This window comes from Actinoallomurus oryzae (assembly GCF_039541955.1).
Classification (GTDB): domain Bacteria; phylum Actinomycetota; class Actinomycetes; order Streptosporangiales; family Streptosporangiaceae; genus Actinoallomurus; species Actinoallomurus oryzae.
The window spans coordinates 114,245-170,351 of record NZ_BAABHF010000050.1; the positions used below are offsets into that span (position 1 = coordinate 114,245).

General features: G+C 70.9%; 49 protein-coding genes (2 of these 49 cut by a window edge). 27 read left to right on the forward strand and 22 right to left on the reverse strand.

Features of this window, described 5'->3' with window-relative positions; all coding sequences use genetic code 11:
- The 4 genes from treZ to ABEA10_RS42345 form a co-directional block, all read left to right on the forward strand.
- A protein-coding gene (treZ, locus tag ABEA10_RS42330) for a malto-oligosyltrehalose trehalohydrolase (RefSeq protein WP_345473922.1) crosses the window boundary here: on the forward strand, positions 1 to 1,286 show its 3' portion. It extends 418 nt beyond the left edge of the window; only the last 1,286 of its 1,704 coding nucleotides appear in the window; its start codon lies beyond the left edge, outside the window; its stop codon occupies positions 1,284 to 1,286.
- A 162-nt stretch (positions 1,287 to 1,448) separates the two neighbouring features.
- Positions 1,449 to 1,919 (forward strand): hypothetical protein, encoded by a 471-nt coding sequence (locus ABEA10_RS42335; protein WP_345473924.1) that lies wholly within the window; start codon positions 1,449 to 1,451, stop codon positions 1,917 to 1,919.
- Between the two features lie 442 nt (positions 1,920 to 2,361).
- Positions 2,362 to 3,411, forward strand: coding sequence for a hypothetical protein (locus tag ABEA10_RS42340; RefSeq protein WP_345473926.1), 1,050 nt, complete (start codon positions 2,362 to 2,364; stop codon positions 3,409 to 3,411).
- A gap of 169 nt (positions 3,412 to 3,580) precedes the next feature.
- A complete protein-coding gene (locus tag ABEA10_RS42345) occupies positions 3,581 to 3,769 on the forward strand; it encodes a hypothetical protein (RefSeq protein ID WP_345473928.1) in 189 nt (62 codons plus the stop codon).
- Positions 3,770 to 3,838: 69 nt separating this feature from the next.
- On the opposite strand, the gene ABEA10_RS42350 is transcribed toward ABEA10_RS42345, so the two are convergent.
- Positions 3,839 to 5,008: an acyl-CoA dehydrogenase gene (locus ABEA10_RS42350; RefSeq protein ID WP_345473930.1), complete on the reverse strand. Its 1,170-nt coding sequence runs from the start codon at positions 5,006 to 5,008 to the stop codon at positions 3,839 to 3,841.
- Positions 5,009 to 5,107: 99 nt separating this feature from the next.
- On the opposite strand from ABEA10_RS42350, the gene ABEA10_RS42355 reads away from it, so the two are divergent.
- Positions 5,108 to 6,442, forward strand: a complete 1,335-nt coding sequence (locus ABEA10_RS42355; protein WP_329251297.1) for a UDP-glucose dehydrogenase family protein — start codon at positions 5,108 to 5,110, stop codon at positions 6,440 to 6,442.
- Positions 6,443 to 6,580: 138 nt separating this feature from the next.
- On the opposite strand, the gene ABEA10_RS42360 is transcribed toward ABEA10_RS42355, so the two are convergent.
- Positions 6,581 to 6,937, reverse strand: a complete 357-nt coding sequence (locus ABEA10_RS42360; protein WP_345473932.1) for a hypothetical protein — start codon at positions 6,935 to 6,937, stop codon at positions 6,581 to 6,583.
- Between the two features lie 435 nt (positions 6,938 to 7,372).
- Between ABEA10_RS42360 and ABEA10_RS42365 the strand changes: the two genes are divergently transcribed.
- Together ABEA10_RS42365 and ABEA10_RS42370 are read left to right on the forward strand one after the other, a co-directional pair.
- Entirely contained in the window at positions 7,373 to 7,744 is a 372-nt protein-coding gene (locus ABEA10_RS42365) for a LytR/AlgR family response regulator transcription factor (RefSeq protein WP_329251301.1), read from the forward strand.
- 53 nt (positions 7,745 to 7,797) lie between these two features.
- The gene (locus ABEA10_RS42370) at positions 7,798 to 8,250 is read left to right on the forward strand and encodes a CoA-binding protein (RefSeq protein ID WP_345473936.1); all 453 of its coding nucleotides are present in this window, start codon (positions 7,798 to 7,800) and stop codon (positions 8,248 to 8,250) included.
- Between the two features lie 143 nt (positions 8,251 to 8,393).
- Here ABEA10_RS42370 and purE read toward each other — a convergent pair whose 3' ends face one another.
- Genes purE through ABEA10_RS42385 form a run of 3 tightly spaced genes read right to left on the reverse strand, consistent with a single transcriptional unit; the run spans position 8,394 to position 11,190 of the window.
- Complete coding sequence (purE, locus tag ABEA10_RS42375) at positions 8,394 to 8,882, reverse strand: 5-(carboxyamino)imidazole ribonucleotide mutase (protein ID WP_329251311.1); 489 nt, start codon at positions 8,880 to 8,882, stop codon at positions 8,394 to 8,396.
- On the reverse strand, positions 8,879 to 9,991 hold the full coding sequence (locus ABEA10_RS42380; protein WP_345474049.1) for a 5-(carboxyamino)imidazole ribonucleotide synthase: 1,113 nt from the start codon (positions 9,989 to 9,991) through the stop codon (positions 8,879 to 8,881). Before ABEA10_RS42380 ends, purE begins: the two co-directional genes overlap by 4 nt.
- Positions 9,992 to 10,044: 53 nt before the next feature.
- Positions 10,045 to 11,190, reverse strand: coding sequence for an acyl-CoA dehydrogenase family protein (locus ABEA10_RS42385; RefSeq protein WP_425551031.1), 1,146 nt, complete (start codon positions 11,188 to 11,190; stop codon positions 10,045 to 10,047).
- 199 nt (positions 11,191 to 11,389) lie between these two features.
- Here ABEA10_RS42385 and ABEA10_RS42390 point away from each other — a divergent pair, with 199 nt between their 5' ends.
- The 3 genes from ABEA10_RS42390 to ABEA10_RS42400 all read left to right on the forward strand — a co-directional run bounded on the left by ABEA10_RS42390 (position 11,390) and on the right by ABEA10_RS42400 (position 13,611).
- A complete protein-coding gene (locus ABEA10_RS42390; RefSeq protein ID WP_345473939.1) occupies positions 11,390 to 11,953 on the forward strand; it encodes a GtrA family protein in 564 nt (187 codons plus the stop codon).
- A gap of 198 nt (positions 11,954 to 12,151) precedes the next feature.
- Complete coding sequence (locus ABEA10_RS42395) at positions 12,152 to 12,643, forward strand: CHAP domain-containing protein (RefSeq protein ID WP_345473941.1); 492 nt, start codon at positions 12,152 to 12,154, stop codon at positions 12,641 to 12,643.
- Entirely contained in the window at positions 12,640 to 13,611 is a 972-nt protein-coding gene (locus ABEA10_RS42400) for a glycoside hydrolase family 25 protein (protein ID WP_345473942.1), read from the forward strand. Before ABEA10_RS42395 ends, ABEA10_RS42400 begins: the two co-directional genes overlap by 4 nt.
- A gap of 45 nt (positions 13,612 to 13,656) precedes the next feature.
- On the opposite strand, the gene ABEA10_RS42405 is transcribed toward ABEA10_RS42400, so the two are convergent.
- From ABEA10_RS42405 to ABEA10_RS42415, 3 genes are all read right to left on the reverse strand, one after another.
- Positions 13,657 to 14,937: an ATP-binding protein gene (locus ABEA10_RS42405; RefSeq protein WP_345473944.1), complete on the reverse strand. Its 1,281-nt coding sequence runs from the start codon at positions 14,935 to 14,937 to the stop codon at positions 13,657 to 13,659.
- A 60-nt stretch (positions 14,938 to 14,997) separates the two neighbouring features.
- A complete protein-coding gene (locus ABEA10_RS42410; protein WP_141956913.1) occupies positions 14,998 to 15,669 on the reverse strand; it encodes a response regulator transcription factor in 672 nt (223 codons plus the stop codon).
- Between the two features lie 128 nt (positions 15,670 to 15,797).
- A complete protein-coding gene (locus ABEA10_RS42415; protein ID WP_345473946.1) occupies positions 15,798 to 17,357 on the reverse strand; it encodes an acyl-CoA carboxylase subunit beta in 1,560 nt (519 codons plus the stop codon).
- 59 nt (positions 17,358 to 17,416) lie between these two features.
- Between ABEA10_RS42415 and ABEA10_RS42420 the strand changes: the two genes are divergently transcribed.
- Positions 17,417 to 18,349, forward strand: coding sequence for an ASCH domain-containing protein (locus tag ABEA10_RS42420; RefSeq protein WP_345473948.1), 933 nt, complete (start codon positions 17,417 to 17,419; stop codon positions 18,347 to 18,349).
- On the opposite strand, the gene ABEA10_RS42425 is transcribed toward ABEA10_RS42420, so the two are convergent.
- The 3 genes from ABEA10_RS42425 to ABEA10_RS42435 all read right to left on the reverse strand — a co-directional run bounded on the left by ABEA10_RS42425 (position 18,333) and on the right by ABEA10_RS42435 (position 21,900).
- Entirely contained in the window at positions 18,333 to 19,361 is a 1,029-nt protein-coding gene (locus tag ABEA10_RS42425) for a zinc-dependent alcohol dehydrogenase family protein (RefSeq protein ID WP_345473949.1), read from the reverse strand. The two genes, ABEA10_RS42420 and ABEA10_RS42425, sit on opposite strands and share 17 nt — an antisense overlap.
- Before the next feature lie 69 nt (positions 19,362 to 19,430).
- The gene (locus ABEA10_RS42430) at positions 19,431 to 20,153 is read right to left on the reverse strand and encodes a hypothetical protein (RefSeq protein WP_345473950.1); all 723 of its coding nucleotides are present in this window, start codon (positions 20,151 to 20,153) and stop codon (positions 19,431 to 19,433) included.
- Positions 20,154 to 20,295: 142 nt separating this feature from the next.
- Positions 20,296 to 21,900, reverse strand: coding sequence for an LCP family protein (locus ABEA10_RS42435; RefSeq protein ID WP_345473952.1), 1,605 nt, complete (start codon positions 21,898 to 21,900; stop codon positions 20,296 to 20,298).
- Positions 21,901 to 21,980: 80 nt separating this feature from the next.
- On the opposite strand from ABEA10_RS42435, the gene ABEA10_RS42440 reads away from it, so the two are divergent.
- Entirely contained in the window at positions 21,981 to 22,997 is a 1,017-nt protein-coding gene (locus tag ABEA10_RS42440; protein WP_345473953.1) for a glycosyltransferase family 2 protein, read from the forward strand.
- Here the strand turns inward: ABEA10_RS42440 and ispD are convergent.
- A complete protein-coding gene (gene ispD / locus ABEA10_RS42445; RefSeq protein WP_345473955.1) occupies positions 22,960 to 23,679 on the reverse strand; it encodes a 2-C-methyl-D-erythritol 4-phosphate cytidylyltransferase in 720 nt (239 codons plus the stop codon). The genes ABEA10_RS42440 and ispD overlap by 38 nt on opposite strands.
- Positions 23,680 to 23,946: 267 nt before the next feature.
- On the opposite strand from ispD, the gene ABEA10_RS42450 reads away from it, so the two are divergent.
- The 6 genes from ABEA10_RS42450 to ABEA10_RS42475 all read left to right on the forward strand — a co-directional run bounded on the left by ABEA10_RS42450 (position 23,947) and on the right by ABEA10_RS42475 (position 29,889).
- Positions 23,947 to 25,572 (forward strand): CDP-alcohol phosphatidyltransferase family protein, encoded by a 1,626-nt coding sequence (locus tag ABEA10_RS42450; protein ID WP_345473957.1) that lies wholly within the window; start codon positions 23,947 to 23,949, stop codon positions 25,570 to 25,572.
- A gap of 125 nt (positions 25,573 to 25,697) precedes the next feature.
- A complete protein-coding gene (locus ABEA10_RS42455) occupies positions 25,698 to 26,462 on the forward strand; it encodes a DUF5941 domain-containing protein (RefSeq protein ID WP_345473959.1) in 765 nt (254 codons plus the stop codon).
- On the forward strand, positions 26,459 to 27,190 hold the full coding sequence (locus ABEA10_RS42460; RefSeq protein WP_329251345.1) for a phosphocholine cytidylyltransferase family protein: 732 nt from the start codon (positions 26,459 to 26,461) through the stop codon (positions 27,188 to 27,190). Before ABEA10_RS42455 ends, ABEA10_RS42460 begins: the two co-directional genes overlap by 4 nt.
- A gap of 17 nt (positions 27,191 to 27,207) precedes the next feature.
- Entirely contained in the window at positions 27,208 to 28,263 is a 1,056-nt protein-coding gene (locus ABEA10_RS42465; RefSeq protein WP_345474054.1) for an iron-containing alcohol dehydrogenase family protein, read from the forward strand.
- Positions 28,241 to 29,032, forward strand: coding sequence for a CDP-alcohol phosphatidyltransferase family protein (locus ABEA10_RS42470; protein WP_345473962.1), 792 nt, complete (start codon positions 28,241 to 28,243; stop codon positions 29,030 to 29,032). The genes ABEA10_RS42465 and ABEA10_RS42470 overlap by 23 nt, the downstream gene beginning before the upstream one ends.
- A 23-nt stretch (positions 29,033 to 29,055) precedes the next feature.
- Positions 29,056 to 29,889, forward strand: coding sequence for a glycosyltransferase family 2 protein (locus tag ABEA10_RS42475; protein ID WP_329262150.1), 834 nt, complete (start codon positions 29,056 to 29,058; stop codon positions 29,887 to 29,889).
- Between the two features lie 260 nt (positions 29,890 to 30,149).
- Here the strand turns inward: ABEA10_RS42475 and ABEA10_RS42480 are convergent, their stop codons facing one another.
- Positions 30,150 to 30,458, reverse strand: coding sequence for a hypothetical protein (locus tag ABEA10_RS42480; RefSeq protein WP_345473964.1), 309 nt, complete (start codon positions 30,456 to 30,458; stop codon positions 30,150 to 30,152).
- A 212-nt stretch (positions 30,459 to 30,670) separates the two neighbouring features.
- On the opposite strand from ABEA10_RS42480, the gene ABEA10_RS42485 reads away from it, so the two are divergent.
- Positions 30,671 to 31,516 carry a hypothetical protein gene (locus ABEA10_RS42485; protein ID WP_345473966.1) on the forward strand — a complete coding sequence of 282 codons (846 nt, stop codon included), beginning with the start codon at positions 30,671 to 30,673 and terminating at the stop codon, positions 31,514 to 31,516.
- 43 nt (positions 31,517 to 31,559) lie between these two features.
- Here the strand turns inward: ABEA10_RS42485 and ABEA10_RS42490 are convergent, their stop codons facing one another.
- The 3 genes from ABEA10_RS42490 to ABEA10_RS42500 form a co-directional block, all read right to left on the reverse strand.
- Entirely contained in the window at positions 31,560 to 33,584 is a 2,025-nt protein-coding gene (locus ABEA10_RS42490; RefSeq protein WP_345473969.1) for a hypothetical protein, read from the reverse strand.
- A complete protein-coding gene (locus ABEA10_RS42495) occupies positions 33,581 to 35,524 on the reverse strand; it encodes a hypothetical protein (protein WP_345473971.1) in 1,944 nt (647 codons plus the stop codon). Before ABEA10_RS42495 ends, ABEA10_RS42490 begins: the two co-directional genes overlap by 4 nt.
- A gap of 64 nt (positions 35,525 to 35,588) precedes the next feature.
- Entirely contained in the window at positions 35,589 to 37,010 is a 1,422-nt protein-coding gene (locus tag ABEA10_RS42500; RefSeq protein WP_345473973.1) for an SDR family NAD(P)-dependent oxidoreductase, read from the reverse strand.
- Between the two features lie 341 nt (positions 37,011 to 37,351).
- On the opposite strand from ABEA10_RS42500, the gene ABEA10_RS42505 reads away from it, so the two are divergent.
- Positions 37,352 to 39,073, forward strand: a complete 1,722-nt coding sequence (locus ABEA10_RS42505; protein ID WP_345473975.1) for an outer membrane protein assembly factor BamB family protein — start codon at positions 37,352 to 37,354, stop codon at positions 39,071 to 39,073.
- Between the two features lie 17 nt (positions 39,074 to 39,090).
- On the opposite strand, the gene ABEA10_RS42510 is transcribed toward ABEA10_RS42505, so the two are convergent.
- From ABEA10_RS42510 to ABEA10_RS42520, 3 genes are all read right to left on the reverse strand, one after another.
- A complete protein-coding gene (locus ABEA10_RS42510; RefSeq protein WP_345473977.1) occupies positions 39,091 to 40,179 on the reverse strand; it encodes a glycosyltransferase in 1,089 nt (362 codons plus the stop codon).
- A 63-nt stretch (positions 40,180 to 40,242) separates the two neighbouring features.
- Complete coding sequence (locus tag ABEA10_RS42515; protein ID WP_329251371.1) at positions 40,243 to 41,511, reverse strand: nucleotide sugar dehydrogenase; 1,269 nt, start codon at positions 41,509 to 41,511, stop codon at positions 40,243 to 40,245.
- 13 nt (positions 41,512 to 41,524) lie between these two features.
- The gene (locus tag ABEA10_RS42520; RefSeq protein ID WP_345473980.1) at positions 41,525 to 43,018 is read right to left on the reverse strand and encodes a glycosyltransferase family 4 protein; all 1,494 of its coding nucleotides are present in this window, start codon (positions 43,016 to 43,018) and stop codon (positions 41,525 to 41,527) included.
- 44 nt (positions 43,019 to 43,062) lie between these two features.
- Between ABEA10_RS42520 and wecB the strand changes: the two genes are divergently transcribed.
- Genes wecB through ABEA10_RS42535 form a run of 3 tightly spaced genes read left to right on the forward strand, consistent with a single transcriptional unit; the run spans position 43,063 to position 47,031 of the window.
- Positions 43,063 to 44,118 (forward strand): non-hydrolyzing UDP-N-acetylglucosamine 2-epimerase, encoded by a 1,056-nt coding sequence (gene wecB / locus ABEA10_RS42525; RefSeq protein WP_345474056.1) that lies wholly within the window; start codon positions 43,063 to 43,065, stop codon positions 44,116 to 44,118.
- Positions 44,111 to 44,782 (forward strand): hypothetical protein, encoded by a 672-nt coding sequence (locus ABEA10_RS42530; RefSeq protein WP_345473982.1) that lies wholly within the window; start codon positions 44,111 to 44,113, stop codon positions 44,780 to 44,782. The genes wecB and ABEA10_RS42530 overlap by 8 nt, the downstream gene beginning before the upstream one ends.
- Positions 44,779 to 47,031: a glycosyltransferase gene (locus ABEA10_RS42535; protein WP_345473984.1), complete on the forward strand. Its 2,253-nt coding sequence runs from the start codon at positions 44,779 to 44,781 to the stop codon at positions 47,029 to 47,031. The genes ABEA10_RS42530 and ABEA10_RS42535 overlap by 4 nt, the downstream gene beginning before the upstream one ends.
- Here ABEA10_RS42535 and ABEA10_RS42540 read toward each other — a convergent pair.
- From ABEA10_RS42540 to ABEA10_RS42550, 3 genes are all read right to left on the reverse strand, one after another.
- Positions 46,961 to 48,094: an acyltransferase family protein gene (locus tag ABEA10_RS42540; RefSeq protein ID WP_345473986.1), complete on the reverse strand. Its 1,134-nt coding sequence runs from the start codon at positions 48,092 to 48,094 to the stop codon at positions 46,961 to 46,963. The two genes, ABEA10_RS42535 and ABEA10_RS42540, sit on opposite strands and share 71 nt — an antisense overlap.
- A gap of 116 nt (positions 48,095 to 48,210) precedes the next feature.
- The gene (locus tag ABEA10_RS42545; protein WP_345473988.1) at positions 48,211 to 49,617 is read right to left on the reverse strand and encodes an LCP family protein; all 1,407 of its coding nucleotides are present in this window, start codon (positions 49,615 to 49,617) and stop codon (positions 48,211 to 48,213) included.
- Positions 49,618 to 49,623: 6 nt separating this feature from the next.
- Positions 49,624 to 50,346, reverse strand: a complete 723-nt coding sequence (locus tag ABEA10_RS42550) for a TIGR03089 family protein (protein ID WP_345473990.1) — start codon at positions 50,344 to 50,346, stop codon at positions 49,624 to 49,626.
- 238 nt (positions 50,347 to 50,584) lie between these two features.
- On the opposite strand from ABEA10_RS42550, the gene ABEA10_RS42555 reads away from it, so the two are divergent.
- The 4 genes from ABEA10_RS42555 to gad all read left to right on the forward strand — a co-directional run.
- Complete coding sequence (locus tag ABEA10_RS42555) at positions 50,585 to 52,648, forward strand: hypothetical protein (RefSeq protein WP_345473992.1); 2,064 nt, start codon at positions 50,585 to 50,587, stop codon at positions 52,646 to 52,648.
- Positions 52,649 to 52,701: 53 nt separating this feature from the next.
- Positions 52,702 to 53,598, forward strand: coding sequence for a glycosyltransferase family 2 protein (locus ABEA10_RS42560; protein ID WP_329251393.1), 897 nt, complete (start codon positions 52,702 to 52,704; stop codon positions 53,596 to 53,598).
- The gene (locus ABEA10_RS42565; protein ID WP_345473995.1) at positions 53,595 to 54,692 is read left to right on the forward strand and encodes a glycosyltransferase family 4 protein; all 1,098 of its coding nucleotides are present in this window, start codon (positions 53,595 to 53,597) and stop codon (positions 54,690 to 54,692) included. Before ABEA10_RS42560 ends, ABEA10_RS42565 begins: the two co-directional genes overlap by 4 nt.
- 175 nt (positions 54,693 to 54,867) lie before the next feature.
- Positions 54,868 to 56,107, forward strand: partial view of a glutamate decarboxylase gene (gene gad / locus ABEA10_RS42570; protein WP_345473997.1) — the 5' portion only. Its footprint extends 164 nt past the window's final position; the window shows 1,240 of its 1,404 coding nt (coding positions 1-1,240); it begins with the start codon at positions 54,868 to 54,870; the stop codon falls past the right edge of the window.

Genomic DNA, 56,107 nt, shown 5'->3' on the forward strand with positions numbered 1-56,107 from the left:
GGGGGTACGACGGCGTGCACCTGTGGGCCGTGCACGACCCGTACGGCGGGCCGGACGGGCTCAAGCGCTTCGTCGACGCCTGCCACCGGCGCGGGCTGGCGGTCGTCCTCGACGTCGTCTACAACCACCTCGGGCCCAGCGGCAACTACCTGGGCGAGTACGGGCCGTACTTCACCGAGGCCCACCGGACGCCCTGGGGCCCGGCGGTCAACCTCGACCGGCCGGGGTCCGACGAGGTGCGCGCGTTCATCGTGGAGAACGCCCTGATGTGGCTGCGCGACTACCACCTGGACGGGCTGCGGCTCGACGCCGTGCACGCGTTGAGCGACGAACGGGCGCTGCACATCCTGGAGGAGCTGGCCGTCGCGGTGGACGCGCTGCGGGCCCCGACGGGCCGGGAGCTGTTCGTCGTCGCGGAGTCCGACCTGGGCGACCCGCGGCTGGTCACCTCGCGCGAGGCCGGCGGGTACGGCCTGGACGCCCAGTGGAACGACGACTTCCACCACGCCCTGCACGCGGCGCTCACCGGCGAGCGGCAGGGCTACTACTGCGACTTCGGCTCGATGGGCGCCCTGGCCAAGACGCTGCGGGGGGCGTTCTTCCACGACGGCACGTGGTCGACCTTCCGCGGCCGCTCGCACGGCCGTCCGGTGGACCGGCTGCGCACCCCCGGCCACCGGTTCGCCGCGTTCCTGCAGAACCACGACCAGGTCGGCAACCGCGCCACCGGCGACCGGATCTCCGCGACGCTGTCGCCGGACCTGCTCAAGGTCGGCGCCGGGCTGCTCCTCACCTCGCCGTTCACGCCGATGCTGTTCATGGGGGAGGAATGGGGCGCCACCACGCCGTGGCGTTTCTTCACCGACCACCAGGAGCCGGACCTGGCCCGCGCGGTGAGCGAGGGGCGGCGGCGCGAGTTCGCCACGCACGGGTGGGCGTCGGAGGACGTGCCCGACCCGCAGGACCCCGAGACGTACCGCCGGTCCGTACTCGACTGGACGGAGCCGTCGCGGGGCGGGCACCGCGAGCTGCTGGACTGGTACCGGGACCTGATCGCGCTGCGCCGCTCCTGCCCGGAGCTGACCGACGCACGGCTGACCGAGGTCGAGGTGGAACACGACGAGTCGTGGATCGTCGTCTACCGGGGCTCGGTGCGGGTCGCCGCCAACCTGGGCGGAGATCCCGTACGGCTGCCGGACGGCGCGCTGCTCCTCGCCTCCGCGCCCGGCGTACGCCCCGGCGGCGAGCTGCCCGGCGAGTCCCTCGCGATCCTGCGCATGGAGTGAGCCGGCGGGCGACCTCGGCCCGCGGCGCGCACGTCATCCGGCCGGAGCCGCCGCATCGCTACGAATGATCACGCACTGGTAAAAGATCAACAGCCGGGTAACCGGACACTCCGCCATGGACGTCTCTTGTAGCGCATCAAGTCACGTAACAGGAGATATCCGTTGTCCAGTGAGAATGCGGGGCGTTCTTTGACGGCCCGTTCCCTGATCCGGTCACTCGCCGTCGTCGCGGCCTTCACCGCCGCCCTGACCGGACTCGCGGGGTGCGGAGGCGGGCGCGCCCCGGCCGGCGCCTCGCCGGGCGAGGTTCCGGCCGAGGACGCCCCGGCTGCGGCCGTCGCCGGTGCGGCCCAGCCCTGGTGCGGCGACACCGAGTGGCTGCCCCCGGCCGCCGGAATGTACGTGTCGGTCTACCGGAAGAAGCGGCGCCCGATCACGGCGGCCACGATCGACGCCGACCTGGCCGACGGGGGCAGGCTGTGGAAGGCCTACCGCCGGCTGGCCGACGAGGGAACCCTGCCGGCGGACACGCGCGAGGTGCGGGAGTTCCTCGTGTCGGTCGCCGCCGCCGAGAAGGCCGGCACCGACCCGGAGGGCTACGCCCGCCACATCGTCGCCACCTGCGAGAGCTGATGAACGACGTCTCGAATCGGCACACCACCTGGTCGTGGCGACCCGTCCTGGAACCGGGAGTTCTCAGAAGCGTGTCTCGGCTCTCGCCCTCACGTCCGTCCTGCTGAGCCGGATCGCCCCGCCCGGGTCACGTCCGCGCCCGACCGCCTCACCGGCCGCGACGGCCGCGCCGACGCCCGTGGCGGCCGGGACGGTCCACCGCCACCTTGCCCGGCCGACGCGCTGCGGCCATGCCGAGCGCGGCGACCGCCACAAGCTCGGTCCCTTTCAGGGCCGAACAGTTGACATCTTTCTGAAGTGAATGGCGGCCGGTGTGGGCGATCGGTAGGTGTGGGGAGACGCCTGACAGGAGTCGCGACCGCGCGGTCGAGCGGAGGGGATGCGGGTGGTGTCTTCCCAGCTGAGTGTTGACCACGGCTCAGTACGAGACGGGGTCGTGTCCATGGACGAGGTGGCCGGCCGGCTCCACTCCCTGCGCGAGCTGGTGGACCGGACGCATCTCCCGCATCTCGCCTTCGGGGTGGTCGGCGAGGGCGCCCGGCACAATTACGCGACCTCTCTCCAGGACGAGCTGGCCAACCTGGACACCGGCATCGAGAAGGCGCAGACCTACGCCGACGACCTCCTCAAGTCCGCGGACCGCTACCGGGGTGTGGAGGACGCCAACGTCAGGGCCGTGCTCCACGACATCCGCTGGATCACCGAACCCGGCGAAGGCTCCGTACCGCCCCGGCCGTCATCGGTCCCCGCCGCGACGACGCCCCTGCCGCGGATCGGATCCTCGGCGGACCTGATGGCCGTGCCGGCCGTCGCGGCGCTGGCGGGTTCCGGCGCGGCGGCGGTCGCCGCACTCGGCATGGCGACTGCGGCGAACCTCAGGGCATGCGCCGGAATGTCGGCCCTGACCATCGGGACGGCGATCACCTGGGCGACCGTGGTCTGGTCCGACGACGGGTCCATCGACCGCGCCCTGCGGAACTGGGACCAGGTGGCCAGGGAGGCGCGCGCGCTTTTCGGCTCCGACGTGAAGGGGGTCCGCGCGGCGCTCCAGACGGCCTGGCAGGGCGCCGCGGCGTCGTCCGCGGACACCAGGCTCCTGGAGTTCGTCGTCGCGGGAATGGCGCTGGCCGACCGGGCCGAGCGCCGGGTGACCACACTGCGCCAGATGATCGGCCAGCTCATCTGGATCCACCGGATCGCTTTCGTGATCTCCACGCTCATGGTCGCGGCGACCATCGCCGCGACCTGGTCGGCCGGTCTGTCGCTCACGGTGGTCGCGACGTACGCCCAGACGCTGATCTGGGTGGTCGCCGCCATCGAGGGGCTGTTCCTGTCCTTCGGCATGATCGCCATGTGGGGGGATTCCGAAGACGGCTTCGCCCTGAAGGGCGCCGACAGCGGCTCCGCCGCCGAGGCGGAGTCGGTACTGACTCCGCCCGGGTCCGCCAGGTCCCGCCGAGACCGCAAGGCGCCGCCACCTTTCAGTTTCTGAGCGTCTCCCCGGGTACGCCCTGCCGCGTGCAGTAGCTGTGTCTGAAATGTGGCATTTATAGGTTTGTAGCCGTTTTTCCGGTTAGCCCCTGGTAGCCTCACGGTTCGCGTGCGCCGTGCCGTGACGCGGGCCCGCCCTCCGCTCCTGCCGGATCCCCTGAGGAGAGACCGTGCCCAACGGGTTGTTCGAGGTCCCCGTCGTCATGCTGGCGCGAAGCGCGGTCCTCACCGCCGATCTCCGGCCGGTCGTCGGCGTCATCGCCGCCGTGCTGGCCGCCATCCTGGCGGGCTACGCGAGCTGGCACGTCACGGACCGGATCGTGTCCAGGGGGAACCGTACCGACCGGGACGGGTTCTGAAGCCATCCGGGCATACGTCGCCCCTCGGTCCGGTCGTCGTTCCGAGGGGCGGCAGTGCAGGTCACCGGGCTACTTGAGCAGGGCGCGGGACATGACGACGCGCTGGATCTGGTTGGTGCCCTCGTAGATCTGGGTGATCTTGGCGTCGCGCATCATGCGCTCGACCGGGTAGTCCTTCACGTAGCCGTACCCGCCCAGCAGCTGGACGGCGTCCGTGGTGATCTCCATGGCGGCGTCCGAGGCGAAGCACTTGGCCGCGGAGGAGATGAACGTCAGGTCCGGCTCGGCCGCGCCGAGCATGCGGCGTTCGGACTTGGCCGCGGCGGCGTACGTCAGCTGCCGCGCCGCCTCCAGCTTCATCGCCATGTCCGCCAGCATGAACTGCACGCCCTGGAAGTCGCCGATCGGCCTGCCGAACTGCTTGCGCTCCTTGACGTACCCGATCGCGTAGTCGAGGGCACCCTGGGCGATGCCGAGCGCCTGGGCCGCGATCGTCACGCGGGTGTGGTCGAGGGTGGCCAGGGCGGTCTTGAAGCCGGTGCCCTCCTCGCCGATGATCCGGTCGGCCGGGATGCGCACGTCGTCCATGATGACCTCGCGCGTCGGCGATCCCTTGATGCCGAGTTTCTTCTCCGGGGCGCCGAAGCTCACGCCCGGGTCGTTCTTCTCCACCACGAACGCCGAGATGCCGCGGGCGCCCTTGTCCGGGTCGGTGACCGCCATCACGGTGTAGTACTCCGAGACACCCGCGTTGGTGATCCAGCGCTTGGTGCCGTTCAGCACCCAGTGGTCGCCGTCGCGGACCGCGCGGGTCTTCATCGCCGCGGCGTCGCTGCCCGCCTCCGGCTCCGAAAGGGCGTAGGAGAACATGGCCTCACCGCGCGCCACAGGGCTCAGGTAGCGTTTCTTCAAATCCTCAGAACCGGAGAGCAGGATCGGTACGGTGCCGAGCTTGTTGACAGCAGGGATCAGCGACGAGGAGGCACATGCCCGGGCGACCTCCTCGATCACGATCACCGTGGCGAGGGCGTCCGCGCCGACTCCCTCGTACGCCTCAGGAATGTGCACGGCGTGCAGCTCGGCCTGGCGCAGCGCCTCGTACGCGGCCTGGGGGAACTCCGCCGTCTCGTCGGTCTCGGCCGCCTTCGGAGCGATTTTGGCGTCGGCAAGGGCCCGTACCGTTTCCCGCAGGAGCCCGTGCTCTTCGGAGAGTTCGTACAGAGGAAAGTCTGAGGTCATGTGCCGATCGTACGCCGTCTACCTACTCGCCAGTAGGGCCGGTAGCATGCCGAGCGGCCCGTGGGGAAAGTCAGTGGGGTCGGGCATCAAATTCTCATGATGGGAGGCAGGGCCTTGGCACAACGCTTGACCGTGATCGGCACTGGCTACCTGGGCGCCACCCACGCGGCTTGCATGGCCGAGCTGGGCTTCGAGGTGCTCGGCATCGACGTGGACGCCGACAAGATCGCTCGCCTGTCCGCGGGTGAGCTGCCGTTCTACGAACCCGGTCTCGAGCCCATTCTCCGGCGCAACCTCGAGAACGGACGGCTGCGCTTCACCACTTCCTACGACGAGGTGGCCGAGTTCGGCGACGTTCACTTCATCTGCGTCGGCACACCGCAAAAGCCCGGCGAGTACGCCGCCGACATGAGCTACGTCGACGACACGATCACGGCGCTGGCGCCGCGCCTCACGCGCGCCTGCCTCGTCATCGGCAAGTCCACGGTGCCGGTCGGCACCGCCGAGCGGCTCGCACGCCGGCTGGCCCGGCTCGCCCCGGCCGGTGACCTGGCCGAGCTCGCGTGGAACCCGGAGTTCCTCCGCGAGGGCTTCGCCGTGGAGGACACCCTCCACCCCGACCGCATCGTCATCGGCGTGGAGTCCGACCGCGCCGAGAAGGTCCTGCGCGAGATCTACGCGCCGATGACCGCCGAGGGCATCCCGCTGATCGTCACCGACTACCCGACCTCCGAGCTGGTCAAGGTCTCCGCCAACGCCTTCCTCGCCACGAAGATCTCCTTCATCAACGCGATGGCCGAGGTCTGCGAGGCCGCGCACGCCGATGTGACCAAGCTCTCAGAGGCCCTGTCCCACGACGACCGCATCGGCGGCAAGTTCCTCGGCCCCGGGCTCGGCTTCGGCGGCGGCTGCCTGCCCAAGGACATCCGGGCGTTCATGGCGCGGGCCGGTGAGCTGGGCGTGGACCAGGCGCTGTCGTTCCTCCGCGAGGTCGACGCGATCAACATCCGCCGCCGCATCCGCATGGTCGACCTGGCCCGCGAGCTTCTCGGCGGCTCGTTCATCGGCCGTACGGTCGGCGTGCTCGGCGCGGCGTTCAAGCCCAACTCCGACGACATCCGCGACTCGCCGGCGCTCGACGTGGCGACCACGATCCGCGCGCAGGGCGGCAACGTCACCGTGTACGACCCGCAGGCCCTGGACAACGCCCGCCGGGCCCACCCGGAGCTGGCGTACGGCACGTCGGCGCAGGACGCCGTCGCCCACGCGCACGTCGTCCTGCTCCTCACCGAGTGGCGCGAGTTCCGCGAGCTGGACCCGGACGAGCTCGGAGCGGTCGTCGCGGAGCGCAACATCGTGGACGGCCGCAACGCGCTCGACCCCGAGCGCTGGCGCGCCGCCGGCTGGCACTACCGCGCACTCGGCCGCCCCTGACGGCTCGGCGGTTCACCGATCCGGTCCCCGGGCTCACGGCCCGGGTGCCCGGACCGTGAGCCCGGGGACCGGCCTTCCGGATCAACGGCCCGGGTGCCCGGACCGACCGCCTATGGTCCGGCCGTCCGGGTCAGCGGCTCAGCGGTCCGGCTCTCCGGTCTCCGGGGCCGGGTTCTGGTCATCCGCGACCGCCTTGAGCTGGACGAACGGGAGCCGCAGCAGGCGCACCGCGGCGTGCACCGCCTCTTCGCTCTCCGCGGTGAACACGCACAGCAGGCGCGTCTCCGCGGGCATGTACATCCCGTTCATGTACCGCACCGGATGCCCCGACCGGGTCATCCGGTCCGCGGCGGCGGCGAGTGAGTGCTGGATCCGCGCCAGCCCGCCGGGCATGGCGTCGGCCGGCAGCCCGATCGACAGGTAAACGGTGAGGGGCCCTCCTTCGCCGGAGGGGACGCCCGTTCGGGCCGCGTCATCGATTCCGTGTTCGGCCATGGGACTCCCTTCGTCCGAGGGGGTGCCCGCTGGGGCCGTCTCTTCGATTTCCTCGCTCCGCTCGGGCGCGGGGTGAGGCGACCAGTCGCCGGCGGCGCCGTACGGGTCGCCGGAAGAGCCGGGGGAGCCGGGAGAGCCGGGGGCGGGCTTCACCTGCGGCCTAGAAAGACATCGGAGCCGGAACGGCATGACCACCGTGGGAGACCTCCGTGTCACCCACGCGGACGCGCTCCGGGCGCGCGTTCGACGGATGATCGATCGCATGACGGTGTGACTGCACGTGTCTCCCCCTCTCGCCGTCGGACCTACGTTCCACCATGGGATGCGCGGGGGGTCGCCGTCTTCACGGCCACCCTCCGTTCCTTGCCCCCTGCCAGCCGTACCCCCGGATTCCGGCTACCCGGAAGCCGCGAAAAGCGCGCGTACTGTTGAGGGATGGCTGTCCGCTGCCTGATCGTCGACGACGATGACGGCTTCGCCGATGTGGCTCGCGACCTGCTGCGACGCGAGCAGATCGACGTCGTCGGCGTGGCCGCGAACAGCGCCCGCGCCATGCGGCTGATGGTGAGCGCGCGACCCGACGTCATGCTCATCGACGTCAACCTCGGCGACGAGAGCGGCTTCGATCTGGTCGAGGCGATCCGGGGTGTCGACGGGCGGCCGATCCTGATCCTCATCTCCACCTACCGGCTGGACGACTACATCGACCTTCCCGTGTCCGGTGCCGCGGCGTTCGTCCGCAAGTCCGAGCTGTCGGGTACCGCGATCCGCCGGATCCTGGTCGACGCCGGACGGCCTCCCGCCTGACCGAAACCGGGACTCCCGGGAAGCCCGGGCCGTCCCCAACGGTTGTGACGGTCATGAGCGACCGTTACGCCGACGAAGACGTCATCCGGCGCATCCTCCTCGAATCCGGGACGTGGGCGTTCGTGGGCCTGCGCGACAACCCCGGGCGCACCGCGTACGACATGGCGCAGCTGCTCCAGTCACGCGGCAAGACGATCGTGCCGGTCCATCCCGACGCGGCGACCGTGCTCGGCGAGCCCGGTGTCGCCTCGCTCGCCGAGCTGCCCTCACCGGTGAACGTCGTCGGCGTCTACCGGCGAGCCGAGCACGCCGGCCAGGTCACCGACGAGGCGATCGAGCTGTTCCGCTCGTACGGCCCGCGGACGGACGGCGAGATCCGGGCCATCTGGTACCCGCTCGACGTGGTCGACGAGGCCGCCGCGGCCAGGGCCGCCGACGCGGGCCTGGACGTCGTCATGAACCGCTGCCCGGCGATCGAGTGGGCACGCCTGCGGCTCCCGCGCTGAGCCGGGGCCCTCATCCGGACGTCCTCGCGTAGGAGAGGATGAGGTTCCCCTTCCCGAACACGCCGCTGTCGGTGAGCGTGAAGACGCGTGGCGAGAACTCGGCGCGGAAGAGGATCGTCCCGGCGGTCTGACGGGCGAAGGGCTCAGCCCGCCGCCTGGCGCAGGCGCTCACCCTTGGCCTTGGCCTGGGCGTGCAGGTCGCGCTGGAACTCCTCCATCCGCGCCCGCAGGTCGGCGTCGCTCGCCGCCAGGATGCGTACGGCCAGCAGGCCGGCGTTGCGCGCGCCGCCGACCGCGACGGTCGCCACCGGCACCCCCGCGGGCATCTGCACGATCGACAGCAGAGAGTCCATGCCGTCGAGGTACTTCAGCGGCACCGGCACACCGATCACCGGCAGCGGCGTCACGGACGCGAGCATCCCCGGCAGGTGGGCGGCGCCGCCGGCGCCCGCGATGATCACCTGAAGGCCGCGCGAGGCCGCCTCGGAGCCGTACGCGATCATCTCGTGCGGCATCCGGTGCGCGGAGACCACGTCGGCCTCGTACGGCACGCCGAACTCCTCCAGCGCCTCGGCGGCGGCCTTCATGACCGGCCAGTCCGAGTCGCTGCCCATCACCACGCCAACAGTCATCGCGGTCCGTTCCTCAGGTAGTCGGCCGCGTGCCGCGCCCGTTCGCGTACGTCGTCCAGGTCGTCGCCGAGCGCGGTGACGTGCCCGATCTTGCGGCCCGGCCGGATCTCCTTGCCGTAGAAGTGCACCTTCACGCCCGGGTCGTGCGCCATGACGTGGATGTAGCGGGGGTAGATCTGGGGCTCGTCGCCGCCGAGGACGTTGGCCATCACCGTGTACGGCGCGGTCGGCCGGGTGTCGCCCAGCGGCAGGTCGAGCACCGCGCGCAGGTGCTGCTCGAACTGCGAGGTGCGCGCGCCCTCGATCGTCCAGTGCCCGGAGTTGTGCGGCCGCATGGCCAGCTCGTTGACCAGCACGCCGTCGACGGTCTCGAACAGCTCGACCGCCAGCAGGCCCGTCACGCCGAGCCGCTCGGCGATGTCGAGGGCCAGCCGCTGGGCCTCCTCGGCCCGGTCGGGGTCGAGCCCGGGGGCCGGCGCGATCACCTCGTGGCAGATGCCGTCGCGCTGCACCGTCTCGACGATCGGGTACGCCGCGCCCTGGCCGTACGGCGAGCGCGCCACCAGCGCGGCCAGCTCGCGGCGGAACGGCACGTGCTCCTCGGCCAGCAGCGGAACACCTTCGGCCGCGGCCCGCTCGATCACCTCACGGGCCTCGGCGGGGTTCTCGCAGACCCAGACGCCCTTGCCGTCGTAGCCGCCGCGCACGGCCTTGAGCACGAGCGGCCACGCCCCGAACTCCTCGGCCTCCGCCAGGCTCGCGACCGGCGCGAACCGGGGCACGGGCACGCCCAGCTCGCTCAGCCGCTCGCGCATCACGCGCTTGTCCTGGGCGTGAAGGAGCGCGGCGGAGCCGGGACGGCACGCCACCCCGGCCTCCTCCAGCGCCCTGATGTGCTCGCCCGGGACGTGCTCGTGGTCCCACGTCACCACGTCGCTGTCCTTGGCGAAGGCGAGCAGGTCGTCGAGGGAGCGGTGGTCACCGACGCGGACGTCGGAGATCACGCGCGCGGCGGAGGCGTCGACGCTCTCGCCGAGCACGCGCAGGGTCACGCCGAGACCGATCGCCGCCTGCTGGGTCATGCGGGCGAGCTGACCGCCGCCCACCATGCCGACCGCGGGAATACCTTGCCTGTCCGTCACCCCCGCAGCCTACCGAGCCCTCAGAGGCCCAGCTCACGGGCGATGAGCATGCGCTGGACCTCGGAGGTGCCCTCGCCGATCTCCAAGATCTTGGAATCGCGCCAGTGACGGGCGACCGGGTACTCGTTCATGAAGCCGTAGCCGCCGTGGATCTGGGTGGCCTCGCGGGCGTTGGTGACCGCGATCTCCGAAGAGTGCAGCTTGGCGATGGCCGCCTCCTTCTTGAACGGCTCGCCGCGCATCATCTTCTCGGCCGCGCGGTACCACGCGAGACGCGCGGTGTGCGTGCGCACCTCCATGTCGGCGATCTTGAAGGCGATGGCCTGGTTCTTGCCGATCGGCGTGCCGAACGCGGTGCGCTCCTTGGCGTACTTGATCGACTCGTCGAGGCACGCCTGGGCGAGGCCGGTGGCGAGCGCGGAGATCGCGATGCGGCCCTCGTCCAGGATCGACAGGAAGTTCGCGTAGCCGCGGCCGCGTTCGCCGAGGAGGTTCTCGGCCGGCACGTGGCAGTCGTTGAAGGACAGCTCGCGGGTGTCGGAGGCGTGCCAGCCGACCTTGGAGTACTTCGGCGCCACGGTGAGGCCCTCGCGCGGCGTCGGGACGACGATCGAGGAGATCTCCCGCGCCGCCCCCTCGCCGCTCGTGACGGCGGTGACCGTCACCAGGCGGGTGATGTCGGTGCCGGAGTTGGTGATGAAGCACTTCGTGCCGTTGATCACCCACTGGTCGTCGACCGCCTTGGCGGTGGTGCGGGTGGCGCCGGCGTCGGTGCCGCCGCCCGGCTCGGTCAGCCCGAACGCGCCGAGCGCGCGGCCCGTCACGAGGTCGGGCAGCCACGTGCGCTTCTGCTCCTCGGTGCCGAACCGGTAGATCGGCATCGCGCCGAGCGACACCCCGGCCTCCAAGGTGATCGCCACTGAGGAGTCGACGCGTGCCAGCTCCTCCAGTGCCAGGCAGAGGGCGAAGTAGTCACCGCCCATCCCGCCGTACTCCTCGGGGAAGGGCAGCCCGAACAGTCCCATGTCGCCCATCTGGCGAACGATGTCGTACGGGAACTCCTCGTGCGCGTCCAGTCGTTCGGCCTGTGGAGCGACGACGTCGCGGGCGAACTCCTCGACGGTCTTGCGCAGGGTCTCGTGCTCGTCGTCGAGCCGGTAGTCCATGATCACCTCGGTCGGAGAGACATGAGCCTGATCCCGTCATACCCCGGACGGCCGCGGTCGGCGGCTGCCAGAATCTGGGACCACAGGCACATGCTGCCACGAACGCCGTCTATCCTCTTCGTGCCGGGGGTAAGGAGAGTTGCGGGCCTGCCGAGGTAACGCGAGAACAACCGCGACCGCGAACGAAAGGTCTCCCTTAGTGAGAATCGCCGTAAACCTGTACCGACGATTCGCCCACCTCGTTCACGAGCTGGCAAAGTTCGGCGTGATCGGCGTACTCAACTTCATCATCACCATCGGGATCGCCGACGTCCTGCACCTGGGCCTCGGGGTGGGGCCGCTGAAGGCCTTCGGCGTCGGCACCGTCGTCGCGACGACGTTCTCCTACTTCGCGAACCGCTACTGGACCTTCCGGCACCGCGACACCAGCGGCATGGGCCGCGAGTACGTCCTGTTCTTCGTCCTGAACGCCGTCGCCCTGGTGATCACCTGGGTGTTCATCGGCTTCACGCACTACATCCTGGGCCTGCACGGCGGCATCGCGTACAACGCCGCGCAGATCGTCGGCACCGGTGCCGCCACGCTGTTCCGCTACTGGGCGTACAAGAAGTGGGTCTTCCTGCCCCCGTCCGCGCCCCCGGTCGACCCGCACACCGGCCTCCCCGAGGGCGAGGCGAAGACGCCCGAGACGGCCGCCGCCGAGCGGGAGCCCGCGGACGAGCCCGAGCCGGTCCCGGCCGGGCTCGTCAAGCGTTCCCGCTGAGCGTTCTCGCCGCGTCACCGACCACCCGTTCCCGTACGCCGCCGCATGGCGGTTACTGCGGGGAATGGGGGAAATCGGCGGATTGTAGCGCTGTCTCGGGTCTCGTGCGCGAGTCATGCCTTTACTGGCTTCGCTGACTCATCTGTGTGCGTCGGTCAAGTAAGGTCGACGGTCCATCGCAGATCGGATGTGAGCGACATGATCGACATCCTCGATGTTTGCGAAGACCAGGTCGGCCGGCACGAGGCGGCCGACGGCACGACGAGCTACGGCAGGTGGCTGGACGCTCAGCCGCCCAAGACGACCATCTACGCCAGGGCGGACTGGTGCGCGTCCTCGGCGATCTACTGCATCGCGCAGATCCCCGGCGGCCTGGCGGCGATCGGCGGCCTGCACAAGAGCGACGCGTACGTCCAGAACTGGCACGACCGCATGTCGGCCATGGGCCGTGTGTCCATGACGCCGAAGCCTCGCCGCATCGTCTTCTACGACTGGCGGGGCACCGGACCCGACGACAACCACGTCGGCATCCTGAAGGAGCGCGAAGGCGGCCGGCTCCACGTCTACGAGGGCAACCACGACGACCGGTACGAACTGGTCGACCGGCCGTTCGACGGCCAGGTCACCGGGTTCGCCGAGTGGTGGTCCTTCGTCGCCGCGGCCGACGACGACTGGTTCATCGAGCCATGAGCCTCCTGCACCTGTACGACGTGAGCGCCTACCAGGGCACCACGGTCCCGGCCGCCGACGCGGTGTTCGTCAAGGCGACCGAGGGCTCGTCGTACACCTCCAGCAAGTTCCACGCCCAGTACGCGGGCGCGAAGCAGCGGGCCCGGCACCGCGGCGCGTACCACTTCGCGCGTCCGGAGGCGTCGTCGGCGAGATCGCAGGCCGACCGGTTCCTGGACGTCGTACGGCCGGTCGCCGGCGAGTCGCTGTGGCTGGACCTGGAGGCGTCCGACCTGAACCAGGCGAAGACCCACGCCTGGGCCGTGGCCTGGGCGGATCGGATCCGCGACCAGGCACCCGGCATCACGTACGGCATCTACATGGGCGGCGGTTACGCGACCAACAACACCGGCCGCGGCCTCGCCGCCGAGTACCCCTTCTGGTGGTACCCGCAGTACCCGACCTCCAAGGCGACCTCGACGTGGCCCACGACGTTCGCGCCGTGGCTGCCCAGCGGTCTGACCTGCGGCTGGAGCCGCCCGCACATCTGGCAGTTCTCCAGCGCGTTCAAGGGCGAGTACGACGCCAGCGTCTCGACACTCACCATCGACCAGCTCGCCGGCGGCGGGCGCCCGAGCACGGAGGTAGACGTGTACGGAGGAATTCCCCCACTCAAGGTCGGCGAGCGGTACACCCGGACCTGCCCCAAGGGCTCGCTCAACATCTGGGGCATCGCGTACGACTCGACGAACACCCTCACCTACCGGATCGCCGCGCACTCGAACAAGGGCGGTGGCGAGGTCAAGGACGAACTCGTCGTCGGCGGCCCGAACAGCGCGAGCGACGCGTGGCCGAAGAAGCAGACCTGGAAGACGAGCCTCACCGACGTCGACTGGTTCTCCATCGAGCTGATCGCCGGCGACCCGTCACAGCCGGACGCCAACGGCCGCATCGTGCAGCCCGGCTGGGACGCCTCCCTCACCGACTGAGGTCAGGGCCTGTCTCACAGACAGCGAGGCTCTGAGACAGGCCCTCTAGGCCGGGCCGCTGACCACGCGCTCCTTGGCGAGCAGCGCCTCCTCGCGCTTGCGCAGGAAGATCGCGAAGGTCGCCGGGCGCGCCCGGATCAGCTCCAGCCGCCCGCCGTCGGCGGTGGCCAGGGAGCGCGCCAGGTAGAGGCCCAGGCCGGTGCCCTGCCGGCCGCTGACGTTGCGGTCGAACACCCGGCGTTCGAGCTCGGGCGGCACGCCCGGCCCCTCGTCGCCGACCTCCACGACGATGGAGGTCGGCGTCTCCTTGGTGTGGATGGTGACCTCGCCGTCGCCGTGGACGAGGGAGTTGTCCAGCAGCGTCGCGACGATCTGCGACAGGCCGCCGGGGCTGACCACCGCGGTCAGCCCGCGGACGCCCGACATGCCGATCCGGCGGTTCTCGCGGCGGAAGACCGGCTCCCACTCCTTGACCTGCTGCGCGACGATCTCGTCCACCCCGATCGGGACCGCGTCGCCGGTCGGGTCGTGTTTGGCCCGCGCGAGGAGCTGCTCGACGACGGCGGCCAGCCGCTCCACCTGGGCGGCGGCGGCGACGCCCTCCTCGCGTACGACGTCGGGGTACTCCGCGGCCTCGATCATCTCCTCCAGCCGCATCGACAGCGCGGTGAGCGGCGTGCGCAGCTGGTGACTCGCGTCGGATGCGAACTCCCGGCTCGCGGCGAGCAGGTCGGCGATGCGCACGGCGCTGCGGTCGAGGACCTCCGCCACGCGGTCGACCTCGGGCACGCCGTAGCGGCGGCGCCGTGGCCGTGCGTTGCCGGACCCGAGGCGGTCGGCGGTCTCGGCCAGGTCGATGAGCGGCAGCGTCAGCTTGCGCGCCTGCACCATCGCGAGCCCGACCGCCACCCCCACACCGAGCACGACGAGGCTGCCGATGAGCAGGAACGTGCGCACGGCGTCCGCCTCGACGTCGCCCGCGTCCCGTGACACCTGGACGTGGATGCCGCGGTCGTTCGCCGCCATCTTCGTGATCACATGGTCGCCCTTGGCCGGGGCCTCGCCTGCGGTGATCTGCGTGCCGTCGGCCATGGTCACCACGATGTAGCGGCCCGGGAACTCCTTGGCGATCTGGTCACCGGTGACGGACTGGCGCAACTCCTCACGCAGGTTGACGCCGGCGACGACGCTCGCCGCCTCGCGCTCGACCTGCTGCTGGGCCTCGTCGTAGATCAGGCGTTCGGTGGCGTAGGCCAGCGGGATGCCGAGCAGGAGCACGGCCACGACCGCGACGGCGAGCGTCGACAGCAGCAGACGTCGCCTCATGGGGGTCCCTCTCTTCCGACCGTGACGTGATGCCGTGGTTCACGTCACGGTCCACCGTTTTCAGTCGCCGCGCTCGAAGCGGAATCCGACTCCGCGCACGGTCGTGATGTAGCGAGGGCTTCCCGCGTCGTCACCGAGTTTGCGGCGCAACCAGGAGATGTGCATGTCGAGGGTCTTCGTGGAACCCCACCAGTTGGTGTCCCACACCTCGCGCATGATCTGCTCACGGGTGACGACCTTGCCGGCGTCGCGTACGAGCACGCGCAGCAGGTCGAACTCCTTGGTCGTGAGCTGCAACTCCTGGTCGCCCATCCAGGCGCGTCGCGACTCGGCGTCGATCCGCACCCCCTGCACGATCGGCGTCTCGGTGCTGCCTCGGCGCAGCAGGGCACGGACGCGGGCGAGGAGTTCCGCCAGGCGGAACGGTTTGGTCACATAGTCGTCCGCCCCGGCGTCGAGCCCGACAACGGTGTCCACCTCGTCGGCGCGGGCGGTGAGGATGAGGATCGGCACACCGTGGCCCTCCGCCCGGACGCGGCGGGCCACCTCGAGGCCGTCGAGTTCGGGAAGACCGAGGTCGAGCACGATCAGGTCCACCCCACCGCCCAGCGCCCGTTCGAGGGCCTGCGGACCGTCGGGACTGACTTCGACGTTGTATCCCTCCCGCCGCAACGCTCTGGCGAGAGGCTCGGAGATGGACGTGTCGTCCTCGGCGAGCAGTACTGAGGTCATGAGCCGATCGTAGAGCTATTCAGAGTTGTTTCCTCCGTACTAGAGGGGGCTTGACCTGCGATTTGCCAGTCATAGAGCTCCAAGGAACGCGCCAAATCCGAGCTAATGAGCGGTAATTGGAACGACCTTCAGACCGGCGTGACTCCGTGTCGGCGGTGCGAGAATGATCGATCTTTTCCGCGGGCGGCGGCGAGGCGTCCGGCGAGCTCGTCCCGCAGCTCCTCCGGCTCGACGATCGCGTCGACCACGAGTTCGCCTGCCAGGCGGACGATGTCGATGTCCCGCTCGTACTCCGCGCGGAGTTTCTCGACGTACGCCTCGCGCTCCTCGGCGTCCTCGATCGCCATGATCTTGTTGTAGTAGACCGCGTTCACGGCCGCCTCGGCGCCCATCACGGCGATCTTCGCGGTGGGCAACGCAATTGTGGCGTCGGGGTCAAAGCCCGGACCCGCCATGGCGTACAGACCGGCCCCGTAGGCCTTCCGGACGACTACGCAGATTTTGGGCACTGTGGCCTCAGAGACGGCTGAGATCATTTTTGCGCCGTGACGGATGATGCCCTGGCGTTCGACCGCCGTGCCGACCATGAAACCGGGCACGTCGGACAGGAACAGGAGCGGTACGTTGAAAGCGTCGCACAGCTGGATGAACCGCGTCGCCTTGTCCGCGGAGTCGACGAACAGCACCCCGCCCTTGAACATCGGGTTGTTCGCGACCACGCCGACGACCTGGCCCTCGAGCCGGCCGAAGCCGACGACCAGCTCCTTCGCCCACAGGCTGTGGATCTCGAAGAAGGAGTCCTCGTCCAGCAGGCCCTTGACGTAGCGGCGCATGTCGAAGGCGACCCGCTCGCTCGTCGGCACGAGCCCGCGCAGATCGACCGGCTTGGGGTCGCGCGCCTCGGTCGCCGGCGGCCGCTGTTCCCAGTGTGACGGCAGGTAGGACAGGAAGTCGCGTACGGCGTCGAGGGCCTGCCCCTCGTCCTTGGCGAGGAAGTGCCCGCAGCCGGAGACCGAGCAGTGCATCTTCGCCCCGCCCATCTCCTCCAGCGTCGTCTGCTCCTTGACCACCATCTCGACCATGCGCGGGCTGCCGAGGTACATCGAGGCGTTGCCGTCCACCATCGCCACGAAGTCGCAGAAGGCCGGGATGTACGCCCCGCCCGCCGCGCTCGGCCCGAACAGCGCGCACACCTGTGGGATCGAGCCGCTCGCGCGCACCTGGGTGTGGAAGATCTTCCCGGCGCCGCGGCGGCCGGGGAACATCTCGACCTGGTCGGTGATCCGCGCGCCGGCTGAGTCGACCAGGTAGATCATCGGGACGCGGGTGCGGTAGGCGCGCTCGATGATCCGAATGATCTTTTCGACCGTACGCGCGCCCCAGGAGCCGGCCTTGACCGTGGAGTCGTTGGCCATGAGCGCGACCGGCCGGCCCTGAATCGTGGCGGTACCGGTGATCACGCCGTCGGCGGGAAGGTCTTCGGCGAGCGCGTTGGCGTACATGCCGTCCTCGACGAAGGACAGCGGGTCGACGAGCATCGCGATCCGCTCGCGTGCGAACAGCTTGCCCTTGGCGGCGTTGGCGTCGTGGTACTTCGGCGCACCGCCGCGCTCGATCGTCTCGCGGAGCTCGGCCAGGTGAGGGTGGCCCGGCTCATCCTGTGATGGCTGCATTGTGTGCTCGGTCACGCTCGGACCTTACCCCGCGGCTCCCCGCCCGCCACGCCCGGCGCCTCTAGTCTGTGGCCATGCCGCACGAGGATCTGCCCCGGTTCGAACTGGCCTTCCCCGGACCGCTGCGCGACCGGCTCGTCGCCGCCGTCCTGTCCGGGGTGAAGACGGCCACCACCGGGCTGTGGGAGGAGTACGAGCGGCTGGGCGAGCCGCTGCCCGCCGCGGGGGAGCGGTCCGTGGTCGTGGACTCCGGCGGCCGGCCGGTGGCCGTCGTGGAGACGACGGACGTGCGCGTCGTGCCGCTCGGCGAGGTCGACCTGCCGTACGTCATGGAGGAGGGCGAGGGCCACACGTCGGTGGCGGAGTGGCGTGCCGCGCACGAGAGGTTCTGGCACGGCGAGGAGATGCGGGCGGCCCTCGGCGACCCGGAGTTCACGGTCGACGACCGGACGCGGGTGGTGACGCAGCGCTTCCGCGTCGTGGAGCGGCTCGCCGCGCGTGCGGCCGAGGAGATCCTGGACATCGTGGACGAGCAGGACAACGTGATCGGCACGGCGCCCCGGGCCGAGGCGTACGCGCGCCGCCTGCGGCACCGGTGCGCGTTCGTCTTCGTACGGGACGGGCAGGGCCGGATCTTCGTGCACCGGCGCACGCCCGGCAAGCTCATCTTCCCCTCGCGCTACGACATGTTCGTCGGCGGAGTGGTCGGGGCGGGCGAGTCCTACGACGACGCGGCGCTGCGGGAGGCCGAGGAGGAGCTCGGCGTGTCCGGGCTGCCCCGGCCGGTCCCGCTGTTCTCGTTCCTGTACGAGGGCGCGGCCGGGCACACGTGGTGGACACGCGTCTATGAGGTCCGGTGCGACCTGCCGGTCTCGCCACAGGCCGAGGAGGTCGCCTGGCACGCCTTCCTGACCGAGGAGGAGCTCGAACGCCGCCTGCCCGAGTGGGACTGGGTGCCCGACGGCCTGGAGGCCTACCACCGGCTGCGCGTCAGGCGACCGCGATGACGACCTTGCCGAAGGGCACGCCGTCCCGGTAGTACGCGTAGGCCTCGCGCGCCTCGCCGAAGCCGAAGACGCGGTCGATCACCGGGCGCAGGAGGTTCGTGGAGATCGCCCGGTTCATCGCCTCGTGGTCGGCGCGGTTGCCGACGAAGACGCGCCGGATCGTCGCGAGAGAGTTCTTGTAGGCGTCGCCGGAGATCTCCAGGTTCGCACCGGGCGCCCCGGCCGGGACGGTCGGCACCGACAACAGCACGACCTGGCCGTACAGTGCGGCGGCCCGTACGGACTGCTCGATGGTGGGCCGCCCGTTCGTCTCGACCACGAGGTCCGCGCCCAGGCCGCCGGTGACCTCCCGCACCGCGCGCCACCACTGCGGGGTCGCGGTGTAGTCGATCACGTGGTCGGCGCCGAGCTCCCGCAGCCGGGCGGCCCTGGCCGCGCTGGAGGTGGTGGCGACGGTCCGGCAGCCCATCGCCCTGGCGAACTGGAGGCCGAACAGGGCGACCGGCCCGGTGCCGAGCGTGAGCACCGTCTGCCCGGGCTCCAGAGGGGCGCCGCCGACGAGGGAGGTCCACGCGGTGAGCGCGGCGCACGGCAGCGTGGCCGCCTCCTCCCAGCTCAGATGCTCCGGTACGGACACGGCCCACTGCTCGTCCAGCACGGCGTACTCGGTGAGCATGCCGTCGAGCGTGCAACCGAGCTGGTCGATCAGCTCCGGCCGCAGCCGCCCGTCGTGCCAGCGGGGCCAGTAGGCGCCGACGACCCGGTCGCCGGCACGGAAGCGGGTCACCTCCGAGCCCACCGCGACGACCTCGCCCGCGCCGTCGCTGACCGGGATCACGCTCGGCGCGGACGGCAGCGGGTAACGCTGCTGGAGGATGAGCAGGTCGCGCCGGTTGAGGGAGGTCGCGCGGACGCGGACCACGATCTGGGCCGGTCCGGGCTCCGGTTCGCCGGTCTCGTGCCGGACGATTCCGTCGATCTCTCCGGGCTTGTCCAAACGGTAGGTGTGCATGCGGCGATCCTCCGGCCGCCGCGTGAGCCCGGCAATACCGTGCGAGGTATGGCCTGAGGTGCGGTTACGTCACTGGGGGCGGTACATCTCCCGGGTGCCGCCGTCCTCGTCGGGCGGGCTGAACGGCGGCCGCCCGGCGTACGGGGACTGCTCCTGCCGGGTCGGCTCGTACAGCGGTGGCTCGTAGCTCGTGCGCTGCGGGTCGTAACCGGCCTGCGGCTGGTCGTATCCGCTCTGCGGCTCGCCGTACACGGCCGTCTGGTCGTCCCGGGCCGCGTGGCGCCCGCCGAAGGTCTCACCCGCGACGTGCTCGCTGTACGGCTCGCGGCGCGTGTCCGGCGGGCCGTACTCGTAGCCGTCGTCCGCGTCGTCGTCCCCGCGCGCCCGCCAGCGGGAGGGGAAGAACGAGGCGAACAGGAGCCCGACGCCGGCGAAGAGGAGGAACCCCTCCTCCTCCAGCCCGGCGAGCGTGACGCGCTGCTCCTTGAACGGGAAGCGGTTGATCAGGTCCGCGGTCGTCTTCTGGGAGACGAAGAACATGACACCGGCCGCGGTGAGCACGATGCCGCCGATGAGCGAGGCCAGCGGCGACAGCCGCGACGAGGCGAGGAGCGCGAACACGACCGCCGCCCCCGCGATGAGGCCGCCACCGATCCACTTGTCCTGTTTGTGGAACTCGGTGAGGTAGCCGTGCTGCAACCGGTACGTGCCATAGATCAACAAAGCCGCCAGGGCCGCCGTGAGCACGATTCCAGCAAAGAAGCCCCAGGTATGACGAGCGCCGTTGGACATCGCTACTCCTCCAGAGTGGCCGCGGCCTGCTCGGGCGTTAGTCCAGCAGGCTAGTAGCCAAATGCCATGTTTGGGGCAATAGCGACCGGCGACTTGTCGGCGAAGCCCGCCGTCCGGGGCCGACCTGCCGCGAGGGCGCGCGTCACTTGCAGAGGTTCTGGGTGGCGGTCTTGGCGTTGATCCGGCCGCCCGGGGACGATGATGAGGTCGACGGCGTCGCCACCTTCACCTGCTTGGCGCCGGTCCAGGACGGGCCGACCACGACCTGCAGCCGGGAGCCCAGAGACGACACCGCCCTGAGCTTCGCGCCCGGGATGGCCGCCTTAAGCGTCTTCGCGGAGTCCTCCCGGCCCGGTCCGTACTGGATCACCGTCGCCGTGGCCCCGTGCTGCGTCCCCGGCGCCACGGTCGTGCCGAAGCCGGCCCGGTGCAGGTCACGGGCGGCCCTGGTGGCCAGGCCCTGGACGCCGACGCCGTTGACGACGCGGACGTCGATCTGGCTCGGCGGCACCGTCAGGCCGTTCTTCGGGGCGGCGGACGCGGTCGGCGTCGGCTGCGCCGGCTGGACGATCGGCTTGTCGTCCTCGATCTCGTTGAACAGCCGGTTGCCGGCCGACTGGTCCCACAGCACGGTGGACTGCTGCTGCCCGCCGATCGAGACCGTGTAGTCGGAGTTGGCCAGGGGCACGGTCGTGAACGCGATGCTGTCGGTGCTCATGCCCTTCATCTGCATGGCGAGCGCGCTCAGCGTGTTCTTCGACAGGCCCTTGTCGGCGCGGATCGCATCCAGCGAGGCGTTGAGGAACGCCGGGAACTTCGCCGGCTCGCTCAGCGCCTTGTGCACGACCGCCGACATGAACTGCTGCTGCCGGTCGATCCGGCCCAGGTCGCTGCCGCCGGTCAGGGTGTAGCGGGCGCGGGCGTACGCGAGGGCGGTGGCGCCGTCGACGTTGCTCTTGCCGGCCGGAAGCCGCAGGCCGCTCTTGGGGTCGTTGACCGCCGTCGGCGTGCAGACCGTGACCCCGCCCAGGGCGTTGACGACCTTGAGGAAGCCGAGGAAGTTGACCTCGACGTAGTGGTCGACGTGCACTCCGGTGGCACGCTCGACGGTCTGCACGGTCAGCGGCGCGCCGCCGTACATGTAGGCCCAGTTGAGCTTGCCCTGCCGCTGGCCGACCTCGGCGCCCTTGGCGCCCTCCACCCCGTTGGAGCGGTGCGCCGGGATGGTCACGAGCGAGTCGCGCGGCAGGCTCACCACGGTGACCTTGTCGTGCTTGGAGGAGATGTGCACCAGCATCATCGTGTCGGAGCGCTGCCCGCCGACCTTGCCCAGGTGCAGGTCCCTGATCTGCTGGTCGGTCAGACCCTCGCGCCGGTCGACGCCGGCGAGCAGGATGTTCATCGAGCCCTCGGGCCCGGCGTCGGGGCGGTTCTTGAGCCCGTCGAAGGCGTCCACGCGCTGGACGTTGCCGAGCACGTAGTCCTGGAACACCCAGCCACCGCCGGCGAACAGGAGCACGAACGCGGACATCGCGCCGGTCGCCATGAGGCCGCGGCGGTGCCGCCGCGCCCCGTGGGCGTAGGTCCGGGACGGCCGGCGCTCGACCTTGACGTGCGTGGACTCGGCGTCGCCGACCGCCACTCCGTCCGGGGGCGTCGTATCATCTTCGTCGCCGGGAGCGCCGGGGGGACCGAGTCGCGGGCGGAAATATCGCTCCTGCGGGTCGGACCCGGTGTCTTCAGACATGCCGCTCACGCCTCCCCGAGGTGCGAAGTCTTGCCTACATTGCGGCGTTCCTCGCGTTCGTACAGTACCGTGGCGCCGTCATGAATCCCTCGCCTAACACACCCCTTGCCGGAAACCGCGTCTGGCCGGCGGTGTCAGTGATCATGCCGGTGCTCAACGAGGAGCGCCATCTCGCCGAGGCGGTCGGCGGCATCCTCGGTCAGGAGTATGCCGGTGAGCTCGAGCTCGTGCTGGCCATCGGCCCTTCTCGTGACCGTACGCAGGAGATCGCCGAAAAGCTCGCGGCCGACGACCCGCGGATCGTCATCGTCCCGAACCCCACCGGGCGCACCCCGCAGGGGCTCAACGCCGCCATCAAGGCCTCCCAGTACTCCATCGTGGTCCGGGTCGACGGACACTCGCTCCTGCCGCCCGACTATGTGCGCGCCGCGGTGGAGACGCTGGAGGAGACCGGCGCGGACAACGTCGGCGGCATCATGGCCGCCGAGGGCGTCACGCCGTTCGAGAAGGCCGTGGCGCGTGCGATGACCTCCAAGATCGGCATCGGCAACGCGCCGTTCCACACCGGCGGTGGCGCCGGGGAGGCGGACACGGTCTACCTGGGATCGTTCCGGCGCAGTGCCCTCGAACGCGTCGGCGGGTACGACGAGACGTTCGTCCGCGCGCAGGACTGGGAGATGAACCACCGGATCCGCCAGACCGGCGGCAAGGTGTGGTTCACGCCCCGCATGCACGTGACGTACCGGCCCCGGCCCAACATCCGGGCGCTCGCCAAGCAGTTCTTCCACACCGGCCGCTGGCGGCGGGTCGTGGGCCGCGAGCACCAGGGCACGCTGAACCTGCGCTACCTCGCGCCGCCGATCGCCGTCGTGGCGATCGTGGCCGGCGTCGTGGTCGGCGCGATCGGCTTCTGGCCGGCCTGGATCCTGCCGGGCGGGTACGCCGCCGCCGTCATCCTCGGCTCGGTGCCGACCGGGCGCGGCCTGCCGGCGTCGGCGTGGCTGCGGCTGCCGATCGTGTACGCGACGATGCACCTGTCGTGGGGGCTCGGCTTCCTGCTCAGTCCGCCGAGCCTGGGGCGTTCTCGCGAGACGTGATCTGCTCGGCGACGATCAGGTCGACCGGGTGCGTGATCTTGATGTTCTGCTCGCTGCCCGGCACCACGACGATCGGCACGCCGGGCAGGTAGCGGTGCACCACGCCGCAGTCGTCGGTGGGCGGGTTCGCCGCGAACTCCGGGTCGGCGAGGGCGCGCTCGTACGCCGTGCGGATCGTGGCCAGCCGGAACCCCTGCGGCGTCTGGAACCGGCGCAGGCTGCCGCGGGGCGGCATCTCGACCACGCGGTCACCCTCGACCACGACGACCGTGTCCGATGACGGCACCGCCACCGCCACCGCGTCGGCGTGTTCGAGCGTCGCGACGCACTCGGCGATGATCCGGGCGTCCACGAACGGCCGCGCGGCGTCGTGGAACAGCACGCGCGTGTCGCCCGGCCGGTTCTCCAGAGCCGACAGCGCGCAGAGCGTGGAGTCCGTACGGCTCGCGCCGCCCGCGATGACGCCGGTCACCTTCGGGTACGGTCCGGCGGCCAGCTCCGCGGCGGCGAGGTGGCCGGGGGCCATCACGACCAGGATGTCGTCGATCTGCGGCGCGGCGTCGAACGCGGCGATCGCGCGCGTCAGGATGGGGCGCCCGCCCACCGTCGCGAGCTGTTTCGGCGCCTCGAGGCCGAGCCTGCGGCCCGTCCCACCGGCCAGGATCACGGCCGTCGTCGTCATGGGCGTCATGAGGCATGCACTCTACTGTCCGCGCCTGCGGAACAGCGGTCGCGAGCGACGGTAACCTATGGGGACTCTCCATCCATCCGTCCGGCGGACGAACGGATGTTCACGCGAGAGCGGCGGCAAGGTTACGGTCGCGGTATGGTCGGCGCTCGTATCTCGCGGCGTTCGCCGGAGATGACCCCCAACACCTGAAGGACTGCCTGACATGACGTTCGGAGGGCGCCGATGACGTTGGCAGTGGTAGTCGCGACGGAGACCGTCGTGCCTGAGTCCTCGCCGACGGCCGGCCTCGCGCTCCGCGGCGGCACTGTGATCGGCCGCCTGCTCGAGCAACTCAAGTCCCTCGACGTGGGCGACCGCCGTGTGATCACCCGTCCCGGCACCGCAGCCGAGCTCCGCGACCTCGGTTGTGAAGTGATCGAGTCCAAGGGGCTCGCCGAGGACCTGCGAGAGATCGCGCGCGTGGCCCGCGAGGCCACCGAGCCGATGCTGGTCGTGCACGGTGACGTCGTGGCGCACCGTGAGGTGTTCGCCCGCCTCGTGTTCAACTCCAAGGCCCCCGCGTCGGCTTCGGCCACCAGAGTACGGCCCATCGGCGACGCGCCCACGCGCCCCGCCCTGAAGATCCGGCGCGGCCGGATCTCCTCCGCCGGCACCCGCTTCCACCAGGTAACCGACCCCAACGCCCTCTTCCGCGGCGTGCTGCGCGTGGGCGAGGAGGAGACCGGCACCCTCGCCGCGGTGGCCGAGCGGTTCGCCGAACTCGTCGACACGCCCGACGGCCTCACCGAGATCAGCCCGGTGCGCATCCTGTGGAGCGGCCCGGACGAGACCGAGGCCGGGGTCCAGGAGGAGGCCGAGGCGCAGAACACCGGGCTGCCTCCGGTCCTGGCCAGCACGCCGGTCACCGGCGACGACGCGCCGGCCCTGCTGGTCACCGGCCTGGTCCGCTCCGGCGTGAAGGTCACCGCCCGCGGCAGCCGCGAGCTCGTCTGCGAGCGCGTCCTCGACCAGGATCAGGCCGCCGCGGCCCAGCAGGCCGTCGACGCCGTCGACGAGGACCGGGTGCGGCTCAACGCGGCGGTCAAGAACAACGACGGCTTCTTCACGACCTACGCGGTCAGCACCTACTCGCGTTACATCGCCCGCTGGTGCGCCAAGCGCCGCTGGACGCCCAACGGCGTCACCGCGATCTCGATGGGGATCTCGGTGGTGGCCGCCGCCTGGTTCGCCACCGGACACCGCTGGGGCATGCTCCTCGGCGCGGTGTGCCTCTACTTCGCGTTCGTCTTCGACTGCGTGGACGGGCAACTGGCCCGCTACACCCGGCAGTTCAGCACGCTGGGCGCGTGGCTCGACGCGACCTTCGACCGCGCGAAGGAGTACACCGTCTTCGCCGGACTGGCGGTCGGTTCGTCCGCCGCCGCGGTGGGCAGCTCGGTGCACGGCGGCGACGTCTGGTACCTGGCGGTCGCGGCGCTGACCGTGCAGACGTGCCGGCACATGGTCGACTTCGCGTTCGGCGCCTCCAAGCGCCGCAAGCCGCCCGAGCCGATCCCGGTGCTGGCCCTGGAGATGCCCGACGACAAGGTGCTCGACGAGCCCGAGCCGCAGAAGAGTCGGCCGAAGGGCGGCGGCCTGGGCCACCTGGCGGTGTGGCTGTCCGGCCGGTCGGAGAAGGTCCGGGTCTTCCACTGGTTCAAGAAGATCATCGTGCTGCCGATCGGCGAGCGGTTCGCGCTGATCGCCCTCACCGCGGCGATCTTCAACGCCAAGGTGACGTTCATCGCGCTGCTCACCTGGGGCGCCATCGCCGCCTCGTACACCATCGGTGGCCGGTTCCTCCGGTCCCTGACCCAGCCCAGGGCGGCCCGCCTTGACGCCTGAAACGACAACTGAACTTCTGCAGGGAGTGAGCGACCGATGAGCCGGAGCGAGCGCGCCGCAGCGAGCGGAGTGGACGGCCGAGGCACGAGGTCGGCCGCGCAGCGAGTGAGGAGCGGGAGCGACCGATGAGCACCGTGCTTCCCGGGGGTATGTCGTCGGGGGCGCCCGAGCAGCGGCCGGCTCGGAGCGAGGCGTTCACCTTCCACGGCGACCGGCTGGTCGCCTACCGTGACGACGGCCCCGTCTCCCACCTGCTCGGCCGGCTCAGCGGCGGTCAGCTCCCGCCCCTGCTCCCGCTGCTCGTCGCCGGCATCGTCACCGGCATCCTGCTGATCGCCGGCGTCAACGGCCAGACCAGCCCCGCGATCTTCGCTCCGGTGCTGGCGCTGCTGCTGTGCGGACCGGCCTCGACGCACCCGCACAGCGGCCGCCTCGACTGGCTGGTGCCGCCGCTCATGCGCGCGATCGAGTACGGCTACCTGGCGACGCTCTGCTTCGCGCACGACGTCTCCAAGCCGCTGACGTACGCCTTCATCGGCATACTCGCCTACCACCACTACGACACCGTCTACCGCACCCGCCAGCGCCTGTGGCCCGCCAAGTGGGTCTTCCGTGCGGGTCTGGGCTGGGACGGCCGCCTGCTCATCGCGGCCGTGGCCACCCTCGTCGGCGTACTCCCGATCGTCATCGCGGTGCTCGCCGTCTATCTCGGGCTGCTGTTCGGCATCGAGAGCGTCTACACCTGGACGCGCACCGGCACCGGCAAGGGCGTCATGGTCGACCTCGAGAACGAGGGAGACACCACCGGGGGAACCTCGGCGCAGCAGCAAGAAGAGGAAGCCGCGGCGGAGCAGGCCGAGGCGAAGCAAGCAGAGGAGGCCGTTCGATGATCGGCATGGTTCTCGCCGCCGGTGCCGGACGCCGGCTCCGCCCCTACACGGACACGCTCCCCAAGGCGCTGGTGCCCGTGGACGGCGAGACGACGATCCTGGACATCGCACTCGGCAACCTCGCCGAGGTGGAGCTCACCGACGTCGTCATCGTCGTCGGCTACCAGGCGGGCGCGGTGGAGGAGCGCAAGGCCGGGCTCGAGAGCCGGTACGGCGTCGACATCACCCTCGTGCACAACGACAAGGCCGAGGAGTGGAACAACGCCTACTCCATGTGGCTCGCCCGTGAGCACTTCAAGGAGGGCGTGCTCATGGTGAACGGCGACACCGTCCACCCGGTGAGCGTCGAGCGCACCCTGCTGGAGAACCGCGGTCCCGACGTCCTGCTCGCCATCGACGACGTGAAGAAGCTCGCCGACGAGGAGATGAAGGTCATCCTCGGCGCCGACGGGCACCTGGAGCGCATCACCAAGCTGATGGACCCGGCGAGCGCGAACGGCGAGTACATCGGCGCGACGCTGCTGGAGCCGGCCGCCGCCGAGCCGCTCGCCGACGCCCTCAAGGCGACCTGGGAGCGCGACCCGAACCTCTACTACGAGGACGGCTACCAGGAGCTGGTGAACCGCGGCGGCAAGATCGCGGTCGCCCCGATCGGCGCCGTCGACTGGGTCGAGGTCGACAACCACGACGACCTGGAGAAGGCCCGCCGGATCGCTGGTCTTTACTGATGCCCCTGCTCACGCGGATGCTCCCGGCTCCGCTGTCGATCGACGTACGCCGGGGTGCGATCGCCCATCTCGGTGAGCTGCTCGCGGACCGGCGCATCGCGACCGAGGGCCGCGTCGCCATCGCGGTCGGCCCGGGCCAGGGCGACCAGATCGCCGAGCACGTACGCCCGAGCCTGGCGGCCTGCGAGGTGTTCCAGGTCGAGGGCGCGTCCGTCGACGCGGCCATGGCCCTGGGCTCCCGGCTGCGCAGCGGATCGTACGAGGCGGTCGTCGGTATCGGCGGCGGCCGTACGATCGACGCCACGAAGTACGCCGCGACCCTCGCCGGCATGCCGATGGTGTCCGTCGCGACCAACCTCTCCCACGACGGCATCTGCTCGCCCACCGCCTCGCTGGAGCACGAGAAGGGCAAGGCGTCGTTCGGCGTGACGATGCCGCTCGCCGTGATCGTGGACCTCGACTACGTGCGCTCGGCGCCGGAACGCCTCGTACGGGCCGGCATCGGCGACGTGCTGAGCAACTTCTCCGCCGTCGAGGACTGGATCCTGTCGAACCGGGAGCAGAAGGACCCCATCGACCGGCTCGCCCTGACCCTGGCCCGCACGGCCGGCGAGGCGCTCATCCACCAGCCCCGCTCCATCGAGTCGGACGAGTTCCTGACGGTGCTGGCCGAGGGGCTCGTGCTGTCGGGGATGGCGATGTCGTTCGCCGGGTCCTCCCGGCCGGCGAGCGGCGGCGACCACGAGATCCTGCACGCGATCGACGCCCTGTTCCCCGGCACCGCCAACCACGGCGAGCTGGCCGGGCTCGGGGCGGCGTTCTGTTACCACCTGCGCGCGACGCATCTGGGTGAGGGCACCGAGCGCCTCACCGAGATCGTCGCGAGCCTCGACCGTCATGGGTTGCCCAAGGCTCCCCAGGACATCGGTCTGACCGCGGAGCAGTTCGCCCAGGCGGTGGCCTACGCTCCCCAGACCAGGCCGGGTCGTTACACCATCCTGGAGCACCTCGCCTTGGACGAAGGTGCCCTGCTGAAAGCGGTACGCGAATATGTCGGCACCTTCGCTGGCTGAGGTCAAGGCGGGCGGACAGCCGCCCGGCCTGAAGAACCGGCGCAACGAGGAACACTGGGCGGGTCGCCTCTACATGCGCGACATCTCGCCCCTCTTCACCTGGCTGTTCGTCCGGATCGGGTTCAGCCCGAACCAGCTCACCTACATGATGATCGCCTGCGGCATACTCGGCGGCGCGGCCGTCGCGGTCTCCGCGGGCGGCACCACGGGCCTCGTGTGGGCGATCGTCGGGGCCGTGCTCATCCAGGCGTACCTCCTGCTCGACTGCTCCGACGGCGAGGTCGCGCGGTTCCGCAAGCGCACCTCGGTGACCGGGGTCTACCTCGACCGGATCGGGCACTACATGTCCGAGGTCGCGCTGCTGGCCGGCCTCGGCGTACGGGCCCAGGGCGCCTGGGAGAACGGCGGGTACGTCGAGCTGGGCCTGCTCGCCGCGCTCGGCGCCGCGCTGATCAAGGCCGAGACCGACAACGTCGTGGTGGCCCGCGCCAAGTCCGGCCTGTCCGCCGACCCGGCGACCGGCGACCGCGCGCTGCGGCCCGAGTCCACCGGCCTGGCCCTCGCCCGGGAGGCCGTCTCGCTGCTCAAGCTCCACCGGATCATCGGCGCCGTCGAACTCTCCCTGCTGATCCTGGCCGCCGCCGTGGTCGACAAGGTGACCGACACCCTCACCGCGACCCGGGTTCTCGCCGTCGCGGTCGCCATCGTCGCCGTGGTCCAGACGGGCCTGCACTTCGTCAGCGTCGTCGCCTCACGGAGGCTCAAGTGAAGCTCTCGGTGGTCGTCCTCACCATGGGCAACCGCCCGGTGGAGCTCAAGAAGGCCGTCGACAGCGCGCTGAGCCAGAAGGGCGTCGACGTCGAGATCATCCTCGTCGGCAACGGCGCGGACGTGCCGGGCTCCTGGGGCGACGCCGTACGCGTCGTGCGGCTCCCGGAGAACGTCGGCATCCCCGCGGGCCGCAACCGCGGAGTCGAGGCCTCCACCGGCGAGGTGATCCTGTTCCTCGACGACGACGGCTGGTACGAATCGACGGAGCTGGGCGCGTACCTGCGCGACCGCTTCACCGCCGACCCGAAGCTCGGCATCGTGTCGTTCCGGGTGCGCGACCCGGAGGGCGGCCCGGGCGAGCGCCGGCACGTGCCCCGGCTGCGCGCGGGCGACCCGCTGCGCTCGTCGGAGGTGACGACGTTCCTGGGCGGCGCCTGCGCGGTGCGCCGCGCGGTCTTCGACGCGGCCGGCGGGCTGCCGGAGGACTTCTTCTACGCCCACGAGGAGACCGACCTCGCCTGGCAGGCGCTGAACGCCGGCTACCACATCGTGTACGACGCGGAGTGCGTGATGTTCCACCCCGCGGTCGCTCCGACGCGCCACGCGATGTTCTACCGGCTGAACGCCCGCAACCGGGTGTGGCTCGCCCGCCGCAACCTACCGTGGCCGGTCGCGCTGACGTACCTGACGGTGTGGATCGGCATGACGGTGCTCCGCGAGCGGAAACTGTCGTCGCTGCGCCCGTGGTTCGGCGGCTTCCGCGAGGGCTGGCGCAAACCGGCGGGCCCCCGCCGCCCGATCAGGTGGCGCACGGTCTGGCGCATGACCCGCCTGGGCCGCCCCCCCATCATCTGACCTGCGTCCCTCGCCGGCCTCGCCGGTGCGCGCCTCGTACCGCTCGAGCGCGGCCTCGCCGCCCGGACGGAGGAGGAAACGGACTCCGCGGTCTCCGGGAAACGCGTCCCGGTGATCGAACCCGCCGAAGTAGATTTCGGCCGGTACCCGGCCGGGGAACGCCGCGCAGTACGGCACCCACTCGTCCAGCGACGACTCCGCCGCCGGGTCGTGGCGCTGGCGCAGGTGGGCGCAGGCGTCGCAGACGGTCGGTTCGCGGATCACAGCGGCCCCTCGAGGTAGTGGTCGATCACGTCCCCGACCGCCCGGGCGAGGGCACGCGGCTCCGAGCTCAGCCGGTATTCGGTGAACGCCTCCGCCACCATCTCCGTCGGGTTCGTCGCGCCGTACATCGAAAGTTCTGCCTGGATCAGCCCTCGCATCGTGTCGCCATGCGGCACTGAGAGGTCGTACGGCCGGCCCAGCACCGAGGAGACCCGCGACTGGAGTTCGGCGGTCGCGCCCCTGGTCGTCCTCAGGTCCTGGAGCAGCTGGTGCCCGAACTCGTGCACGACCAGCCCGCCGACCACGTCGGTCGCCGAGCGTTTGGACGCCCAGCCGCTGATGACGTCCTTTGCCAGGGCGTACTCGCATCCGGCCGCAGGGCGTGGACCTCTCAGGCCGTGTCGGCGGACCCGGCGCGCCGGTCCAGGAGCCGTGGCACGCGGTATCTCTGAGGAAATATTCTAGATCTTTTCTAATTACTCTCCGCAATCAGTCCGCGACCTTTAGCGTCCCTATCATGCCGACCCAAGAACACGACGTCCTCGCCGAGTTGTTCCGCTGGCGCCCCGCGTTCGCGGCCGACCTCGTCAGCGCAGCCGGCGTGGACCTGCCGGACGTCCGGGGAGCATCACACTGCTCGGAGTCCTTCACCGACCTCAAGACCAGCGAGTACACCGGTGACGGGGCCGTGCTGTTAAACCTCGACTCCGGCAGGCTTGGCGTCGTGGTAGAGATCCAGCGCCAGCCGGACGAGGAGAAGCCGTGGACCTGGCCGCTGTACATCGCCACACTCCGCGCTCGCGAGCGATGTCCGGTCATTCTCTTGGTGGTCGCTCCGAAACGGAGTGTCGCCACATGGTGCGCCAGAACCATCGAGACAGGCCACCCCGGCCACACCCTCACCCCGCTGGTCCTGCAACCGGACCATGTCCCCCCACTGACCGACCCGAAGGACTTCGTTGCCGACCCGCTGATGGGCGTGCTATCGGCGATGTATCACGGCGACGGCCCGCAGGGTATGGAAGTGTTGCAGGCAGCGTCGAGCGGCACCGACCTCATCGCCGACGCCGACCGACCGCTCGCCCGCCGCTACGTCGACTGCGTCCTCGCGGTCCTTCCCCAAGCCGCCCGCCACGCCTTGGAGGCGCTCATGATGACCGACTCAGAGTTCTACAGCGACACCTTCCGAAACGCTGAAGCCCATGGCAGGGCCGAGGCCGTAGTGATGTTTTTGCAGGCCCGGGGCCTCACTCTGACAGAGGCACAGAAAGAGCGCATCAGCGGCTGCCGGGACGTGACGCAACTCCATACCTGGATAGTGCGCGCTGCGACCGTCGAGGCGGCCGACGAGCTCTTCGGCTGATCGCCGACAGAGCTCGTCGTGCCGCTCCGGCGGTGGGGCCCGTTCACGCCTTGTCGGCGACCTCCAGGGCGGTGCGGGTGCGCTTGGCGGCCAGGGCGTTCACGGCGTCGGTGAAGCGGGTCATCGCGTCCGGCTCGTCCGCGCCCAGCAGGTCGTGCTTCAGGGTCCGTCTGCGGTCGGCCATCGGGTCCTCGCCCTCGGTCGCCACGGCCGCCAGCACCTCGCTCAGGCCCGTGCAGTCGCGGGGGATGAGGTAGGCGGCCGACGCGCTCGGGTTCTGGGTGCGGAACTCCGTGTCCGGCAGGTTCGCGCCGTTCGTCACCGCGTACGGCTTGCCGCTCGCGATGAAGTCGGCGACGACGCTCGAGATATCGGTGATGAGCAGGTCGGCCCGGTTGAAGCACGAGTACAGGTGCGGGATCGTGCCGGTCACCACGCGGTGGCGCCACCAGCCCTCGGCCGCCCAGTACGCCTGCTCGCACTGGGCCGCGGTGTCGCGCCACAGGGCGTCGCCCGCCAGGTCCGGCTCGGCCGCGCGCCGTGACTCCTCCGCCTCGTCGGCCGCGCGGCTCGACTCCCGGCCCAGTGCCGTCAGCCTCGCGGTCAGCACCTCCAGGTCGCGCCGGGCCGTGGCGTAGCGGGCCGGGTCGGCGGGCCACTGACCACTCGCGTCGCGGGCCGCGTTCGCCTCGGCGATCATGCTGACGATCTTCTGATGGGCGCGGCGTACGGCGGGGTCGTTCTTGCCGGCCATCGGGTGCGGCTTGTAGAGCAGCCGGATGTGCGGCGCGTGGTCCAGCAGCGCGCGGACCAGCTTGACGCCCATCACCGCGACCGAGGTGTGGTACGGGTCGCCGGTCCAGCCCTCCCAGGTCGGGGCGTACAGGACGGTGAACATCGGGTCCGGGGTGACGCCGGTGGTGTCGATCGGCGCGAGCTGCGGCCGGCCGACCTCGACGATCTCGTCGTCGCGCACGCCCGCGTCGCTGCGCCGGTACCGCTCGCGCCCGGCCGGCCCGGCCACCCAGACCTCGTCGTAGACCTTGCTGAACGGGCTGAAGCTGGCCGCCTTGTCGCTGTCGCCGTGGCCGATGAACACGCAGCCGATGTCCGGCAGGCGCAGCATGTGGATGTTCTTGCCGGCGTTGGCGGGGAACAGCGCGACGCGCGTGGTCGGCGGCATCGGGAAGTTCATCATCTCGGTGCCGCCGGGGAAGCACAGGACCGGCGAGGAGGTGCGGCCGAGCAGCGGCATGTTCCCCCGCTCCCGCATGATGATCATCTTCTTGTGCGGCAGCCGGTCGAACGTCTCCAGCCACATGTTGACCTGGTACACGCAGTCGTCGGCGCCGGAGAAGTACAGCACCACCTCCGGCCCGTACGCGGCGATCTCCTCGGCGACCTCCTTCAGGGTCCGTTCGCCGTCGGCCAGGTGCCGGTTCAGCCGGACGTGCCAGGCGGCGAGGACGAGCGCGACCACGCCGGCAGCCAGCGCCACCACGAGCCCGGCGGCGACCGGTCCCGGGGTCTCGAGCCAGACCGTGAGCACGGCGCCCGCCAGCACCGGCACGTCGAGATAGATCATCGACCGGTGCTCCCGCACCGTCGCCGGCGGCGGTGCGGGAAGGCGCAGCCGCGTCAGGTCGATGCCCCGGGTGATCACCGGGAGCTTGCGCCGTTCGATCACGAGAACGGCGAGGGATGAGTGCGCCGTGCGCAGGACGTGCAGCAGCACCAGCGCCCCCGCGGCCGTGGCGAACCAGCCCGCGGACAGCGTCGCCGACCGGGCCAGCATGACCAGCACGGACACGTCCCGTATGGTCGCGCGCAGCGTCAGGCCGAGGCCGACCTGGCTCAGCGCGGCGTTGAAGTACGTCGCGCGACGGGTCAGCAGCGACTCGGTGACGTAGCCGGTCACCGCGAACACGGCGACGAACAGCGCGCTCGGCCACACGGCGGCGACGACGAGCAGGGCGTACGACAGGACGAGGCCGCCGGCGATGACGGGTCCGGCGGTGTCGCCTCCGAAGCGGCGGCCGATCTTGGAGAGGAGCTGTGACGGGTTCACGCTGCTGGCCGATCGTCGTCGGTGCGGGTGAGGGACTTGGCGGCGAGCGCGGAGACGGCCGCGTCGAACCGCTTGGCGGAGTCGAGGCCGTCGGGTCCGAGCAGGTGAGCGCGCAGCTCGCGCCGCCGCTCGGTGAGCGGGTCGGGGCCCTCGCCCTGGGCGTACGCCAGGATCTGCCCGAGCTCGGTGCAGCCGGGACCGATGAGGTACGCCGCGAGGGCCGCGGTCGGGAACAGCTCCCGGAACTCCTCGTCGCTCAGCCCCTTGACGTTCGTCACCGCGTACGGCTTGCCGCTGACGATGAAGTCGCCCGCCACGCTGGAGATGTCGGTGATGAGCAGGTCGGCGTGGTTGAAGCAGTCGTACACGTGCGGCCGCGGGCCGGTGATGACGCGGTGCCGCACCGGCCCGCCGGCCTGCCAGTACGCCGCGGTCCACGCCTCCTCGACCTCGCGCCGGTCGTCCGACGCGCCGGCCGCGGCGCTGTCCCGCGTGAGCTGGGCCTCGTCGCCGGCGGTCTCGTCTCCGGCGAGGGCGTCCAGGCGCCGGGTCAGCGTCTTGAGCCGGTCGGCGTGCTCGCCGCCGCTCGCCGGGCGTCCCGCGTTGGCCCGCTCGATCATCGCGACGATCTCGTTGTGACGCTCGATCGCCTTCGGGTCGCGGGTGCCGGTGAGCGGGTGCGGCTTGTAGAGCACCCGGACCTGCGGCGCGTGCTCGAGCAGCGCCCGGACGATCGCCGGCCCCATCGTCGCGACCGAGCTGTGCGCCAGGTCGTCCGACCAGCCCTCCCAGGTGGGCGCGTACAGGACGGTGAACATCGGGTCCGGGGTGACGCCGCTGGTGTCGATCGGCGCGAGCTGCGGCCGGCCGACCTCGACGATGTCCTCGTCCCGTACGCCGGTACGCATGGTCAGATACCGTTCGCGCCCGGCCGGCCCGGCCACCCAGACCTCGTCGTACGCGCGGGCGAACGGGTTGAAGCTCGCCGGCTTGTCGCTGTCGCCGTGGTTGATGAAGGCCGACCGGATGCCGGACATCCGCAGCATGTGGAGGTTCTTGCCGACGTTGGCCGGGTACAGGGCGGTGCGGATCGATGACAGGTCGAGCCGCACCATGTCCATCGCCTTCGGCACGCACAGCACCGGCGTCTTCGTCCGGCCCAGCAGCGGCACCATGGGGCGCTCGCGCAGGATGATCACTGCCTGGCGGTCGAGCTCGTCCACCGTGGAGAGCCACATGTTGGCCTGGTAGGCGGAGTCGGGCGAGCCGGAGAAGTACAGCGCGACCTCCGGCCGCAGCTCCGCCAGCCGCTGGTTGACCAGGTCGAAGACCCGGTTCTCGTCGCCGAGGTGGCGGTTGCGCGCGGCGTGCCGCGCCATGACCGCGAAGGCGACGAGGCCGAGGACGTACGTCGCGGCCAGGCCGCTCGCCCCGCCCCGCAGGCCGAAGAGCCCGGCGAGCAGGACCGGCAGCACGTCGAGGTGCAGCATCGTGCGCGAGTGCCGGGTGGTGAGCTGCGGGCTCGGCGCGTCCGGGATGCGCAGCCCGGTGAGGTCGATGCCGCGCGTGACGACGGGGAGCCGCCGGCGGCGGATGACGTAGAGGGTGAGCGCGGAGTACGCCCCGCGCAGCGCGTGCAGGCCGAGCAGGCCCAGCGCCAGGACGGCGAAGACGGTGTCGCCCGCGTGTCCCTGGCGCGCCAGCAGCAGGAGTACGGCGAGTTCGCGGATGAGGAACCGCACCGTCACGCCGGTGTGGGCCTGGGCGAGCCGCTCGCTGACGGGGAGTTCCTCGCGCGAGGCGACCGCGTCGGCGACGTAGGCGATCAGCGCCGTGACGACGAAGGCCCAGGCGCTCGGCCACAGTGCGGCCACGACCGTCGCGGGATAGGACAGGACGAGCGCGGGGCCCGCCGCAGCCCGTACAAACCGATGAGTCATGAACCCTCCTTCGTCGGAGGGGGTGACCACAGGCGCGCGTTTTCTGTTCTCTCGCTCCGCTCGGTCATCGGGCGACCGCCGTCGGGTCGTGGCGGCGGATGTCGACGGTGTGGCCGGTCAGCCCGGAGATGAGCACGTCGATCGAGGTCATCGCCACGTCGCGGGAGGACAGCAGCGTGCCGGGTGGCTCCTGCCCGAACGCACGCGTCCGCATCGGTGTGGCGGTCCGTTCGGGGTTGATGCAGTTGACGCGTACTCCGTCGTCGGCCCACTCGTCGGCCAGCGCCTGGGTCAGGTTGACGGTGGCCGCCTTGGCCGAGGAGTAGAGGCTGTAGCCGGCGCGGCCCCGCGTGTAGCTGCTGGAGGTGTAGAGCAGCAGCTGTCCCTTGGTCTCGCGGAGGTAGCCGATGGCCGCCCGCGCGACCCGCAGCGGGCCGAGGTAGTTGATCCGCAGCGACTCGTCGATGATCGCGTCGTCGAGCTCGTCGAGGCGCCCGGTGTGCAGCACGCCCGCGGTGTTGACGACGTAGTCGATGCGGCCGGTCTCGCCGTACGCCTTGGCGAGGGCGTTCTCGATGTCCTGCGTGTTCTCCACGTGCGTCCCGGTCTCCGAGCGCGAGAAGGAGTACACCTTCGCGCCGAAGGAGCGGGTCAGCTCGGCGATGTCGGCCCCGATGCCCTGGCTGCCGCCGAAGATGACGACCGTCTTGCCGGTCAGGCGGCTCTCGTAGCCGCCGTGGTCCTCCGGCGACGGTGGCGGCGCCTGGGAGGACAGCTGGAACAGCTTGTCGGCGAGGAACACGTCGACCGGGTGGGTGACCTTCATGTTCTGCTCGCTGCCGGGCACGACGACGATCGGCACGTCGGGCAGGTAGCGGAGGACGACGCTGCAGTCGTCGGTCGCGGTGACCTTCCCGCCGGTGAAGTCCGGGTCGGCGAGCGCCAGCGCGTACGCGTCGCGGATCGTCGACAGGCGGAAGCACTGCGGCGTCTGCCCGCGCCGCAGCAGGTCGCGGCGGGGCACGTCCTTGATGACCGTGCCGCCGTAGTCGTCCACCCTGATGATGGTGTCGGCCGAGGGAATCGCCACGTCGACGGCTTCGTACCGTTCCAGAGCCGTGACGCAGTCCTCGATGACGCGGTGGTCGATGAACGGCCGAACGGCGTCGTGGAAGAGGACGTTGGCCTCGGGCGAGGTCGCGCCGACCGCCTCGATCGCGCGCATGGTGGTCTCGGTACGCGTGGCGCCGCCCTCGATGACGCGGGACACCTTCGTACATCCGGAGGAGGCGACGATGGCCTCGGCCTCGGCGGTGAAGCCGGGGGTCATGGCGACGACGATCTCGTCGATCTGCGGGGCACTCTGGAAGACCTGCAGCGTGTGCTGCATGATCGGCTTGCCGGCGATCTTGACGAGCTGCTTGGGGATCTCGAGCCCCATCCGCTGCCCCGTGCCACCTGCCAGGACGACTGCGACGTTGTACAACTTGGGTCCGTCCTCTGTCTGATAGGTGCAAGCGAGGATAGCGCCAGATATCCGGTAAAAAACGACAGATGAGTTATGTGAAGGCTACGTAACAGTCATCTGAGAATTCGGTTACTTGATCAACGTTTTACGCCGCCCGAGCGTCTCCCGCGTGGGACCGCGAGGGGTCGCGACCCCGTACGATCCCGGTCCGGTGCGGCGGAAACGCCTTGACCGGTGCCGTCATGCCGTCATCATCGGTGGCAGGCGTCCAAACCCCGTACGCTCGGCAGTCCCGGAATCTGGAGGTGATCGCGGTCGAGTCCGCACGGAGCCGTTGGCGCGCCGTGCCAGGGGTTCTCGTGACCTTGGTCACCGTCGTCTGCGGCGTGATCCTCGCCGACCGGCTCATCCTCCAGGCGGAGTGGTGGCAGGTGAACCGCACCGTGACCCACGCCCCGCACCCGCCGCTCGCCGACCTGGGCCCTCCGCCCGGTCCCGTCACCGTGAGCTGGCAGCTCAGCACTCCGGTGGCCGACAGCGAGCTGCCCGCCTACGACCGGGTCGCCTACACGGTCATGGAGGGCGAGCTCGTCGTCGTGTCCGGCCACGGCCTGACCGTCCGCGACGCGCGCACCGGCCGCGAGCGCTGGCACTACTACCGCGGGCAGTGGTCCCTGCTCGGGTGGGCGCGCACCGGCCACGTGCTCGTCGCGTACCTCGAGCGCACCGGCCACCGCGGCAACCGCCTCATGGTCGGCCTCGACGCGGTCAGCGGCACGCTGCTCTGGCGCCAGCGCGGCGACGTGCCGGCCGCGACCGAACGCAGCACGCTGCGCTGGCCGGCCGGCTACGGAGTGGTCATCGTCACCGAGGACGGCCGGCACACGCTGTACGGCCGCGCCGCGGCGACCGGCCGGCGCGTGTGGAGCAAGCGCCTCGCACACGGCTGCCTGCTGCCCGAGGCCGTCCCGTACGGCTCGGCGGCCAGCGATGGCGTCGCCGCGTTCGGCCTCGACTGCGGCGCGCGCGACCGCACGCTGGCGATCGATCCGCGTACCGGGCGCACCCTGTTCACGACCAGCGCCGCGCATCCCGCGGTGTCGGTCAGCGGTAACGTGACCGTCGTCTTCGACGGCACCGGCCTGCACGCCTACGACCGGAACGGCCGGGAGTTCCTGGTCCGCCGGGGCGAGGGCGTCTGCCGCGACATGTGCCCGGCCGTGGCGAACGGCGGGCGCCTGTTCATCGCCTACGACCTGGCCCGCGGGCCGGAGAACGGCACCGAGACGCGGAGGCTGGAGTCGATCGACATCGATTCCGGGTCGCTGTCCTGGCGCCGCGACATGTCCGGGTACACCGCGCTGTCGGTGTCGGGCGGCCTGCTGTACGGCCTGCGCTCCCGGCTCGCCGACCCGCTGCTGCCCGCCGGGATCGACGTGATCGACCCGGCCACGGGCGCCGGCACCACGGTGCCCGCGCCGCTGGTGACCCGCCCGGGCCTGGACGGCGTACGGCCCTGGCTCGCCGCCGGCGGCGGACTGCTGTACGTGGCCGTGCCGACCGCGCGTCCGCGTCCCTTCGGCGCGGCGCGGCTGGTCGCCCTGCGCGGCGGGGTCCGCGGGGCGGGGCCGCCGGAGCTGGCCGGGGTGCCGGCCCGCGACTGGCCCGACGCGTGCTCCCTGCTGACCAAGCACGACCTGCCGCGCGGATACGCGCCGGAGCCGACCACGGTGCAGATCGAGGGCGTCCGTCTGCGGGCCGGGTGCACCTACCGCCTCCGCCACCACAAGCACCGGACGTCGGACGGCCCGGAGCGCGAGGCGGCCACCCTCTCGGTCACGGTCCAGTGGGTCGCGGCCGACGCGAAGGCGGCCTCGGCGCTGTTCTGGGCGGCCCGCGACACGCAGAGCGGCGCCCGCGACCCGGTGAAGGCCGGCGACGCGGCGTACGGGCTGGGCGCACCGTCGGGAACGGTGGTGATGCAGGTGGACCGCACGATCGTGACGGTCACCGCCAACGTGCCGAACCGGGCCACGCAACTGGCGACGCTGATCGCCACCCGGCTACGCGCCGCCGCCTGATCTTCCTCGGGCGGGGGTCAGGCTCTCACGGAGGCCCAGTCCTCGAGCTGGGCGACGAACAGGCGTGCCTGTTCGGGCCAGTGGAAGCGGGCGCGCGCCGCTTCGTGCCCGCGCTTGCCCATCTCCAGCCGCAGTGCGGCGTCGTCGCGCAGCCGCCGGACCGCCGCCGCCGTGGCCGCCGGATCCTCGAACGGCACGACCAGGCCGCAGCCGCTCTGCGTGACGATCTCCGCGGCGATCGGGTTGGGCGTGGTGATGACCGGCAGGCCCCGCGCCATGTACTCCACGACCTTGGTCGGCATCGAGTGCCGGTAGTTCGGCGAGTCGTGCAGCAGCGCGAGCCCCGCGATGGCGCCTTCGGCCATGCGCAGCGCCCGGTCGTTCGGCACGAAGCCGTACCACCGCAGCACGCCCGTCCGCTGCGCCTCGCGCAGCAGCGGCCGTACGCCGGCGTCGGCCGCGCCGATGAGCTCCAGCGTGATCCCGTCGGCCTGAAGGATCCGCGCGAGCTCGATCAGGTCGGCGGCGCCGCGGGCCATCGAGAGCTGCCCGACGTAGACCACCCGCTCGTCGCCCGGCGGTGCGGGCGGGACGTCCGGGACGTTCGTGGTGTTCGGCACGACGAGATGGGTCTGGCGGAACCGCGTGCGGTACCCCTCCTCGGCCAGCAGCAGCTTCATCCGGCGCTCCGCGCGCCGCTCCAGCCGCCGTACGGCGAACCGCAGCGGTATCCGCATCGGTGCCGGCAGCCAGCCCTTCGCGCCCAGGGCCGCCGCGGTGTCCTCGTGGACGTCCCAGACGGTGCGTGAGCGCAGACGGCGCGGCACCGCGAGCAGCAGCTCGGGATCGTGCAGCAGGACGAGGTCGGCCTCCGCGCCGCGTTCGCGCAGCACGCGCCGCGCCATCCGCAGCGCGTGCAGCCGGCGGCGGCCGGTCGCCCGCGGCACGTCCACCGGAGTGATCTCCGGCCAGGGCGTGACATTGCACGCGCGGAAAGGCGCCATGTAAGTGATCTGGTGACCCGCGTCGAGCAATGCTCGAATCTGCCGGTGCAGAATTCGCGCGTCCTCCGGATGGTGCACGACCGTACAGACGAAAACACGCATTGATTTCACTTCACCGTGAGTCTCTTGTGGGAAGGAGAACATTCGGTGAATTCGGCGCGACCATCACAGCAATTCAACGCGTTCGGCGGCCGACTCGTCCGCCATTCGCGTGCGGCCACGGGTGTCGAACAGCAGGCGCGCGTGCCGGGTCAGCGTGTCGGCGTCGTACTCGGCGTGGTTCGTGAGGACGACGACGAGGTCGGCCTCGGCCAGCGCCGTGTACAGCACGCGGGCGCGCGGCACCGCGACGCCGTCGACCTCCCAGTCCTCCACGTGCGGGTCGTGGAAGGTCAGGTCCGCGCCCATCTTCCGCAGCCGCCGCGCGACCGGGCGCGCCGGCGACTCGCGCTGGTCGGCGATGTCGGCCTTGTACGTCACGCCGAGCAGCAGGACCTTGGCGTTCTTCATCGCCCGGCCCTCGCGGTTGAGCAGGGCCTGCGCCCGCTCGACCACGTACCGCGGCATCCGGTCGTTGATCTCCTGGGCGAGCTCCACGAAGCGGAACGGGTAGCCGAGCGAGCGCACCTTGTACGACAGGTAGTTCGGGTCGATCGGGATGCAGTGGCCGCCGACGCCGGGTCCCGGGTAGAACGCCTGGAACCCGAACGGCTTGGTCGACGCGCACCCGATCGCGTCCCACAGGTCGATGCCGAGCTCGTGGCAGAACACCGCCATCTCGTTGACCAGCGCGATGTTGACGTGCCGGTAGGTGTTCTCCAGCAGCTTGGCCATCTCGGCCTCGCGCGTGCCCTTGGCCTGCACGACCTGCTCGACGAACTTGCCGTAGAACCCGGCGGCCGCCTGGGCGCAGCCCGGGGTCATGCCGCCGACGATCTTGGGGGTGTTCTTGACGCCGTACACGGGGTTGCCCGGGTCGATGCGCTCCGGCGAGAAGGCCAGGTGGAACTCCTCGCCCGCCTTCAGGCCGGACTCCTGCAGGATCGGCGCGACGACCTCCTCGGTCGTGCCCGGGTAGGTCGTCGACTCCAGCACGACGAGCATGCCCGGCTCCAGGTGCCGCGCGACCGTCTGCGCCGCTTTCTGCACGGCCGTCAGGTCCGGTCCGCCGTCGGCCGACAGCGGCGTGGGCACGCAGATCACGACCGTGCGCACGCCTTCGAGGACCGACTCGTCCCGGCTGGGGGTGAAGCCCGCCGCGAGCATCTCCTCGACCTCGGCCGGGCTGACGTCGTCGACGTGGGAGAGCCCCGCCTTGAGCCCGGCCACGACGCGCGCGTCGAGGTCCAGCCCGCCGACCCTGAGCCCGGCGCGGCAGGCTTCCCGCACGAGCGGGAGGCCGACGTATCCGAGTCCGATGACCACCAGGTCCATCCGGTGGCTCCCTTCACGATGCTGTGGAGGCGATTTCCCGGTAGCGATCGAGATATCGAGCCGTCACGGCTCGCCAGGTGCGATATTGGGCGACCCACTCTCGACCGGCTTGTCCGATTTCGCCGCGTGTCTTCGGACTGTAAATGAGCTGGTCCAGGCAATTCGCCCATGCTTCCGGGTCTTCCGGAACTGTTAACGTGCCGGTCACGCCCGGTTCGATGATTTCGCGAAGTGCTCTGACATCACTTGCTATTACCGGGATAGCTCCTGCCATCGCCTCCAAGGGCTTCAGCGGAGTCACCAGCCGGCACACACGGTCCGCGGTACGCGGGACCGCGAACACATCGAGGACGGCTTGATACCGACGCACCTGATCGACCGGCACCCGGCCGGTGAAGACCGCCGGGACGCCCAGCTCGGCCGCGCGGCGCTCCAGGGCCGGGCGCTCCGGCCCGTCGCCCACGAGCAGCAGGGTGAAGTCGCGGCGCAGGGCGGCGGCCTCGATGAGCGTGGCGATGCCCTCGAAGCCGTAGAACGTCGAGGTCAGCCCGACCACGACGTCACCGGGCGCGATGCCGAGCTCCGCGCGGAGCTTCGCACCGTCCGGAAGGGGTTCCAGGAACGAGTCGTCGACGGCGTTCGGCACGACGAGCACGTTGTCGACGCCGCGGCTCTCGATCTCCTCGCGCATGGCCTCGCCGAGGGTGACGACCAGGTCGGCCGCGCGCATGCGGGCCGTCTCGACCTCGCGGGTGAGCCGGTAGAACTCATCGCTTTCGGTACGCGCCGGGTCGCGCGACAGCCAGGAGTCCTCCAGGAAGCCGCGCACCTCGTACGCCACCGGCACGCCGTACCGGTCGCGCAGCTCCAGCGCGACCGCCGCGTTCAGGTGGTTGCTCGCCGCGTGCAGCACGGACGGGCGGAGCCGCTCCACGAGGTGTCCGGCCAGGTCGGCGGCCTTGCGGATCTCCCGCACCGGCCCGCGCGCCGGCAGCCAGGGCAGCAGGCGGTGGTAGGGGATGCCGTCCACGGCGACCTCGGCCCGAGCGTCGCCGATCCCCTGCGCGAGTGGATACCCGAGCCGAGTGACGACGTGCGGCTCAAGCCCCAGCTCCCGCTGAGCACAAACGATCCGCTGAGTCCGCACGGTGTACCCAGCCTGGGTGGCGGGCAGCGCGTTGGTGACGAAGTGCAGCACCCGAGTGGGCTGCCGTTCCGTGTGAGGGGGCCCCTCACCGTGCTCCGGCATGGTGAGGGGGCCCCTCACACGCTCCGCGGCGGCCCGCGGCGGAGCGGCGGCCCGCGGGGTGGTGAGGAGTTCCTCGAGGGCGTGGGTTTCGTTCGACTTTGGGGTTGGTTTCGTCCACTTCGCCAGGCGGGGGCGTGTCCGCGCGGGTGCGGCGCGGAGGGCCAGGCGTACGGCGAGCCGGAGCGCACGCCGCGGGTCGTCGCGCGCGTGCCGCCAGGCCAGCACAGCGGAGAAAAAGATCATCTTGGCCACCTGCATGGCGGGCGAGGCTAAGCACCTTCAATGAACGAGAGGCAAACGTGATCGCGCACGTTCTCGGCGCCCGGCCGAACTTCGTCAAGGCCGCACCCGTCATCGCCGCCCTGCACGACCAGAGAGTGATCCACACCGGCCAGCACTACGACGAACGCATGTCGGAGGTCTTCTTCCGCGAGCTCGGCCTGCCCGAGCCGGACGTCAACCTCGGGGTGGGCTCGGGCAGCCACGCCGCGCAGACCGCGGCGATCATGGTGGCGCTGGAGAAGGAGTTCATCGAGCGTTCACCCGAGCTCGTCATGGTGTACGGCGACGTGAACTCCACCATCGCCGCCGCGCTGGTCGCGGCCAAGCTGCACATCCCGGTCGCCCATGTCGAGGCCGGGCTGCGCAGCTTCGACCTGACCATGCCCGAGGAGGTCAACCGGCGGCTGGTCGACCAGCTCTCGACCCTGCTGTTCGTCACCAGTCCCGAGGCCGTCGGGCACCTCGCCGCCGAAGGCGTGGACGTCGGCCGGGTGCACTTCGTGGGCAACCCGATGATCGACACGCTGCTCGCGCACCTGGACTCCTTCGACACCGAGGCGGTGCGCGCCGCCCACGGCCTGCCGGAGCGCTACATCGTCGCGACCCTGCACCGGCCGGCGAACGTCGACGACCCGCAGGTCGCCGCCGGGCTGGTCAAGCGGCTGCACGAGATCGCGAACCTGGCCGACGTGGTCATGCCGGTGCACCCGCGTGGGCGCAGGGTGCTCACCGAGGCCGGGCTGGACGACCACCCGCGCGTGACGTTGCTGGAGCCGCTCGGCTACGTCGACTTCGTCGCGGCCGTGCGCGGAGCCGCGGCCGCCGTCACCGACTCCGGCGGCGTCCAGGAGGAGACCACCATCCTCGGCGTGCCGTGCCTGACCGTACGGCCCAACACCGAGCGGCCGATCACCATCACGCATGGCACGAACCGCCTCGTCACCCCCGACGAACTCGTGCCCGCGGTCGAGCAGGCGCTGACCGCGCCGGCCGGCGAGCGTGAGGTCCCGCCGCTGTGGGACGGCAAGGCGGGCCCGCGCATCGCACGGATCACGGAGGGATGGCTCGATGGCTGACCGGCAGGTGTCCCGGCTCAAGGCGGCGCTGGCCGACCGTGAGGCACGGGTGCGCATCCTGGAGGCGCGGGTCGCGGCACTGGAGGCCTCGACGTCGCTGCGGGTCGGCCGTGCCGTGACCGACGCGGCACGCAGGCCCGGCAAGGGCGTCGTCCGGCTGCCGCGCGAGCTGTACCGCATGTGGCGGCACCGCGGCACGCCCAACGTCGTCACGTCGGTCGACGCTCGCGAGCGCCCGATGTTCAGCGCCCGTGACGAGGACCGGCTGATCGTCGGCTCGCCCGCGACGGGCCTGGCCGTGGCCGGGGTGCTCGGCCGGGCCGCCGCCGAGGAGCTGGGCCGTACGGCCCACGTCGTCCCGCTGATGCCGCACGACGCCGCCCTGATCCTCGACACCGCCGACGTCGACCTGGTGCTCGTGGACGCCGCCGCGGGCGCGCCCGGCGGGCCGTGGGCCTACCTGGGCGTCCCGGGCGTGCCGGACCGCGAGCGCGCCCTGCTGGGCCTGATGGACGTCGCGCGGAGCCGGGGCCGCCCGCTCGTGCTGCTCGGCTCCGCCCCGGGACTGGCCGGGCTGGGCTGGGACGCCACGCTCAGGACCGACACGCCCCTGGACGAGGCGCTCGCCGGTCTTCACGCTCGCTTCAGCCTCGATCTGGGATGACTGTCACCACCACCACCGCGAAAGGAAATCGCGTGCGCGCTCTCGTGTACGGCGACGTGGACCTCAACATCATCGACGGGTCGGCGATCTGGGCCCAGGCGATGGTGCAGGCGCTGCGCGAGGCGGACGTCGAGGTCACCCTCGTGCTGAAGGCGCCGGTGCGCACGGACCGCCTCGTGGCCCCGCTGGAGCGGCTCCCCGGAGTGACCGTACGGCGCCGGCCCGAGGACGCCACCGGCCCGCTGACGGTCGAGGCCGCCGCCCGGCTGCTCACCGAGCTCGACGCCGCCGAGCCGTACGACCTCATCGTCGTGCGCGGGCGACGGCTCGCGGTGCGCGTCACCGCGACGCCGTTGGCCGGACGGCTGTGGACCTACCTGACCGACGTGCCGCAGAACGCCGCCGAGATGGTGGCCCCGGCGAACAAGGGTGTCCGCGGCGAGCTGGCCGCCGTCGCCAGGGCGTCGCGCTTCCTGCTGTGCCAGACCGAGGAACTGCGCTGCTTCCTCGAAGGCATGCTGCACAAGGCGGCCGGCAAGTGCGTGCTGTTCCCGCCGGTCGTCGTGCTGCCCGAGGGCCTGGAGCCCACGCCGGGACGCACGCCCGGCCGGCCGCTGAAGCTCGTCTACACCGGCAAGTTCGCGCCCCGGTGGAACACCTACGAGATGACCGCGCTGCCCCGGCGCCTGGCCGCGCGCGGCGTCGAGGCCGAGCTGCACATGGTCGGCGACAAGATCCACAACGACCGTACCGACCCGGGGTTCTCCCGCCGGATGCGCGTGGCGCTGGAGTCCACCCCCGGCCTGGTCTGGCACGGCGGTCATCCCCGCGCCGAGGCCATGCGGGTGACCTCCACCTGCGACATCGGGCTGTCCTGGCGGCACCCGGACCTGGACGCCAGCCTCGAACTGTCCACGAAGGTCCTGGAGATGGGCGGCCTCGGCGTGCCGGTCGTGCTCAACCGCACCCCGATGCACGAGAACCTCCTCGGCCCGGACTACCCGCTCTTCGCGGGCACCGAGGACGAGGTGGTCGATGTCGTCGCCGCGGCGGCCGAGCCCGCGACGTACACCGTGGCGCGCGACCGCTGCCTGAAGGCCGCCCGCGAGTTCACGCTCCAGGCCGCGGCCGATCGGCTCCGCGGCTACCTGCGCACCGCCTTCCCGTCCGCCCCGGAGGGCGCGGGCCGTACGAAGGTGGTGGTCGCCGGGCACGACCTGAAGTTCTTCACCCGGCTGCTCGACCACCTGCGCTCCCTGCCGAACGTGGAGGTGCGGGTCGACCGGTGGCCGGCGCTCGGCAAGCACGACCCGGAGGTCGGCCGCGAGCTGGCCGCGTGGGCGGACGTCGTGGTCTGCGAGTGGTGCGGGCCGAACGCCATCTGGTACAGCGAGTGGCTCAAGAGGCACGGGCGGCCGGACCAGCGGCTGATCGTCCGGCTGCACCGTTTCGAGCTGTACGGCGCGTGGCCGGGCCGCCTCGACATCGACGCCGTCGACCAGGTGGTGTGCGTCAGCCCGCACTACGCCGACCTGACCCGCAAGATGACGGGCTGGCCCGCCGGCAAGGTCACCGTCATCCCCAACTGGGTGGACGACGCGCAGTTCGGCCGGGCCAAGCTGCCGGGCGCCGAGCACCACCTGGGCCTCATCGGCCTCGCGCCGTGGCGCAAGCGGCTCGACCTGGCCGTCGACGTGCTCGAACGCCTGCGGCGCGACGATCCGAGGTTCACGCTCTTCATCAAGTCCAAGCTGCCCTGGGACCTGCCGTGGATCTGGAACCGCAGCGAGGAACGCGAGAGGTTCGAGGCGCTGTTCCGCCGGATCCGCCGCTCGCCGCTGCTCGCCCCGGGCGTGGTGTTCGACCCGGCCGGGCCCGACGTGGCCTCCTGGCTGCGACGGGTCGGCTTCGTGCTGTCCACCAGCGACGACGAGAGCTTCCACCTGGCGCCCGCCGAGGGCATGGCCTCGGGCGCGGTGCCGGCACTGCTGCCCTGGGAGGGCTCGGACCGGATCTACGACCGCCGCTGGATCCACGACGACCCGGCCGCGATGGCCGACGCGATCGCGGCGGTCGTCGCGGAGGGCCGCTGGGAGGAGGAGCGGGCGCGGGCGCGCGAGGAGGTGCGGCGGTCCTACGCCCTCGACCTCGTCTGCGACCGCTGGGCCGAGCTGGTGCTCACACGCTCTTCGGACGACGCAGCGGGACGAACGCCCACGACATGTCCGGCTCCAACGCCCAGTGCATGAGCCAGCGCACCGGCGGGGTGCACAGGATCGTCGCGAACACCGCGCCGGTCGCCGCCGTCACGGCCACGCCGGGCAGCGTGTGCAGGAACGGCAGGTCGTACCAGCCCATGTACTCCATCAGCTTCGTGGCGAAGCCGTGCAGCAGGTAGGCGTACAGCGTGGCCGCGCCCAGGTTGGTGAACCAGGTCTGGCGCGCGGGCACCATCGTGAGGAACGCGATCACGAGGATGCCCGCCGCCACCAGGAGACCGAGGCGCATCCCCGAGCCGACGAGGTTGTTCACGTGCATGTCGGCGTTGCCCTTGCGCCAGTACATCCACTCGGTCGTCATGTGGCGGTCGGCGACGAAGTAGGTGAAGGCGAGTGCCAGGGCGAGCGTGATCCCGCCCAGCACCCGGGCCATCGGGCGCTTCAGCGTCTCGAAGTGCTCCGGCTTGAGCACCAGGCCGAGCACGTAGAACGGCACCAGGCCGAGCGTGCGGTGCATCTCGAGCTCGCCCGGCAGGGCGGTCATGGCCGACAGCAGTGAGATCACCACGGCGGCGGCGACCGGCCAGCGGATCTGCTGCCACACCGGCGTGGACAGGCGCCACAGGAACAGCGCCATCAGGAACCAGGTTAGGTAGTACGGGTCCAGGATGCTGATCTCGAACTTCGAGTGCCCGACCGCCCAGTGATAGGTGGAGTAGGCGGTCTCGAAGACGATGTACGGCACGCCGAGATTCACGATCAGCTTCTGGGCCTTGCGGCCGCTGAAGGTGAAGTTACGCGAGAAGTAGCCGGTGATCACGATGAAGACCGGCATGTGGAACGTGTAGACGAACATGTAGAGCGCGTGCGCCTCGCGCACGTCGCGCAGCTTCACGATCGAGTGACCGGCCACGACGAGCACGATGGCCATGAACTTGGCGTTGTCGAAGAACGGGTCGCGCCTCCGGCGCGCGGGGCGCTGCTCGACGACCGCGTCGCGTGGCGCGGGGACCGTCGGGGCGGCGGAGGCGTCGGCCGGTATGCCGGCCGGAGAGGCCGGCGGTGCGGTGTGTGGTGTGCTCGGCGAAGTCATCGATTCCGTTGAGAGACGACGGTGAGGCCGGCTCCGGGCATGACCCGGAGCCGCGAACGACCATACCTATCCGGGCCGATGATCGGACGCCGGGTCGAAAAACTCTCCAGAAGCTCTCAGGCTTTGCAGGGGTCGTCGGAGGCGGTGACGGCGTCCGACGACTTGGGGATCGTCGTGGACCGCGTGCCCTTGAGACCGTTCCAGTCCGGGCCGAGAACCAGGTCGACGACCCCGGCCGCGACCGACTGGTCCGCCACCGGGCTGCTCGCCGGGGCGACCTGGCCGAGCGCGGCGGCCTGCTGGTCGGCGCCGCTGCCGTAGCGCAGTTCGGTCCTGCTCGGCTTCGTCGTCGCGGTCCCGATGCCGGCGACGGAGTAGCCGCGCGCGGTGAGCTGGTCACCGACCCGCTGGGCCAGGCCGGTCGTGTCGGTGCCGTTCAGCACGCGCACCTTGATCTGCGCCGGCGGCACGTTCACCTTCTGGGCCTTGGTCGGTGTCTGGATCTTGTTGTCGTTGCGGATCGCGGCGAACAGGTTGTTGGCGTCCGGCTGCCGCCAGGCGATCCGGTTGGGGTCCGGGGCGTACGCCCCCCACGGCACGGTGACGAACTGCACCTTGCCCGCCGACATGCCCTGGACGCTGCCGGCGACCTTCTTCATCTCGTCGACGGTGAAGTCCTTGTCCGTGGTGACCGACTTGGTGGCCGCGTCGAGGAAGCTGTAGAGCTTGCCCGGGTTGGTCAGCGTGCCGTTGCTGGTGGCCTTCTTCACGACCGCGCCGAGGAACTTCTGCTGGCGCTTGATCCGGTCGGTGTCGGAGCCGTCGCCGAGGCCGTGCCGGGTGCGGACGTACGCGAGTGCGGTGTCGCCCTTGACGATGTGCCGGCCGCGGGACAGGTGCAGCTTGCTGTCCGTGTCGTTGACGGCCTGGGGCAGGCAGATCTCGACGCCGCCGAGGGCGTCGACGACCCGCTTGAAGCCGGTGAAGTCGACCTTGACGAAGTGGTCGACGCGGATCCCGGTCAGCGTCTCGATGGTGTGCATGGTGCAGCCCGCGCCGCCGTTGTTGAACGACGCGTTGATCATGTTCAGGCCGCCGGGGATGGTCCGCCCGCTCGCGGTCTTGCACGAGGGGAGCTGCACCATCGAGTCGCGGGGAAAGCTGATGCCGACGGCCTTCTGACCGCCGGGGGAGAAGTGCAGCAGGATGATCGTGTCCGAGCGCTCGCCCGCCGCCTTGCCGTACTTGGCGTTGGCGCCGTTGCGCTGGTCCGAGCCGATCAGCAGGATGTTGAGGGCCTGGTTGAGCTTGGGCGGCCGATGCGTGCCGAGCTCGGCGGTGACGTCCTCTTGGGTGATGTTGCCCTGCAGCTTGCGATACGTCCCGTACGCGACGAGGCTCGTCCCGACGAGCACCACGGCGAGCCCCACCGACACCCAGCCGAGCACGCGCCAAAGGACGCCGCGCTTCGGCTCGTCGCCGAGCGCGCCGTCGTACTCGGGGTACTCATAGTCGCTGAACATTCGGCCCTAGAGGCTAGTGGTGGTTGCCCTTTCCAGGGATATACGTCGATTCAGTCGTGTTTCGTCGAGGTTTTGGCAGATTATTACTGATCCCTGCGCGGCCAAGGGCCCGATCAGTCCGGAAAGTAGCCCTTCCACTGTGGCGTAGGACACAGTCGTCAGCGTGCGAGTCTGGGGCGGCAGTCCCATCGCCTCACCGGCGGCGACGAGCCGCGCACCGCTCATGACCTCGCCGGCGATCTCCACCGCCGGGGCGTCCGCGTCGGTCACGGCGGTGAAGTGGTCGCCGTACGAGCGCACCTCGACCGCGTAGTCGGTGACGCCGGGCGGGCACTCGGCCAGCGGCGCGCCGAGCGCGTGCAGCGACAGGCCGACCACCTCGGCCCCGGTCGCCAGCGCGGCCTCCAGCCGATCCGGCGCGGCGGCCACCAGGTCGGCGTCGGCGGGGATCTCACCCTCGTCCACCGGGATCGCGGTCAGCCCGGCCGACCAGCAGGCGAACAGCCACACGGCGGTCTGCCAGTGCACCGGCAGCGCGAGCGCGACCCGGGCGCCCGGGTCGGCGGCGAGCCCGTCGATCAGCAGGTTCGCCGTCTTGGCCACCCAGTTGTCGAAGGTCTTCACCGACAGCTCCACGCGTTCGCCGGTGGCGTCGTCGTAGAACGTGACGAGCGGGCGGGACGGCTCGGCCGCCAGCGCCCCTCGCAGCAGATCGACGGGATGTGACATGAAAGTGAAGGGTAGGGCCTGCCCCAGGGCCTGTCCCAACGGTCCCGTGGACGACCCGGGTGTCGGCGGGCCCGCCGTGTGCGTGAGGTTCGTGTCGGGGAGACCCCTCCGTTGCGCTCCGTGTCCTAGCCTGGCTCCTTGTGCTGGTCGATGAGCTGGTCCGGGACCGTACGGACGCACCGCCGTCAGGGCGACTCCACCTCCAGGTCCACCTCCGGGGCGGAGGTGACGGATCGTCGTGTCGGTAGTTGCTCCCGAACCGACGGATGAGCGGGACAGGAGAGACCCGGGCGAGGCCCGCGCGGGCGTCTTCCTGGCCCGCCTGACCGTCGCCCCGGCGCTGCTCCTGGTCTCCTGGCTGGTGGTGGCGCTGCCGCTGCTCATGGCCGGGGTGTTCACACCGCTGCCCGCGATCGCGCTGTTCGTGCCGGTGGCCGCCGCCGTGCTGACCTTCGGCCTGCGGGCGGCACGCCCGCCCGAGGCGCGCTGGGGTACGTGGTGGGCGGTCGGCGGCCTGCTCGCCGTCACCGTGGCGTTCTGCGTGTTGCAGCTCCTGACCTTCTCCGAGCAGATCGTGGTGCGCCGGGACCCGGCGTCGTACTTCAACTTCGCGACCTGGCTCGCCGGCCACGGGTCGCTGCCGATCCGCCCGGCCCTGGCCCCGTTCGGCGGCGCGGACCCCGCGCTGTCGTTCGGCAGTCCCGCGTTCTACCAGCGCGGGGGCGTGCTGTGGCCGCAGTTCATGGCGGGCACGCCGATGATCCTGGCGCCGGTCGGGCACCTCGCGGGCTCGTACGCCATGCTCGCGGCGATGCCGGTGATCGGGGCGCTGGCGGTCCTGTCGTTCGGCGGCCTGACGGCGCGCCTCGTCGGGCCCCGGTGGGCGCCGGCCGGCGCGCTGCTGCTGGCGCTGGCCTGGCCGATGATGATGATCTCGCGGTCGATCTACAGCGAGACCCCCGCGCTCGTGCTGATGTGCGGCGGCCTGGCCCTCACGCTCGACGCCGTACGGGCGAACCGCGGGCTGCCCGCGCTGCTCGGCGGGCTCGCGCTCGGGCTGACCGTCCTGGTGCGCATCGACGGGCTGCGCGACGTGCTGCCCGTGGTCGCGTACGCCGGTCTGCTGGTGGGCCTGCGGCGGCGCACGGGACCGGCGCTGTTCGCCGGGCTGGTCGCCGGCGTCGGCGCCGGGCTGCTCGAGGGGTACACCCTGTCGAGCCCCTACCTTCACTACGTCCGCGGGTCGCTCGTCCCGCTGCTCTACATCGGCGGGGCCGTGCTCCTGGTCACGGCGGTCGCGGTCGTCGTCGTGCGGAGGTGGGGCCTGCCCGACCTCACGAGGTTCCGGCTGCCCGACCTGGCCCTGGCGGCCGTCTTCGCGATCATGGCGTTCTTCGCCGCCCGGCCGAGCCTGCAGACGGTCCGGCGCGTGCCGCACAACCCCGACGACGAGGCGAACGCCTCCTTTATCGCGGCCCTGCAGAAGTCGCTGCGGCTGCCCGCCGACCCGTACCGCCAGTACTCGGAGCTGAGCCTGCACTGGGTGAGGTGGTACATCGGCGTGCCGGCGGTGCTTCTCGCCACGATCGGCGCGGGCCTGCTCCTGCGCAAGCTGCTGCTCCGCCGCCGTACCGACTGGCTTCTGCCGTACGCGGTGATCGCGTGGACGACCGTCACCACGCTGTGGCGGCCGGGGATCACGCCGGACCACCCCTGGGCGAGCCGGCGGCTGATCGTCGTGGTGCTGCCCGGCCTGCTGCTGTTCGCGCTGTGGGTGATGGCCTGGGCGGTGCGGAGTGTGCGGCGGCTGGGGTACGGGCCGCAGATCGCCGGCGGCACGGCGGTCGTCGGTGTCCTGATGGTCCTGGCGCCCACCGTGCGGACCTCCGCGAGCATGGCGTTCACCCCGACGGAGCAGGGCGAGGTGGCGCAGGCCCGGTCGATGTGCCGCAGCTTCGGCCCCCGCCCCACCGTGCTGATCATCGAACGGGTGACCGCCGACCGCTTCAGCCAGCTCATCCGCGGCATGTGCGATGTGCCGTCCGCCCGGATCCGGGTGCGGCCCGGCTCCGACACCGCCGCGTCGGAGGACGTCGAGCGCATCAGTGAGAAGGTCGTCGCGGCCGGCCGCCGCCCGGTGCTGCTGGGCGCGAACGCCGTGGACGTGGCACCGTACGGCACGGCGCGGCACGTCTATCACGTCAGCACACGCCGCGATTCGAGCAGCCTCGTCGAGGCTCCTCACGGCACCTGGTCACTGACGATCAACGTCTGGATGGCCGTTCCCGTGTACGCAGGGTGAACAGTGCGTACCCTTGGCTCGTGTCCCAGCCAGTCCGAGTATCCTCGCCATGCGTGACTGACACGCCCCACGTGACGATCGTCCTGCCGTGCTATAACGAGCAGGACCACGTCATCGACGAGGTCGAGCGCATCTGTAAGGCGATGGATGCCAGTGGCCACACCTATGAGCTTCTCGCCGTGGACGACTGCTCGACCGACGGCACGCTGGCGCGCCTTGAGGAGGCGGCGCCGAACTTCCCGCACATGCAGGTGGTCCCCTTCCACCGCAACGGAGGCTCGGGCACCGTACGCCGCATCGGCTCCCAGCAGGCCAAGGGCGACATCGTCGTCTGGACCGACGCGGACATGAGCTACCCCAACGAACGCATCCCGGACCTGGTCGACATCCTGGATGAGGACCCGACCGTGGACCAGGTCGTGGGCGCGCGGACCAGCGAGGAGGGCACGCACAAGATCCTGCGGGTGCCGGCCAAGTGGTTCATCCGCAAGACGGCCGAGCACCTGGCCGGGCAGAAGATCCCCGACCTCAACTCCGGTCTGCGGGCCTTCCGCAGGGACGTCGCCGAGCCGTACCTCAAGCTGCTGCCCCCCGGCTTCTCCTGCGTCACGACGATCACGCTGGCGTTCATGTCGAACCAGCACGACGTCCGGTACGTCCCGATCGACTACGCCAAGCGGGCCGGCAAGTCGAAGTTCCACTTCGTGCACGACGCCTACCGCTACATCCTGCAGGTGCTGCGGATGGTGATGTACTTCAACCCGCTCAAGGTGCTGATGCCGCCCGCGCTGTGGCTGCTCGGCCTGGGCATCGCCAAGGGCGTCTACGACCTGATCGTGCACCCGGTGCGGTTCGCGAACAACACCGTCATGATCTTCGTGACCGGCATGATCATCGCGTCGCTGGCCCTGCTCGCCGACCTCATCGTGCGGTCGCGGGGAGACACGTGAAGATAGCGATCGTCGGTCCCGCCTTCCCGTACAAGGGCGGCGGCGCACACCACACGACCGAGCTGGCCCACCGGCTCGCCGCGGCCGGCCACGACGTGACGATCGAGTCGTGGAAGGCCCAGTACCCCGGCTTCCTCTATCCGGGCGAGCAGACGATCTCCACCCCGGAGGGCGTGCCGTTCCCGGGCACCCGCCGCACGCTGGCCTGGTACCGCCCGGACGGCTGGATCCGCACGGGACGGCGCCTGCGCTCCTTCGACCTCGTGGTGCTGGTGGTGCTCTCGCCGGTCCAGGTCCCCGCCTACCTCGGCATGGCGCGTGGTCTTGGCAGGCCTCGGCCGCACGGCCCCCACGTGATCGCCCTCTGCCACAACGTCCTGCCGCACGAGCGCAAGCCCTACGACGTCCCGCTGATGCGGCGGCTGCTGCGGCGCGCGGACGGTGCCCTGGTGCACTCCGCGCAGCAGGCGCAGCTCGCCCGCAACCTCGCCCCCGGCACGCCCGTGGTCACCGCCGGGCTGCCCGCCCACCTGCCGACCCCCACCGGAGGGGAGCGGGTGATCAACCCCGACGCCGAGCCGGCGAACCACCTGCTGTTCTTCGGCATCGTCCGGCCGTACAAGGGCCTGGACGTGCTCCTGAGAGCCCTCGCGAACCTCGACGGGGTCTCGCTGACCGTGGCCGGGGAGTTCTGGGGCGGAGTGGACGAGACCCGCACGCTGATCTCCTCACTCGGCCTGACCGACCGGGTCGAGCTGCGGCCGGGGTACGTCCCGGCCGGCGACGTGCCGGGCCTGTTCGCCCGCGCCGACGCGCTCGTGCTGCCCTACCGCACGGCCACGGCGTCGCAGAACGTCTTCATGGCCTACGAACACGGCATCCCGGTGATCGCCACCCGCGCCGGCACCCTCGCCGACCACGTACGCGACGGCATCGACGGCCTGCTGTGCGAGCCGGACGACGTCGACTCGCTGACCGACGCGCTGAGACGCTTCTACGCCCCGGGCGAGCCGGCCCGGCTGCGCGCGGGGGTCAAGCCGGTGGACGCCGAGCCGCACTGGGTCGCCTACCTGGAGCAACTGCTCAGTCACTGACCTTCGCCCGGCGCGGCGCGCCGGTCTCCGTGATCGCGTGGGCCCGGCCTCGCCGTAGATTGAAGATCGCTTGGGCGTCGCGACGCGCCGCGCGGGGAATTCTGTGATCGCCGGGTACGGCTCCTGCCGGCCTCATGGGCGCTGTCGAGCGCACAGCTTCGGGGGATGTCAGCAGATGGCGTTGAAGAAGCCGCAGCGCAGCGGTCGTTTCGTACGGGACCTGGAGGCGAATCCCCTCTTCAGCCGGGAGCCGGTGAGCGTTCCCCGGTACGCCCTCGCGGACGGGGAGATGGATCCGGCGACCGCGTATCAGGTGGTGCACGACGAGCTGATGCTGGACGGGAACGCGCGGTTGAACCTGGCGACGTTCGTCACCACCTGGGCCGAGCCTCAGGCCCGGCGGCTCATGGCCGAGTGCTCCGAAAAGAACATGATCGACAAGGATGAGTATCCGCAGACCGCCGAGCTGGAGCTCCGGTGCGTGCACATGCTGGCCCGGCTGTGGCACGCCGCGGACCCCCGGCACGTGGTCGGATGCTCGACGACCGGCTCCAGCGAGGCCGCCATGCTGGCGGGGCTCGCGCTCAAACGACGCTGGCAGCACCGCCGCCGTGCCCAGGGCCGGCCGGCCGACCGGCCGAACCTGGTGATGGGCGTCAACGTCCAGGTCTGCTGGGAGAAGTTCGCGAACTACTTCGAGGTCGAGCCGCGCTACGTGCCGATGGAGGGCGACCGCTATCACCTGAGCCCGAAGAAGGCGGTGGAGCTGTGCGACGAGAACACCATCGGGGTCATGACCATCCTGGGCTCGACGTTCGACGGCAGCTACGAACCCGTCGCCGAGGTCGCGGCCGAGCTGGACGACCTGCGGGACCGGACCGGCCTGGACGTGCCGATCCACGTCGACGGCGCCTCCGGCGCGATGGTCGCGCCGTTCCTCGACCCGCATCTGACGTGGGACTTCCGCCTGCCCCGCGTGACGTCGATCAACACCTCCGGCCACAAGTACGGGCTGGTCATGCCCGGCGTCGGCTGGGTGGTGTGGCGTGACGCCGACGCGCTACCGGACGACCTGGTCTTCCACGTCAACTACCTGGGCGGGCAGATGCCCACGTTCGCGTTGAACTTCTCCCGCCCCGGCGCCCAGGTCATCGCGCAGTACTACAACTTCCTGCGGCTGGGCTTCGACGGCTACCGCCGCGTCCAGCGTACGTGCCGGGACGTCGCCACGCGGCTGGCCGGCGAGATCGCGGCGCTGGGCCCCTTCGAACTGCTCACCGACGGCGGCCAGACGCCGGTGTTCGCCTTCCGGCTGCGCCGGGAGATCACCAACTTCACCGTCTTCGACGTCTCGGCCGCCCTGCGCGAGTGCGGGTGGCTGGTGCCCGCCTACACCTTCCCGCCGAACCGTACCG

What these genes read in the sequence shown, in the direction of transcription:
- ABEA10_RS42340 (WP_345473926.1), top strand. Translation starts at nt 2,362, where the DNA reads ATGGACGAGGTGGCCGGCCGGCTCCACTCCCTGCGCGAGCTGGTGGAC.
- ABEA10_RS42350 (WP_345473930.1), bottom strand. Translation starts at nt 5,008, where the DNA reads ATGACCTCAGACTTTCCTCTGTACGAACTCTCCGAAGAGCACGGGCTC.
- ABEA10_RS42355 (WP_329251297.1), top strand. Translation starts at nt 5,108, where the DNA reads ATGGGAGGCAGGGCCTTGGCACAACGCTTGACCGTGATCGGCACTGGC.
- ABEA10_RS42360 (WP_345473932.1), bottom strand. Translation starts at nt 6,937, where the DNA reads ATGGCCGAACACGGAATCGATGACGCGGCCCGAACGGGCGTCCCCTCC.
- ABEA10_RS42365 (WP_329251301.1), top strand. Translation starts at nt 7,373, where the DNA reads ATGGCTGTCCGCTGCCTGATCGTCGACGACGATGACGGCTTCGCCGAT.
- ABEA10_RS42370 (WP_345473936.1), top strand. Translation starts at nt 7,798, where the DNA reads ATGAGCGACCGTTACGCCGACGAAGACGTCATCCGGCGCATCCTCCTC.
- purE (WP_329251311.1), bottom strand. Translation starts at nt 8,882, where the DNA reads ATGACTGTTGGCGTGGTGATGGGCAGCGACTCGGACTGGCCGGTCATG.
- ABEA10_RS42380 (WP_345474049.1), bottom strand. Translation starts at nt 9,991, where the DNA reads ATGGTGGGCGGCGGTCAGCTCGCCCGCATGACCCAGCAGGCGGCGATC.
- ABEA10_RS42385 (WP_425551031.1), bottom strand. Translation starts at nt 11,190, where the DNA reads ATGGACTACCGGCTCGACGACGAGCACGAGACCCTGCGCAAGACCGTC.
- ABEA10_RS42395 (WP_345473941.1), top strand. Translation starts at nt 12,152, where the DNA reads ATGATCGACATCCTCGATGTTTGCGAAGACCAGGTCGGCCGGCACGAG.
- ABEA10_RS42400 (WP_345473942.1), top strand. Translation starts at nt 12,640, where the DNA reads ATGAGCCTCCTGCACCTGTACGACGTGAGCGCCTACCAGGGCACCACG.
- ABEA10_RS42405 (WP_345473944.1), bottom strand. Translation starts at nt 14,937, where the DNA reads ATGAGGCGACGTCTGCTGCTGTCGACGCTCGCCGTCGCGGTCGTGGCC.
- ABEA10_RS42410 (WP_141956913.1), bottom strand. Translation starts at nt 15,669, where the DNA reads ATGACCTCAGTACTGCTCGCCGAGGACGACACGTCCATCTCCGAGCCT.
- ABEA10_RS42420 (WP_345473948.1), top strand. Translation starts at nt 17,417, where the DNA reads ATGCCGCACGAGGATCTGCCCCGGTTCGAACTGGCCTTCCCCGGACCG.
- ABEA10_RS42425 (WP_345473949.1), bottom strand. Translation starts at nt 19,361, where the DNA reads ATGCACACCTACCGTTTGGACAAGCCCGGAGAGATCGACGGAATCGTC.
- ABEA10_RS42430 (WP_345473950.1), bottom strand. Translation starts at nt 20,153, where the DNA reads ATGTCCAACGGCGCTCGTCATACCTGGGGCTTCTTTGCTGGAATCGTG.
- ABEA10_RS42435 (WP_345473952.1), bottom strand. Translation starts at nt 21,900, where the DNA reads ATGTCTGAAGACACCGGGTCCGACCCGCAGGAGCGATATTTCCGCCCG.
- ABEA10_RS42440 (WP_345473953.1), top strand. Translation starts at nt 21,981, where the DNA reads ATGAATCCCTCGCCTAACACACCCCTTGCCGGAAACCGCGTCTGGCCG.
- ispD (WP_345473955.1), bottom strand. Translation starts at nt 23,679, where the DNA reads ATGACGACGACGGCCGTGATCCTGGCCGGTGGGACGGGCCGCAGGCTC.
- ABEA10_RS42455 (WP_345473959.1), top strand. Translation starts at nt 25,698, where the DNA reads ATGAGCACCGTGCTTCCCGGGGGTATGTCGTCGGGGGCGCCCGAGCAG.
- ABEA10_RS42460 (WP_329251345.1), top strand. Translation starts at nt 26,459, where the DNA reads ATGATCGGCATGGTTCTCGCCGCCGGTGCCGGACGCCGGCTCCGCCCC.
- ABEA10_RS42465 (WP_345474054.1), top strand. Translation starts at nt 27,208, where the DNA reads ATGCTCCCGGCTCCGCTGTCGATCGACGTACGCCGGGGTGCGATCGCC.
- ABEA10_RS42470 (WP_345473962.1), top strand. Translation starts at nt 28,241, where the DNA reads ATGTCGGCACCTTCGCTGGCTGAGGTCAAGGCGGGCGGACAGCCGCCC.
- ABEA10_RS42475 (WP_329262150.1), top strand. Translation starts at nt 29,056, where the DNA reads ATGGGCAACCGCCCGGTGGAGCTCAAGAAGGCCGTCGACAGCGCGCTG.
- ABEA10_RS42485 (WP_345473966.1), top strand. Translation starts at nt 30,671, where the DNA reads ATGCCGACCCAAGAACACGACGTCCTCGCCGAGTTGTTCCGCTGGCGC.
- ABEA10_RS42495 (WP_345473971.1), bottom strand. Translation starts at nt 35,524, where the DNA reads ATGACTCATCGGTTTGTACGGGCTGCGGCGGGCCCCGCGCTCGTCCTG.
- ABEA10_RS42510 (WP_345473977.1), bottom strand. Translation starts at nt 40,179, where the DNA reads ATGCGTGTTTTCGTCTGTACGGTCGTGCACCATCCGGAGGACGCGCGA.
- ABEA10_RS42515 (WP_329251371.1), bottom strand. Translation starts at nt 41,511, where the DNA reads ATGGACCTGGTGGTCATCGGACTCGGATACGTCGGCCTCCCGCTCGTG.
- ABEA10_RS42520 (WP_345473980.1), bottom strand. Translation starts at nt 43,018, where the DNA reads ATGCAGGTGGCCAAGATGATCTTTTTCTCCGCTGTGCTGGCCTGGCGG.
- ABEA10_RS42530 (WP_345473982.1), top strand. Translation starts at nt 44,111, where the DNA reads ATGGCTGACCGGCAGGTGTCCCGGCTCAAGGCGGCGCTGGCCGACCGT.
- ABEA10_RS42535 (WP_345473984.1), top strand. Translation starts at nt 44,779, where the DNA reads ATGACTGTCACCACCACCACCGCGAAAGGAAATCGCGTGCGCGCTCTC.
- ABEA10_RS42540 (WP_345473986.1), bottom strand. Translation starts at nt 48,094, where the DNA reads ATGACTTCGCCGAGCACACCACACACCGCACCGCCGGCCTCTCCGGCC.
- ABEA10_RS42545 (WP_345473988.1), bottom strand. Translation starts at nt 49,617, where the DNA reads ATGTTCAGCGACTATGAGTACCCCGAGTACGACGGCGCGCTCGGCGAC.
- ABEA10_RS42550 (WP_345473990.1), bottom strand. Translation starts at nt 50,346, where the DNA reads ATGTCACATCCCGTCGATCTGCTGCGAGGGGCGCTGGCGGCCGAGCCG.